General features: G+C 50.8%; 57 protein-coding genes, 6 pseudogenes and 1 other annotated feature (2 of these 64 running past the window's edge). Of the genes and pseudogenes, 29 read left to right on the forward strand and 34 right to left on the reverse strand.

The features are described 5' to 3' along the window. Window positions 1-31 carry the final stretch of a TonB system transport protein TonB gene (tonB, locus tag AC3G3F_RS05015; protein WP_053507943.1) on the forward strand. 692 nt of this gene lie to the left of the window's left edge, so 31 of the gene's 723 nt are visible here — the last part of the coding sequence; the start codon falls outside the window, past its left edge; it ends in the stop codon at window positions 29-31. Between the two features lie 69 nt (window positions 32-100). Here the strand turns inward: tonB and yciA are convergent, their stop codons facing one another. The 4 genes from yciA to AC3G3F_RS05035 all read right to left on the reverse strand — a co-directional run bounded on the left by yciA (window position 101) and on the right by AC3G3F_RS05035 (window position 2,428). Next, complete coding sequence (gene yciA / locus AC3G3F_RS05020) at window positions 101-502, reverse strand: acyl-CoA thioester hydrolase YciA (protein ID WP_053507925.1); 402 nt, start codon at window positions 500-502, stop codon at window positions 101-103. A 156-nt stretch (window positions 503-658) separates the two neighbouring features. Next, window positions 659-1,198: a septation protein A gene (locus AC3G3F_RS05025; protein ID WP_000808683.1), complete on the reverse strand. Its 540-nt coding sequence runs from the start codon at window positions 1,196-1,198 to the stop codon at window positions 659-661. Window positions 1,199-1,254: 56 nt separating this feature from the next. Continuing rightward, window positions 1,255-1,998: a YciC family protein gene (locus tag AC3G3F_RS05030; protein WP_023246930.1), complete on the reverse strand. Its 744-nt coding sequence runs from the start codon at window positions 1,996-1,998 to the stop codon at window positions 1,255-1,257. Window positions 1,999-2,023: 25 nt separating this feature from the next. Further along, window positions 2,024-2,428 carry a YkgJ family cysteine cluster protein gene (locus AC3G3F_RS05035; RefSeq protein WP_023246929.1) on the reverse strand — a complete coding sequence of 135 codons (405 nt, stop codon included), beginning with the start codon at window positions 2,426-2,428 and terminating at the stop codon, window positions 2,024-2,026. Window positions 2,429-2,765: 337 nt separating this feature from the next. Here AC3G3F_RS05035 and ompW point away from each other — a divergent pair, with 337 nt between their 5' ends. Next, on the forward strand, window positions 2,766-3,404 hold the full coding sequence (gene ompW, locus AC3G3F_RS05040; protein ID WP_053529006.1) for an outer membrane protein OmpW: 639 nt from the start codon (window positions 2,766-2,768) through the stop codon (window positions 3,402-3,404). Window positions 3,405-3,484: 80 nt separating this feature from the next. Here ompW and AC3G3F_RS05045 read toward each other — a convergent pair whose 3' ends face one another. The 10 genes from AC3G3F_RS05045 to trpL all read right to left on the reverse strand — a co-directional run bounded on the left by AC3G3F_RS05045 (window position 3,485) and on the right by trpL (window position 12,885). Beyond that, window positions 3,485-4,363: a manganese catalase family protein gene (locus AC3G3F_RS05045; protein WP_000488353.1), complete on the reverse strand. Its 879-nt coding sequence runs from the start codon at window positions 4,361-4,363 to the stop codon at window positions 3,485-3,487. 19 nt (window positions 4,364-4,382) lie between these two features. Further along, window positions 4,383-4,889 (reverse strand): ferritin-like domain-containing protein, encoded by a 507-nt coding sequence (locus AC3G3F_RS05050; RefSeq protein ID WP_053507926.1) that lies wholly within the window; start codon window positions 4,887-4,889, stop codon window positions 4,383-4,385. Window positions 4,890-4,962: 73 nt separating this feature from the next. Beyond that, a complete protein-coding gene (locus AC3G3F_RS05055; RefSeq protein ID WP_001022826.1) occupies window positions 4,963-5,466 on the reverse strand; it encodes a YciE/YciF ferroxidase family protein in 504 nt (167 codons plus the stop codon). A gap of 89 nt (window positions 5,467-5,555) precedes the next feature. Beyond that, window positions 5,556-5,738, reverse strand: a complete 183-nt coding sequence (locus AC3G3F_RS05060; protein WP_000807657.1) for a con-10 family general stress protein — start codon at window positions 5,736-5,738, stop codon at window positions 5,556-5,558. A 478-nt stretch (window positions 5,739-6,216) separates the two neighbouring features. After that, window positions 6,217-7,023, reverse strand: coding sequence for a tryptophan synthase subunit alpha (gene trpA / locus AC3G3F_RS05065; protein ID WP_053529009.1), 807 nt, complete (start codon window positions 7,021-7,023; stop codon window positions 6,217-6,219). Beyond that, window positions 7,023-8,216, reverse strand: a complete 1,194-nt coding sequence (gene trpB, locus AC3G3F_RS05070) for a tryptophan synthase subunit beta (protein ID WP_023246926.1) — start codon at window positions 8,214-8,216, stop codon at window positions 7,023-7,025. Before trpB ends, trpA begins: the two co-directional genes overlap by 1 nt. Window positions 8,217-8,225: 9 nt before the next feature. Next, window positions 8,226-9,584, reverse strand: a complete 1,359-nt coding sequence (trpCF, locus tag AC3G3F_RS05075; protein ID WP_023246925.1) for a bifunctional indole-3-glycerol-phosphate synthase TrpC/phosphoribosylanthranilate isomerase TrpF — start codon at window positions 9,582-9,584, stop codon at window positions 8,226-8,228. 3 nt (window positions 9,585-9,587) lie between these two features. Further along, on the reverse strand, window positions 9,588-11,183 hold the full coding sequence (gene trpD, locus AC3G3F_RS05080) for a bifunctional anthranilate synthase glutamate amidotransferase component TrpG/anthranilate phosphoribosyltransferase TrpD (protein WP_023246924.1): 1,596 nt from the start codon (window positions 11,181-11,183) through the stop codon (window positions 9,588-9,590). Beyond that, a complete protein-coding gene (locus AC3G3F_RS05085; RefSeq protein WP_070803901.1) occupies window positions 11,183-12,745 on the reverse strand; it encodes an anthranilate synthase component 1 in 1,563 nt (520 codons plus the stop codon). The genes trpD and AC3G3F_RS05085 overlap by 1 nt, the downstream gene beginning before the upstream one ends. 23 nt (window positions 12,746-12,768) lie before the next feature. Then, window positions 12,769-12,864 (reverse strand) — a sequence feature (Trp leader region). Beyond that, the gene (gene trpL / locus AC3G3F_RS05090; protein ID WP_010989026.1) at window positions 12,841-12,885 is read right to left on the reverse strand and encodes a trp operon leader peptide; all 45 of its coding nucleotides are present in this window, start codon (window positions 12,883-12,885) and stop codon (window positions 12,841-12,843) included. It overlaps the preceding feature by 24 nt. Before the next feature lie 123 nt (window positions 12,886-13,008). Between trpL and rnm the strand changes: the two genes are divergently transcribed. From rnm to rluB, 3 genes are all read left to right on the forward strand, one after another. Further along, complete coding sequence (gene rnm, locus AC3G3F_RS05095) at window positions 13,009-13,890, forward strand: RNase RNM (RefSeq protein WP_023246922.1); 882 nt, start codon at window positions 13,009-13,011, stop codon at window positions 13,888-13,890. A gap of 7 nt (window positions 13,891-13,897) precedes the next feature. Beyond that, complete coding sequence (locus tag AC3G3F_RS05100; protein ID WP_023246921.1) at window positions 13,898-14,518, forward strand: L-threonylcarbamoyladenylate synthase; 621 nt, start codon at window positions 13,898-13,900, stop codon at window positions 14,516-14,518. 100 nt (window positions 14,519-14,618) lie between these two features. Continuing rightward, window positions 14,619-15,494: a 23S rRNA pseudouridine(2605) synthase RluB gene (gene rluB / locus AC3G3F_RS05105; RefSeq protein ID WP_488394572.1), complete on the forward strand. Its 876-nt coding sequence runs from the start codon at window positions 14,619-14,621 to the stop codon at window positions 15,492-15,494. Window positions 15,495-15,580: 86 nt separating this feature from the next. Here rluB and cobO read toward each other — a convergent pair whose 3' ends face one another. Both cobO and AC3G3F_RS05115 read right to left on the reverse strand, forming a co-directional pair. After that, entirely contained in the window at window positions 15,581-16,171 is a 591-nt protein-coding gene (gene cobO / locus AC3G3F_RS05110) for a cob(I)yrinic acid a,c-diamide adenosyltransferase (protein ID WP_023246920.1), read from the reverse strand. After that, the gene (locus AC3G3F_RS05115; protein WP_053529011.1) at window positions 16,168-16,929 is read right to left on the reverse strand and encodes a YciK family oxidoreductase; all 762 of its coding nucleotides are present in this window, start codon (window positions 16,927-16,929) and stop codon (window positions 16,168-16,170) included. The genes cobO and AC3G3F_RS05115 overlap by 4 nt, the downstream gene beginning before the upstream one ends. 237 nt (window positions 16,930-17,166) lie before the next feature. Here AC3G3F_RS05115 and sohB point away from each other — a divergent pair, with 237 nt between their 5' ends. Beyond that, on the forward strand, window positions 17,167-18,213 hold the full coding sequence (gene sohB / locus AC3G3F_RS05120; protein ID WP_080070205.1) for a protease SohB: 1,047 nt from the start codon (window positions 17,167-17,169) through the stop codon (window positions 18,211-18,213). Between the two features lie 41 nt (window positions 18,214-18,254). Here the strand turns inward: sohB and AC3G3F_RS05125 are convergent, their stop codons facing one another. Then, window positions 18,255-18,506, reverse strand: coding sequence for a YciN family protein (locus AC3G3F_RS05125; RefSeq protein WP_000548615.1), 252 nt, complete (start codon window positions 18,504-18,506; stop codon window positions 18,255-18,257). Window positions 18,507-18,908: 402 nt separating this feature from the next. On the opposite strand from AC3G3F_RS05125, the gene topA reads away from it, so the two are divergent. The 6 genes from topA (at window position 18,909) to acnA (ending at window position 26,344) form a co-directional block, all read left to right on the forward strand. Next, window positions 18,909-21,506, forward strand: a complete 2,598-nt coding sequence (gene topA / locus AC3G3F_RS05130; RefSeq protein WP_079817679.1) for a type I DNA topoisomerase — start codon at window positions 18,909-18,911, stop codon at window positions 21,504-21,506. Between the two features lie 210 nt (window positions 21,507-21,716). After that, window positions 21,717-22,691, forward strand: a complete 975-nt coding sequence (cysB, locus tag AC3G3F_RS05135) for an HTH-type transcriptional regulator CysB (RefSeq protein WP_023246916.1) — start codon at window positions 21,717-21,719, stop codon at window positions 22,689-22,691. Window positions 22,692-22,971: 280 nt separating this feature from the next. Further along, window positions 22,972-23,112 (forward strand): YmiA family putative membrane protein, encoded by a 141-nt coding sequence (locus AC3G3F_RS05140; protein WP_213083627.1) that lies wholly within the window; start codon window positions 22,972-22,974, stop codon window positions 23,110-23,112. Then, on the forward strand, window positions 23,113-23,283 hold the full coding sequence (locus tag AC3G3F_RS05145) for a hypothetical protein (protein WP_072158643.1): 171 nt from the start codon (window positions 23,113-23,115) through the stop codon (window positions 23,281-23,283). A 110-nt stretch (window positions 23,284-23,393) separates the two neighbouring features. Then, the gene (ymiC, locus tag AC3G3F_RS05150; RefSeq protein WP_223232400.1) at window positions 23,394-23,486 is read left to right on the forward strand and encodes a small membrane protein YmiC; all 93 of its coding nucleotides are present in this window, start codon (window positions 23,394-23,396) and stop codon (window positions 23,484-23,486) included. Window positions 23,487-23,668: 182 nt separating this feature from the next. Beyond that, window positions 23,669-26,344, forward strand: a complete 2,676-nt coding sequence (gene acnA / locus AC3G3F_RS05155; protein WP_488394576.1) for an aconitate hydratase AcnA — start codon at window positions 23,669-23,671, stop codon at window positions 26,342-26,344. A gap of 56 nt (window positions 26,345-26,400) precedes the next feature. Here the strand turns inward: acnA and ribA are convergent, their stop codons facing one another. Next, window positions 26,401-26,991 carry a GTP cyclohydrolase II gene (ribA, locus tag AC3G3F_RS05160; protein ID WP_488394578.1) on the reverse strand — a complete coding sequence of 197 codons (591 nt, stop codon included), beginning with the start codon at window positions 26,989-26,991 and terminating at the stop codon, window positions 26,401-26,403. A gap of 195 nt (window positions 26,992-27,186) precedes the next feature. Between ribA and pgpB the strand changes: the two genes are divergently transcribed. From pgpB to yciH, 5 genes are all read left to right on the forward strand, one after another. Beyond that, a complete protein-coding gene (pgpB, locus tag AC3G3F_RS05165; protein ID WP_023246680.1) occupies window positions 27,187-27,951 on the forward strand; it encodes a phosphatidylglycerophosphatase B in 765 nt (254 codons plus the stop codon). A 149-nt stretch (window positions 27,952-28,100) separates the two neighbouring features. Next, window positions 28,101-28,409, forward strand: coding sequence for a lipopolysaccharide assembly protein LapA (lapA, locus tag AC3G3F_RS05170; RefSeq protein WP_000876280.1), 309 nt, complete (start codon window positions 28,101-28,103; stop codon window positions 28,407-28,409). A 6-nt stretch (window positions 28,410-28,415) separates the two neighbouring features. Then, window positions 28,416-29,585: a lipopolysaccharide assembly protein LapB gene (gene lapB / locus AC3G3F_RS05175; RefSeq protein WP_023246679.1), complete on the forward strand. Its 1,170-nt coding sequence runs from the start codon at window positions 28,416-28,418 to the stop codon at window positions 29,583-29,585. 189 nt (window positions 29,586-29,774) lie between these two features. Further along, window positions 29,775-30,512 carry an orotidine-5'-phosphate decarboxylase gene (gene pyrF / locus AC3G3F_RS05180; protein WP_053529015.1) on the forward strand — a complete coding sequence of 246 codons (738 nt, stop codon included), beginning with the start codon at window positions 29,775-29,777 and terminating at the stop codon, window positions 30,510-30,512. After that, entirely contained in the window at window positions 30,512-30,838 is a 327-nt protein-coding gene (gene yciH, locus AC3G3F_RS05185) for a stress response translation initiation inhibitor YciH (RefSeq protein WP_023246677.1), read from the forward strand. Before pyrF ends, yciH begins: the two co-directional genes overlap by 1 nt. A 119-nt stretch (window positions 30,839-30,957) precedes the next feature. On the opposite strand, the gene osmB is transcribed toward yciH, so the two are convergent. From osmB to fabI, 7 genes and pseudogenes are all read right to left on the reverse strand, one after another. Next, window positions 30,958-31,176, reverse strand: coding sequence for an osmotically-inducible lipoprotein OsmB (gene osmB, locus AC3G3F_RS05190; protein WP_000481166.1), 219 nt, complete (start codon window positions 31,174-31,176; stop codon window positions 30,958-30,960). Between the two features lie 257 nt (window positions 31,177-31,433). Then, window positions 31,434-32,186: a DNA-binding transcriptional regulator YciT gene (yciT, locus tag AC3G3F_RS05195; RefSeq protein WP_023246676.1), complete on the reverse strand. Its 753-nt coding sequence runs from the start codon at window positions 32,184-32,186 to the stop codon at window positions 31,434-31,436. An 86-nt stretch (window positions 32,187-32,272) separates the two neighbouring features. Next, entirely contained in the window at window positions 32,273-32,452 is a 180-nt protein-coding gene (locus AC3G3F_RS05200; RefSeq protein WP_023246675.1) for a YciZ family protein, read from the reverse strand. A 121-nt stretch (window positions 32,453-32,573) separates the two neighbouring features. Then, entirely contained in the window at window positions 32,574-34,556 is a 1,983-nt protein-coding gene (gene pdeR / locus AC3G3F_RS05205; protein WP_488394581.1) for a cyclic di-GMP phosphodiesterase, read from the reverse strand. Between the two features lie 262 nt (window positions 34,557-34,818). After that, entirely contained in the window at window positions 34,819-36,753 is a 1,935-nt protein-coding gene (locus AC3G3F_RS05210) for an exoribonuclease II (RefSeq protein WP_023246673.1), read from the reverse strand. A 244-nt stretch (window positions 36,754-36,997) separates the two neighbouring features. Next, window positions 36,998-37,987: pseudogene (locus AC3G3F_RS05215) on the reverse strand (carboxymuconolactone decarboxylase family protein); the annotation flags it as partial. 198 nt (window positions 37,988-38,185) lie between these two features. Further along, window positions 38,186-38,974 carry an enoyl-ACP reductase FabI gene (fabI, locus tag AC3G3F_RS05220; protein ID WP_023246671.1) on the reverse strand — a complete coding sequence of 263 codons (789 nt, stop codon included), beginning with the start codon at window positions 38,972-38,974 and terminating at the stop codon, window positions 38,186-38,188. A 612-nt stretch (window positions 38,975-39,586) separates the two neighbouring features. On the opposite strand from fabI, the pseudogene AC3G3F_RS05225 reads away from it, so the two are divergent. Together AC3G3F_RS05225 and AC3G3F_RS05230 are read left to right on the forward strand one after the other, a co-directional pair. Further along, a pseudogene (locus AC3G3F_RS05225) lies at window positions 39,587-40,955 on the forward strand (Secreted effector kinase SteC). Between the two features lie 453 nt (window positions 40,956-41,408). After that, a complete protein-coding gene (locus AC3G3F_RS05230; protein ID WP_053511130.1) occupies window positions 41,409-42,116 on the forward strand; it encodes an EAL domain-containing protein in 708 nt (235 codons plus the stop codon). Between the two features lie 15 nt (window positions 42,117-42,131). Here the strand turns inward: AC3G3F_RS05230 and sapF are convergent, their stop codons facing one another. Genes sapF through sapC form a run of 3 tightly spaced genes read right to left on the reverse strand, consistent with a single transcriptional unit; the run spans window position 42,132 to window position 44,822 of the window. Further along, complete coding sequence (sapF, locus tag AC3G3F_RS05235) at window positions 42,132-42,938, reverse strand: peptide ABC transporter ATP-binding protein SapF (RefSeq protein WP_023246668.1); 807 nt, start codon at window positions 42,936-42,938, stop codon at window positions 42,132-42,134. A gap of 1 nt (window position 42,939) precedes the next feature. Continuing rightward, the gene (sapD, locus tag AC3G3F_RS05240; RefSeq protein ID WP_023246667.1) at window positions 42,940-43,932 is read right to left on the reverse strand and encodes a peptide ABC transporter ATP-binding protein SapD; all 993 of its coding nucleotides are present in this window, start codon (window positions 43,930-43,932) and stop codon (window positions 42,940-42,942) included. Next, entirely contained in the window at window positions 43,932-44,822 is an 891-nt protein-coding gene (gene sapC, locus AC3G3F_RS05245; RefSeq protein ID WP_053511132.1) for a peptide ABC transporter permease SapC, read from the reverse strand. Before sapC ends, sapD begins: the two co-directional genes overlap by 1 nt. 146 nt (window positions 44,823-44,968) lie before the next feature. Here sapC and AC3G3F_RS05250 point away from each other — a divergent pair. After that, a pseudogene (locus AC3G3F_RS05250) lies at window positions 44,969-46,001 on the forward strand (tyrosine-type recombinase/integrase); the annotation flags it as partial. Between the two features lie 103 nt (window positions 46,002-46,104). On the opposite strand, the gene AC3G3F_RS05255 reads toward AC3G3F_RS05250, so the two are convergent. Further along, window positions 46,105-47,097 carry a M85 family metallopeptidase gene (locus AC3G3F_RS05255; RefSeq protein ID WP_053511134.1) on the reverse strand — a complete coding sequence of 331 codons (993 nt, stop codon included), beginning with the start codon at window positions 47,095-47,097 and terminating at the stop codon, window positions 46,105-46,107. Between the two features lie 269 nt (window positions 47,098-47,366). Here AC3G3F_RS05255 and AC3G3F_RS05260 point away from each other — a divergent pair, with 269 nt between their 5' ends. From AC3G3F_RS05260 to AC3G3F_RS05270, 3 genes and pseudogenes are all read left to right on the forward strand, one after another. Next, window positions 47,367-47,582 (forward strand): DinI-like family protein, encoded by a 216-nt coding sequence (locus tag AC3G3F_RS05260; protein ID WP_079796357.1) that lies wholly within the window; start codon window positions 47,367-47,369, stop codon window positions 47,580-47,582. A gap of 111 nt (window positions 47,583-47,693) precedes the next feature. Beyond that, window positions 47,694-47,792: pseudogene (locus AC3G3F_RS05265) on the forward strand (hypothetical protein); the annotation flags it as partial. A 216-nt stretch (window positions 47,793-48,008) separates the two neighbouring features. Further along, window positions 48,009-48,579, forward strand: a pseudogene (locus AC3G3F_RS05270) (tail fiber assembly protein). A gap of 110 nt (window positions 48,580-48,689) precedes the next feature. Here AC3G3F_RS05270 and AC3G3F_RS05275 read toward each other — a convergent pair. Further along, window positions 48,690-48,947 carry a PagK family vesicle-borne virulence factor gene (locus tag AC3G3F_RS05275; RefSeq protein ID WP_488394584.1) on the reverse strand — a complete coding sequence of 86 codons (258 nt, stop codon included), beginning with the start codon at window positions 48,945-48,947 and terminating at the stop codon, window positions 48,690-48,692. Window positions 48,948-49,337: 390 nt separating this feature from the next. After that, window positions 49,338-49,772: a hypothetical protein gene (locus AC3G3F_RS05280; RefSeq protein WP_164984577.1), complete on the reverse strand. Its 435-nt coding sequence runs from the start codon at window positions 49,770-49,772 to the stop codon at window positions 49,338-49,340. Between the two features lie 110 nt (window positions 49,773-49,882). Between AC3G3F_RS05280 and AC3G3F_RS05285 the strand changes: the two are divergent. Further along, window positions 49,883-50,097 (forward strand): annotated as a pseudogene (locus tag AC3G3F_RS05285) (DUF4113 domain-containing protein); the annotation flags it as partial. 233 nt (window positions 50,098-50,330) lie between these two features. Here the strand turns inward: AC3G3F_RS05285 and sapB are convergent. From sapB to pspF, 3 genes are all read right to left on the reverse strand, one after another. Beyond that, window positions 50,331-51,296 (reverse strand): peptide ABC transporter permease SapB, encoded by a 966-nt coding sequence (gene sapB / locus AC3G3F_RS05290; protein ID WP_023246479.1) that lies wholly within the window; start codon window positions 51,294-51,296, stop codon window positions 50,331-50,333. Then, entirely contained in the window at window positions 51,293-52,942 is a 1,650-nt protein-coding gene (gene sapA / locus AC3G3F_RS05295) for a peptide ABC transporter substrate-binding protein SapA (RefSeq protein WP_023246478.1), read from the reverse strand. The genes sapB and sapA overlap by 4 nt, the downstream gene beginning before the upstream one ends. Window positions 52,943-53,053: 111 nt before the next feature. After that, window positions 53,054-54,034: a phage shock protein operon transcriptional activator gene (pspF, locus tag AC3G3F_RS05300; protein WP_023246477.1), complete on the reverse strand. Its 981-nt coding sequence runs from the start codon at window positions 54,032-54,034 to the stop codon at window positions 53,054-53,056. A gap of 170 nt (window positions 54,035-54,204) precedes the next feature. Between pspF and pspA the strand changes: the two genes are divergently transcribed. The 5 genes from pspA to AC3G3F_RS05325 form a co-directional block, all read left to right on the forward strand. Then, window positions 54,205-54,873 carry a phage shock protein PspA gene (pspA, locus tag AC3G3F_RS05305; RefSeq protein WP_000510999.1) on the forward strand — a complete coding sequence of 223 codons (669 nt, stop codon included), beginning with the start codon at window positions 54,205-54,207 and terminating at the stop codon, window positions 54,871-54,873. Between the two features lie 59 nt (window positions 54,874-54,932). Next, a complete protein-coding gene (gene pspB / locus AC3G3F_RS05310) occupies window positions 54,933-55,157 on the forward strand; it encodes an envelope stress response membrane protein PspB (protein WP_023246476.1) in 225 nt (74 codons plus the stop codon). Then, window positions 55,157-55,516: an envelope stress response membrane protein PspC gene (gene pspC, locus AC3G3F_RS05315; RefSeq protein WP_053511146.1), complete on the forward strand. Its 360-nt coding sequence runs from the start codon at window positions 55,157-55,159 to the stop codon at window positions 55,514-55,516. Before pspB ends, pspC begins: the two co-directional genes overlap by 1 nt. Window positions 55,517-55,538: 22 nt before the next feature. Beyond that, on the forward strand, window positions 55,539-55,769 hold the full coding sequence (gene pspD / locus AC3G3F_RS05320) for a phage shock protein PspD (protein WP_023246474.1): 231 nt from the start codon (window positions 55,539-55,541) through the stop codon (window positions 55,767-55,769). Window positions 55,770-55,959: 190 nt separating this feature from the next. Next, window positions 55,960-56,123, forward strand: partial view of a sugar phosphorylase gene (locus AC3G3F_RS05325; protein WP_023246473.1) — the 5' end (the start) only. Its footprint extends 1,519 nt past the window's final position; 164 of the gene's 1,683 nt are visible here — the first part of the coding sequence; its start codon is at window positions 55,960-55,962; its stop codon lies beyond the right edge, outside the window.

Raw genomic sequence — 56,123 nt, forward strand, 5'->3', positions numbered from 1 at the left:
CCGTCTGAACGGTACGGCGCAGATTGAGTAACTCTGGTGCCGCCAGCGGGAATATAACATCACCTGCTGGCGGTGTAAGTATGTTACCTGACGGGCATACTTAACCCTGAACCGGGAGCGGGCGGGGTTTACCGTCCGGATCGACGGCAACATAAATGAACAGCGCCTCGGTGGCCTTGTAGCGCTGTCCAATCGGTTCTGACGCCACTTTTTTCACCCAGACTTCAATATTGATGCTAATAGACGTCGTACCGCGTTTAACGCAGCGCGCGTAGCAGCATACGACATCGCCAACCGCGACGGGGCGCAGAAATGTCATTCCTTCCACGCGAACGGTGACAACCCGACCGTGCGCGATCTCTTTGGCCAGTATCGCGCCGCCAATATCCATTTGCGACATCAGCCAGCCGCCAAAAATATCGCCGTTCGCATTGGTATCGGCAGGCATGGCCAATGTACGTAAAACCAGCTCGCCCTTAGGGGTATTATCCATTATTGTCATTGTAAACCGACTATCAGAAAAAATTACAGCCGCGATGCTACTATGAATTTTGTGTGGAGAATAGTGGGAATAAAGGTACTGAAGGGAAAGCGCAGGGCGTAAAGGCGGAGAAAATATCGCCAGACGTTCTCAGTCTGGCGATAAGTAACGGGAGGATTATGATTTATCTTCCTGTGGCAGATGCCGGTAGATATAGACGCCGCTCAGCAGGGTAAAAATGAGCGTCAGCGCCGTGAGTCCGAAGACCTTAAAGTTGACCCAGATATTTTGCGGCAACCAGAAGGCGATATAAATGTTAGCCAGACCGCACACAATAAAAAACAGCGCCCATGCCAGGTTCAGCTTTGACCAGACCTGTTGCGGCAGTGCCAGTTCTTTACCTAACATACGTTGGATTAACGGTTTTTTCATCACCCACTGGCTTATTAACAGCGCGCCGGCGAACAGCGCATAAATAACTGTCACCTTCCATTTAATAAACTCATCGTTATGGAAAAAGAGCGTCAGACCGCCGAAGACGGCAACCAGAACAAAGGTAATCAGCGCCATCTTCTCTATTTTCCGATAGCGTACCCAGCTATAAATCAGCACGATTGCCGTCGCGACAATCAGTGCGGAGGTCGCCGCATAGATGTCATAAAGTTTATAAAACGCAAAAAAGACAACCAGCGGTAAAAAATCCAGAAACTGCTTCATTCTTCGATTCCATCATCAACGAGCGTCGAATGCGCCGCGTAACGGCGCATTGCGGATTATTGGCGAATCAACATATACAGGCGGAATAAGTAGATAAGCAATACAGCGGAAATCAGATTGCTCAACGTATTCGCCAGTACAGCGCCTACATTTGGGGTCAGTACAGCGAAGCTGGGCGCGAATAACAATAGCAATGTTTTAGCCAGTAACCAGCCTATCACCGCAGGCGCGACCAGTCTCATGTTAGCCCAGGCCAAACGCATGCTATTGCGCATTGCGGCAAACACGCCCATTTTCTCTTCAACCAACATCACTGGCGCAAGCGCCAGCACAATGGCCATAATAATCCCCGGAACGACAATCAGCATTATACCGATTTGCACTAACAGGGTAGTGAGAAAAATGAGAATAAACAGTTTAGGTAATGCAGGGGCGCTGGCGCCGATAGCGCGCAGCGCGCTAACCCGATGTCCCGCTGAAACTAACTGAATCATCAGGATGATACCGCCAGCCAGAATAGCGTTGCCGATAAGCCCGGAAAACGTCGAGGCGGCAGACGCGCGCAACAGGATTTGCTGCTGCTCCGGCGTCATATTTTGTACCAGCTCAAACAGGCCAGCGCTGCCTGCCAAATGTTCTCCTTCACTGAGTTGCGCGATTTGCGCATCGCTGGGCGAAAAGGCATGACCTAAGATCACCGTGATAAATGCGCACAGCAACGAAACCAGCAAGATAGTAATAAATTGATTTCGGAAAAAATTTCCGGCGTCACGGTAAACGGACTTCGCCGTGATAGACATGCACTCTCCTTGAGTTTTGCAGGTGTTAATTTGCGGGCAATTGTACCCTGGATAACTCTACAGTGGCAGTATCAGCAGTTGTATGGAAAAGCATATCTTTGTAAAGCGGCGGTAATCTGTATCGCGCGCGGGCGCGATTACACGCCTCATTCACTTCGCCTCCTTCGCCCGATCTCGAAAATTCACGACAGGTTGAAGGGCGGTTTTCATAAATAGCGCAACTGACGTTGTCGCCCGGTGTTCCAGGTAGTGCTTTACAGTGCGGCTGTTTATGGTTGATGCCGGCCATACAACGTAAAAAAGGGGTAACAGGTTCGGTTAATGACGCCGGAACGCGTCCGCTGGCATCGTCGCCTTCAGCCCAGTAAAAAGAGACACGAAAACAGGCACAACAGGCACCGCATGTCATGCATGGGTTAAGAATGCTCATGATTCACCTGCAAAAAACTCACGTATCAATAGATTACAACGGAAATTAATCTGTCCCGCAGTGTTCGCGAATCTTAACGCCACGCGCCATTGCGGAACATTGATTACCTTAGCCAGCCTTTATCGCCAGGGCAACAGGAGCAGGCAAATATTTGCATAGCGTGAATATGTCAAAATTGATCTGAATTCCTATAACCAGGATTTTTAATGCAAGTTCTAAATTAATCTGGATCAATAAATGTTAAATTATAAGAACAAATGTGATCTGTGTTAGATCACTTATTACTTCATTGTGGGTATATTCATCACGCTTTTATAACCATAACGATGGAGCGGGTATGAAAAAATTCACAGTGGCGGCACTGGCATTAACAACTCTTCTCTCAGGCAGCGCGTACGCGCACGAAGCCGGAGAATTCTTTATGCGCGCAGGCCCGGCAACCGTCAGACCTACAGAAGGGGCGGGTGGTACGCTGGGGCATTTAAACGGGTTTGATGTGAGTAATAACACGCAACTCGGCCTGACATTCACTTACATGGCGACGGACAATATCGGGGTTGAATTGCTGGCGGCCACGCCGTTCCGCCATAAGGTGGGTACGGGCACGACGGGCGATATCGCCACGGTTCACCTGTTACCGCCAACGTTAATGGCGCAGTGGTACTTCGGCGATTCCAGCAGCAAAGTGCGTCCTTATGTCGGCGTAGGGGTGAACTACACCACCTTCTTCGATAACGACTTCAACGATAATGGTAAAAATACCGGGCTGTCCGATCTGAGCTTTAAGGATTCCTGGGGCGCGGCAGGGCAAGTTGGGGTAGATTACCTGATTAACCGCGACTGGTTAATTGGCGCCTCTGTCTGGTACATGGATATTGATACTACCGCCAATTATAAAATGGGCGGCGTTCAGCATCATGACAGCGTGCGTCTGGACCCATGGGTATTTATGTTCTCGGCAGGCTATCGTTTCTAATCACGTGATGTTGTGACGAAAAAAGACCCCGCCAGGCGGGGTCAAAAAGGACATGACACACGGATTTTACTTGTCGGAACTCACTTGTCTTCTTTCGGTTCGCCGCAGCCTAGTTCTGCGCCAGTGAGAGGATCAACGGTGGGGTCCGATTTCGTTCTTTCTGCCATCGCTTTGAGCAGCGCCAACTGCTCGCGCGGCAATTTCACTGTCGCCAGGCCATCGCCGCCATCAACAGCAGGCATCGGTTCTGCGACATAGTTGAAGTTCTCATCGCTATTCCAGCTACCTCGCGGATCGTCGCCTTGCGACATGTTGTAGTACACGTCGGTATACTGTTCTACCGGCGGTAATTTACCCGGCGGGAAGTTGTTACGAATCGAATACAGCGCCTTTTCAAAAGAGAGCTGGTGCGCGACTTCACGGGTCATTAAGAAGCTGAGCGTGTCTTTTACGCCAGGATCGTCGGTCAGATTAATCAGGCGTTCATAAATAATCTTCGCTCGCGCCTCTGCCGCGATGTTTGAGCGTAGATCGGCTGTGACTTCGCCGATAGTATCAATATAAGCCGCGGTCCACGGTACGCCGCCGGAGTTCGTCAACGCAGGGCCGCCGCCATACAGCAGAGAGGTGATATGGCTGTCATTACCATTCTGCGTCAGCGAGCGATACAGTTCCGCTTCGCTTTCGGTGCCTTCCGCCAGCTCGCCTTTAGCGCCTTTGTTAAGCATCCCTACCAGTGAGCCGATAATTTCCAGATGACTCAGTTCTTCGGTGGCGATGTCCATTAACATCTCTCTACGACCGGCATCATCATCGCTTAAACCTTGAGTGAAATAGCGACATGCAGCCGCCAGTTCGCCCTGCGGGCCGCCAAACTGTTCCAGCAGCAGGTTCGCTAATCCAGGATTAGGCTCGCTCACTCGCACTGTATATTGAAGTTGTTTTACGTGTCGAAACATATTGCCTCCTGCTTATTATTTATTTCTTGGCTTCAACGCCATCTGTTTCAGATCGCAGTAAAAATTGTTCCGTAGTCTGCGGAATATGTTTGATAAGCCAGTCAGCCATTTGCATTTCTTCTTTCAGAATGGCTTCAATCGTCGGAATTGAAGCGGTATCGCCCGCTTTTTTTGCCGCCGCCAGCAGGGAGGTATAACAAGCAATTTCGAACTGCTCGAAAACATAACCGCTAATTGAGCCTTTGACAATTTCGTCGGAAGGGAACATGCCACCGATAGATTGTCCCATTGCTGCCATTTTACTCATGGAGTCTTTCAACACCGAACGGGAAATGCCATTACGGTCCAACACTTCCTCGAGCATGGTAATTTGATGTTTGGTTTCACTAATATGTTGTTCAATTCTGGCTTTTATATCAGGATAATTTTCAATACGGCTGGCCATAGATTCAAGCATCGATTCTGCCTGTTTTTCCATTGCATGGGCGTCACGAAGCCAGTCATGATAATGTTCAGTATAATTCATTTTAAATTCCTCAATGCGTGATAATCTGCTCCGATAATAAAATCGGAATCATGCAAGCTGATAATTAAAAATATTATTTCGATTTGCGTTCAGCACTTTTATTAACATTGCTGACTGCTAAGTCGGTAAGTTTTAAATCAGTTTGTTTTTCCTCGTCGAGGGTTTCTTTGAGCAGTTTTAATGCCTTGCTATAGCCGAGCTGCTCGGCCAGGGTAGCTAACGTGCCGTAACTGGCGATTTCATAATGCTCGACTTTTTGCGCCGCGGCGATAAGCGCTGCATCGCGTACTTCGTTTTTCTCCGTACTTTCGATGACTTCATTGGCTTCTTCAATCAGCCCTTCCATAGCGACGCATTTCATTCTTTTCAGTTTAATGCCAGATTCAGATTCGACGATCTGATCAATACGTTCAATCTGACCCTGGGTTTCTTCAAGATGAGATTGAAAGGCCTGGCTTAATTTTTCATTGGACGTGGCTCTGGCAAGTTTAGAAAGAGCCTTGGTTAATTGTTTTTCTGCACTATAGGTGTCTGAAAGTAGATGGATAAAAAGGTCTTCAACGGTTTTGATATTCATAAATCTAATTCTCCTGGGCAAAATACTGCGAGCCAGAAGACTCGCAGATTTCTTGATAAAATCACGCGATATATTTACGTTACAGTAAATCAGGAATTATCGGATTTACGTCCGCCGTGACTATTCTGGCCACCTTTTTTACCGGCTTCAGAAGCTCGTTGCGGATCGTTTTTGAAATTCCCACCGCTATGTTGACCGCCTTTGCGGCCTGCTTCAGATGCTTTCTCACGATTTTCGGCGAAATTTCCTGAACCACCACGATGTTCGGCCATATTATTTCTCCTGTCTCGTTGATTACTGAAAAATTCGGTTTTTAACCGTGTCGACACCCTATTAAAATTAGTTGGTTAAGCCGATTAGTCAAATTGGCGGAATTAGTTGTGATTTACCACGTAAATAACGTATAAAAACAGGTTTAGTGATAATATATTCTATATTTTCTTTTAGAATAAGCGATTTAAAAGAAAATGCTTTGCATTGCTATTAATAACAAGAGTCACTATCTGCGGCAATAGAAACATTAACGTATCGTTTGCTGACATTTCTTTACATAAAGAAGGGGAAACTGACGTGAAAACGATAAATTTATCGGCGTGATTAGGAGTTTTCTTAGCAAAACTTCGCTTCAGACTTTCTGAAAGCCGGACAGGGAATATCACCAAAAAGATTGATGATGTACTTCTGAAGCATGGCTATGGCTCAGCACAACCAATAATTAAGCCGCCAGCGTTATGCTGACGGCTTTACTCGTTATACGCGACTGGCGGCTTTCATGGCTGAGACAAAGGAGCTGAGTTCCGCCAACATCTGCTCTGAAGACGAGTGGTTTTTCTCGATAATGTTGACAATGGCTGAACCGGAGATTGCGCCAGCCGCCCCGGCACGAACGGCCGCAGACACCTGTTCCGGCGAGGAGATGCCGAAGCCCTGTAACGCAGGCGCGGCATGGTACTCTTTAAGCTTCTCAAGTAGATGATGCAACGGCAATGCGCCACGGTTTTCTGCGCCGGTGACGCCCGAGCGGGAAAGCAGGTAGGTATAACCGCGGCCGTAAGATGCGATCTGGCGCAGAAGATCATCATCCGCATTTGGCGGGCAGATGAAGATCGGCGCGATATTATGCCGTAATGCCGCCTGGCGGAAGGGGGCCGATTCTTCAACCGGGACGTCCGCGACCAGCACGGAATCTACGCCAACCTGTTCACAACGGGCATAAAACGCATCTATGCCGTTATTGAACACCAGGTTGGCGTACATTAGCAGGCCAATCGGAATGGTCGGGTGTTTTTCACGAATCAGCGCCAGCATTTCAAAGCACTGAGCTGGCGTGACGCCAGCGGCAAAGGCGCGTAAGTTCGCATTCTGGATAGTGGGGCCATCGGCCAGCGGATCGGAGAAGGGAACCCCTAACTCCAGAGCATCGGCGCCAGCGTCAATCAGCGTGTCGATAATTTTCAGTGACTGTTCAATGCCAGGGTCGCCCAGGGTCACGAAGGGGACAAAGGCGCCTTCCCGGCGATCGTTGAGCTGTGCAAATAATTTTTCGTAGCGTTCCATCAGATTTCCCCTCGCGCTTTCAGGATATCGTGTACGGTAAAGATGTCTTTATCGCCGCGGCCAGAGAGATTGACCACCAGTAGTTGCTCTTTTTCCGGCTGCTCGCGCATCATTTTCAGAGCGTGCGCCAACGCGTGGGAGGATTCCAGCGCCGGGATAATTCCCTCATGGCGGCACAACGTTTTGAATGCTTCCAGCGCTTCATCATCGGTAATGGAGACATAATCCGCGCGTCCGATGCTGTTCAGGTGCGCATGTTGCGGCCCAACGGACGGGAAATCGAGCCCGGCGGAAATGGAATAGGACTCTTCAATTTGCCCGTCTGCTGTCTGCATCATCGGCGCTTTCATACCGAAATAGATGCCAACGCGACCATGTTTAAGCGGCGCGCCATGCTCGCCGGTTTCAATACCGTGGCCGCCCGGTTCAACGCCTATCAGCCCGACGCTGGTATCATTAATAAAATCCGCAAACATCCCGATAGCGTTTGACCCGCCGCCGACGCAAGCGATAACGGCGTCTGGCAGACGGCCCTCTTTGTCGAGGATTTGCGCTTTCGTCTCTTCGCCAATCATGCGTTGGAACTCGCGAACGATGGTGGGATAGGGATGCGGGCCTGCCGCCGTACCGAGCATATAGTGCGCGGTTTCGTAACTACCGGACCAGTCGCGCAACGCCTCGTTACAGGCATCTTTTAGCGTGGAGGAGCCGCTATGAACCGGGATTACCTCAGCGCCCATCAGACGCATACGGAAGACGTTCGGCGACTGGCGCTCAACGTCTTTAGCGCCCATATAAATACGGCACTTCAGACCCAGCAGGGCGCTGGCGAGCGCGGAGGCGACGCCGTGCTGACCGGCGCCGGTTTCAGCGATAATCTCGGTTTTACCCATCCGCTTAGCCAGCAATGCCTGACCCAGTACCTGATTGGTTTTGTGCGCGCCGCCGTGCAGTAAATCTTCGCGCTTTAGATACAACGTGGTACGCGTACCGGCGGTAATGTTCTGACATTTCGTCAGTGCGGTGGGGCGCCCCGCGTAGTTTTTTAGCAGATCGGCGAATTGCGCCTGAAACTCAGGATCTTTTTGCGCGCTGACGAAGGCCTCTTCAAGCTGGTTCAGCGCAGGCATCAGGATCTGCGGCACGTACATGCCGCCGAATTCACCAAAGTAGGGATTGAGAAGTGTTGTCATGTTTTTTCCTTAATATGCGCGCAGTGTCTGAAAAACCGAGGCCAGAAGACGAGCATCTTTGATGCCCGGCTGTGACTCCACACCAGAATTAAAATCGAGACCGGCACAGCCGACTTGCGCCGCCTGGACGCAGTTATCGGCCGCCAGTCCGCCCGCCAGTAAAACATTATCCAGCGGTTGCCCCTGTAGTAGCGACCAATCGAAGCGTTGTCCGCTGCCGCCTTGTCCATTGTCGAAAATGTATTTATCGACATGGTGATAATCGCGCGCGGGAAGGGTATCGCCGACGCTCAGCGCTTTCCAGATTTGCACATCGCGCGGCAACGCCTCGCGCAATGCGTTGATATACGCCTGGTCTTCGCTGCCATGTAGCTGTACGGCAGAAAGCGACAGGACGGCGGCTTTCTGGCAAACATCGGCGATATCAGCGTTCTGGAAAACGCCGACGTACTGCAATGGCGCAGCGCTTATCACTTCTCGCGCCTGCTCAACGCTAACCGCGCGCGGAGATGAGGGCACAAAAATCAACCCGCCATATATTGCGCCAGCGTCACAGGCAGCTTTAGCGTCCTGGGCGCGGGTCAGGCCGCAGACTTTATTTTCGCCAAGTAGCACGCGACGGACGGCGGCGTTAAGATCGTCATGCGCCATTAACGCGGAACCAATTAAAAAACCGTTGGCGAAATGGCTCAGCTCGCGTACCTGACCGTAGGTGTTAATCCCGGACTCGCTGATGACAGTCACGCCGTGGCCCAGTCTTGGCGCCAGCTGGCGGGTGCGATTCAAATCAATCGACAGATCGCGCAGATCGCGATTGTTGATACCTACCACTTTTGCGCCTAATGCCATCGCGCGCTCCCGTTCTACGTCATTACTGACTTCCGTGAGTACGCCCATTTTCAGACTGTGCGCGACGGCGGAGAGTTGGCGATACTGCTCGTCATCCAGAACTGAGAGCATCAGTAAACAGGCATCGGCCTGATAGTAACGGGCAAGGTAGATCTGATAGGGATCGATAATAAAATCCTTACACAGAATCGGCTGCGGCGCACTTTGGCTAACGACCGGCAGAAAATCGAAGCTCCCCTGGAAATATTTTTCATCGGTGAGAACCGAGATTGCCGAGGCGTAATGTTTATAAGTACTGGCAATACGCGCCGGATCGAAATCATCGCGAATCACACCTTTTGATGGAGATGCTTTCTTACACTCCAGAATAAAGGCGGTACGCGCGCCCTGGAGCGCATCATAAAAATGGCGTGTACTTGGCTGGATCTCATTTTGAAAACTGGCCAGCGGCTGTTGCTGTTTGCGGGCTTCTACCCAAATCGCCTTGTCTGCGACGATTTTCGCTAAAACGGTTTGCATTATTTACCCTCTTGCCGCCAGTGCGGTGACTCTGTCATATGCGGTGCCGTTGCGTAGAACATCAAGCACGGTTTGCGCATTGGCTTTGAGATCTTCCTGACCATGCAGACGCATCAGCATCGCCACGTTGGCGGCGACGGCAGCCTCATGCGCGGCGTCGCCTTTACCTTGTAATAACCGCGTCAGAATGTCACGGTTTTCTTCCGGCGTGCCGCCAGCCAACTGCTCCTGATGGTAAGGCGTCAGGCCAAAATCCTCCGCCGTAAGTTGATAGCTTTTAATTTCGCCGTCATGCAGCTCCGCGACAATCGTCGGCGCATGGAGCGAAACCTCATCCATGCCGCCGCTGTGTACCACTGCCGCGCGCTGATAGCCCAATACCCGTAAGGTTTCCGCAATCGGCAGCACCAGTTCCGGGCTGTAGACGCCAATCAACGCCAGCGGCGGATGCGCCGGGTTGATCAGCGGGCCGAGTACGTTGAACAGGGTTCGCGTTTTTAACTGTTGGCGAACCGGCATCGCGTGACGGAATCCGGTGTGATATTTCGGCGCGAACAGGAAACAGACGCCCAGTTCATCTAACGCCTGACGTGATTTATCGGCGTTCATATCCAGATTAATACCGAACGCCGCCAACAGATCGGATGATCCCGATTTGCTGGACACGCTGCGGTTGCCGTGTTTCGCCACTTTCATTCCGCAGGCCGCCGCGACAAAGGCGCTGGCGGTAGAGATATTGATACTGTTACTGCCGTCTCCGCCGGTACCGACGATATCCGCAAACAGATAATCCGGGCGCGGGAACGGGGCGGCATTTTCCAGCAGCGCAGTGGCGGCGCCGGCAATTTCATTGGGATGTTCGCCGCGAATTTTCATGCTCACCAGCGCGGCGGCGAGCTGTTCAGGTTTAAGTTCGCCGCGGACGACCGCCGAAAACAACTGATGGCTCTCTTGTTGCGTTAGAGTTTGCGCCTGATAGAGTTTCTCCAGAATCGGCTGCAGGGTGTTTGTTGGTTCCAGCTTTTGCTGCGCCCAGGCTAATGTCTGCTCCAGCAGACGCGCGCCCTGTGTTGTCAGGATGGACTCAGGATGGAATTGAAAACCGCAAACGCGATCCGCATCATGACGTACCGCCATCACCATGCCGTTGAAATGGGCGTTAATGGTCAGCCCGGCAGGAACATTACTGCCGACCAGTGAATGATAACGCGCGACCGGCAGCGGATTCGCCAGACCGGCGAACATCGCCTGACCGTCATGTTCAATGCTGGAGGCTTTGCCATGCAGGATTTCTCCCGCCTGACCGACGTAACCGCCGTAAGCTTCGACAATGGCCTGATGCCCCAGGCAAATGCCGATGATCGGTAACTTGCCGCGTAGTCGGGTCAGCAGCTCCGGCATACAGCCTGCCTCGCTGGGGACGCCCGGGCCGGGGGAGAGCATTAGCACCGGATTTTTCATCGTCGCCAGGCGATCGATAAGCGTCTGCGCCGGAATATGATTACGGTAAATCACCACGTTATGACCGTTGGTCCGTAGCTGATCTGCCAGGTTCCAGGTAAACGAGTCGATGTTATCGAGCAGCAGAATATCAGCCATCAGAAGGTCTCCTGTGCATGATGCGCGGTGGCGATAGCACGCAATACGGCGCGCGCTTTATTACGGGTTTCATCGGCTTCAGACTGCCCAACAGAGTCCAGCACAATTCCGGCGCCCGCCTGCACGGTTGCGATACCGTTCTCCACCAACGCGGAGCGGATAACAATACAGGTGTCCAGATCGCCGTGGGCGGTGAAGTACCCGACAGCGCCGCCATAGCTGCCGCGGCGCTGTCCTTCCGCATCGGCAATCAATTGCATGGCGCGTACTTTCGGCGCGCCGCTCAGGGTGCCCATGTTCATGCAGGCGCGATAGGCGTGCAGAGCGTCGAGATCGTGACGCAGTTCGCCCACCACCCGGGAAACCAGATGCATCACGTACGAGTAGCGGTCAACTTTTGTCAGATCGGCAACGTAGCGACTGCCCGGCGTACAGATGCGCGCCAGGTCATTGCGCGCCAGATCGACCAGCATCAGATGTTCGGAAAGCTCTTTATGGTCGGTACGCATGTCCAGCTCAATACGGCTGTCGAGATCTCTGTCCAGCGTACCATCGGCGCGACGACCGCGTGGACGGGTACCCGCGATGGGGTAAATCTCAATCTGACGGCTGGCGGCGTCATATTTCAGCGAACTTTCCGGCGACGCGCCGAAAAGCGTGAAATCATTATCCTGCATAAAGAACATATACGGGCTGGGGTTGCTCTTTTTCAGCACGTAGTAGGCAGCCAACGGCGACGGGCAGGGCAGCGAAAAGCGGCGCGACGGCACCACCTGAAATATCTCGCCCGCGCGGATGGCTTTTTGCAACTGGCGTACAACCGCGCCGAACGCGTCATCGCTCTGATTGCATTCGCAGCGCATGTCCGGCACCGGCGTCACCGGCAACGGCGGCGCAGGCTGGGTTAACTGTTGGCTAAGGTACGCCAGGCGGGCGTTCAGGCGCTGTTTTTCCCGGTCGCTGGCGGTGAACAGACTGGCCTGAATACGGGTGCTTTTTTTCTGATGATCTATCACCATCAGCGTTTCCGCTAAATAAAAGCAGTAGTCCGGGCAGTTATTGCCAGCCTCAAGGTGTGGAAGCGCTTCAAAGCCAGCCACCAGGTCGTAGGCAAACAAACCGCCGAAAAACATAGCTTCCCGCTCTTGTGTCGGTATGTTCACCACCTCCTGTATCAGGCGGAACGTATCAAATACCGACAGGGAGCATAAACGGGCGTCTTCATCTAATAATGGGCTGACGGGCGGAAAGCGCAGGACGCGACCGGCAGGCAGGGCTTCGTTCTCCACGCCAGCGGGCAGGGCGGTATCCAGTAGCGGCAATAACGAGGCGCCATTATCAGACAACGCCTGAATAGTGACGGTGTCACCTAATGCGGTAATGCGCAGCGCGCTATCCACCAGCAGCAGGCTTTTTAAATCGTCTTTACTGTCGATATCCGCGGACTCCAGCAGCAGCGTTGCCGGGCGGTCGCCGCAAACCTGGTGAAAAAGCGCCGTCGGGTTTTCCCGGTAGGCGGCATCACAGGTCAACAGTTCGAGCGTAGGTTTTTGTGTTTGCATGGTTGTTCTCATTAATTTTGTTCAAAAAAAAGCCCGCTTAACAGGCGGGCCGGGTATCTTTTGGCTTATTACATCTGTTCATACACCGCCCGCTATCAGGAAGTGCGCCACCAGCCGTGTAATGCAAATGTCGCTGCCATTTTTAGATACCCTCTTCATGTGAACTTTCGTACTAGTTAACTGGTTCGGTGGAATAATGTCAACACCTATTTCAGTATATTTGCCGGAACCGTTATGATGTACACGACATACCTTTTATCTCTATGGGAGCCGCCTTGAGCGACACGAATTACGCAGTGATTTACGATCTGCACAGTCATACCACGGCGTCCGATGGACTGTTGACGCCAGAAACGTTAGTACACCGTGCGGTAGAGATGCGAGTCGGCACGCTGGCGATTACCGATCATGACACCACAGCCGCGATTCCTGCGGCAAGAGAAGAAATTTCACGTTCAGGGCTGGCTCTGAATCTTATTCCCGGCGTGGAGATTTCAACGGTCTGGGAAAATCATGAGATTCACATTGTGGGTCTGAATATTGATATTGCGCACCCGGCAATGTGCGATTTTTTGGCGCAGCAGACACAGCGGCGTCAGGCGCGCGGTCGGCTCATTGCGGAGCGTCTGGAAAAAGCCCATATTCCCGGCGCGTGGGAAGGGGCATTGAGATTGGCGAATGGCGGCGCGGTGACGCGCGGTCACTTCGCCCGCTTTCTGGTGGAGTACGGCAAAGCCGCGACAATGGCGGATGTTTTTAAAAAATATCTCGCGCGTGGGAAAACCGGTTACGTTCCGCCGCAGTGGTGTACAATAGAACAAGCTATTGATGTCATTCATCATTCTGGCGGTAAGGCGGTGTTGGCCCATCCGGGACGCTACGACCTTAGCGCTAAGTGGCTGAAAAGATTAGTGGCGCATTTTGCCGACCATCACGGCGACGCGATGGAAGTGGCGCAGTGCCAACAATCGCCCAATGAACGCACCCAACTGGCGACGCTTGCGCGTCAGCATCATTTATGGGCATCGCTTGGATCTGATTTCCATCAGCCCTGCCCGTGGATTGAATTGGGGCGTAAACTCTGGCTGCCCGCTGGCGTTGAAGGCGTATGGCAGACATGGGAACAGCCGCAAATATCACAGTGAGGGAAGTATGAGCCAGTTTTTTTATATCCATCCGGATAACCCACAGCAACGGCTGATTAATCAGGCCGTCGACATTGTGCGTAAAGGCGGTGTTATTGTTTATCCAACCGATTCCGGCTATGCCCTCGGTTGTAAAATTGAAGACAAAGGCGCAATGGAGCGCATTTGCCGTATTCGTCAGTTGCCCGATGGTCACAACTTTACATTGATGTGTCGGGATCTGTCCGAACTGTCGACTTATTCATTCGTGGATAACGTGGCGTTTCGCCTGATTAAGAACAATACGCCGGGTAACTACACCTTTATTCTGAAGGGGACAAAAGAGGTGCCGCGTCGTCTGTTACAGGAAAAACGTAAAACCATCGGCCTGCGCGTGCCGTCAAATCCGATTGCGCTGGCGCTGCTGGATACGCTGGGCGAACCGATGCTCTCGACGTCATTGATGCTTCCGGGCAGCGACTTTACCGAGTCGGACCCGGAAGAAATTAAAGATCGGCTGGAGAAGCAAGTGGATCTGATCATCCACGGTGGCTACCTCGGTCAGCAACCCACCACGGTAATCGATTTGACTAATGACTCCCCGATGGTGCTGCGCGAAGGCGTCGGCGACGTTACACCTTTCTTATAAGGGCGTAAGTCTGTATACTACGCGGCCTTAAAATGGCGCGGCAACGCGCCGTTCATTCTCCTGTTCGACGCCTGTGAAGGCGACACCTGAAGGAAGCTCTATGAGCGAAAAGTTACAAAAAGTGCTGGCGCGCGCCGGCCACGGCTCTCGTCGTGAAATCGAATCCATTATTGAAGCGGGACGTGTCAGCGTTGACGGTAAAATCGCCACGCTTGGCGATCGCGTTGAAGTCACTCCCGGTTTGAAAATCCGTATCGACGGTCACCTGATTTCGGTGAAAGAGTCGGCGGAACAAATTTGCCGCGTTCTGGCCTATTACAAACCAGAAGGTGAACTGTGTACCCGCAATGACCCTGAAGGGCGGCCAACCGTTTTTGATCGCTTACCGAAACTGCGCGGCGCGCGGTGGATTGCGGTAGGACGTCTGGATGTCAATACCTGCGGGCTACTGTTGTTTACCACCGACGGTGAACTGGCGAACCGCCTGATGCATCCTAGCCGTGAAGTTGAACGTGAATATGCCGTGCGCGTGTTCGGTCAGGTGGATGAATCGAAACTGCGTGATTTAAGCCGTGGCGTACAGTTGGAAGATGGTCCGGCGGCATTTAAGTCCATCAAATTCAGCGGCGGCGAAGGCATTAACCAGTGGTATAACGTGACGCTGACGGAAGGGCGCAACCGCGAAGTTCGCCGACTGTGGGAAGCGGTAGGCGTTCAGGTCAGCCGTTTGATCCGCGTTCGTTACGGCGATATCCCGCTGCCGAAAGGCCTGCCGCGCGGTGGCTGGACTGAGCTCGACCTCGCGCAAACGAACTATCTGCGTGGTCTGGTAGAGCTCCCGCCGGAAACCTCGTCGAAGGTTGCCGTCGAAAAAGACCGTCGTCGTATGAAAGCGAACCAGATCCGTCGGGCGGTAAAACGCCACAGCCAGATAGCTGGCGGACGCCGCTCCGGTGGGCGTAATAACAACGGGTAATCTCTACCGTGGTTTATAGGCCGAGAATCATCAGACAAGAGGGTTTGTGCCGGATGGCGGCGCAAACGCCTTAATCCGGCCTACGGTTAATAATCAATTCCCATCTGGGCTTTTACGCCCGCGTCAAAAGCATGTTTAACCGGACGCAGTTCGCTGACGGTATCCGCAAGATCAAGAATATCCCGGTGACAGCCGCGACCTGTAATAATCACCGTCTGGTGACCAGGGCGCGCGTTTAGCGCGCTTATGACCTCTTCCAGCGGCAAATAGTCATACGCCACCATATAGGTCAGCTCATCCAGTACCACCATATCAAGCTGCGGATCGGCCAGCATCCGTTTCCCATGCTGCCAAACGGCCATACATGCTGTGGTGTCTGCCTCGCGATTTTGTGTCTCCCAGGTAAATCCCGTCGCCATTACCTGAAATTCGACACCGTGCGGTTCCAGTAGATTACGCTCGCCGTTGGGCCAGGTGCCCTTAATAAATTGCACCACGCCCACCTTTTTACCGTGCCCTACGGCGCGGGCGGCAGTCCCGAAAGCGGCCGTGGTTTTACCCTTACCATTGCCGGTAAACACGATAATAATACCGCGTTCTTCCTGTGCCTGGGCGACACGGGTATCAACTCGATCTTTTACCTTCTGCTGGCGCTGCTGATAGCGTTCATTACTCATTGGGCGATTCCTGGTTTACGGCCCGGCTGGGCGTCAAAGGTCATACCGGTCTTACGGCGACTGTCGTCGCCCATGAGCCACAGGTAAAGCGGCATAATATCGGCAGGCGTTTTTAATTTCTGTGGATCTTCCGTCGGAAAGGCGCTGGCGCGCATACTGGTGCGCGTGCCGCCCGGGTTAATGCAGTTAACGCGCAGAGAACGGTTTTGATATTCGTCCGCCAGCACCTGCATCATTCCTTCAGTGGCAAACTTCGAGGTGGCATAGGCACCCCAGTTGGCGCGCCCCTGACGACCAACGCTTGACGACGTAAAGACCAGCGAGCCGGCATCGGATTTCAGTAATAACGGTAACAGCGCCTGGGTGAGCATAAAGGTGGCGTTAACGTTTACCTGCATGACATCCTGCCAGACCTGCGGATCTTGTTCGCTCATTGGACAGATTTCCCCCAGTAGCCCGGCATTATGCAGGACGCCATCCAGGCGGGGGTAGTGGGCGGCGATGCGGTCGGCTACTTGTCGGCACTCTTCAGCGGTGCAGGTCAGCAGATCGAGCGTAAGCCATTGTGGTTGAACATGTTGCGCGTCGGCAATGTGCTGCGCGACCCGACGCAATTTCTCTTCGTTGCGTCCCAGGAGAATCACCGTTGCGCCGTAACGCGCATACGTGAGCGCGGCTTCCCGCCCAATGCCGTCGCTGGCGCCAGTGATCAAAATAATGCGGTTTTGCAATAGATCTTGTTTCGGTTGGTAATGCATGGCTACTCCTCAACGGCGTGGTGAACCGTCCTGCCAGGTTGTCTTAGCTTCGCGTTAACTTTTCGGGTTTATGCCTGAAAGCGCCTCTTTTTTCAATCAGCCAGGGGCGATAACGCCGTAAAATGAACACCTTGTCATACTTTTTCTTCCTCAACAGGCATACGGATGAAGAGAGACTGACTTCGATGCCTGTTGTACACTGAGCGCAAGTCGCGTTATTTAATCAAGGTGGGAGTCGTGGAATTGTTGTCTGAATATGGCTTATTTTTGGCAAAAATCGTCACCGTTGTGGTGGCTATTGCGGTCATTGTGCTGCTGATCGTGAACGCTACGCAACGCAAACGTCAGCGCGGCGAGCTGCGCGTGACCAATTTGAGCGAGCAGTATCAGGAGATGAAGGATGACCTCGCTGCGGCATTGATGGATAGCCATCAACAAAAACTGTGGCATAAGGCGCAGAAAAAAAAGCATAAGCAGGAGGCGAAAGCCGCCAAAGCAAAAGCGAAGCTGGGGGACATTGCGACATCGGACAAACCGCGCGTATGGGTGATAGATTTCAAAGGCAGTATGGACGCTCACGAAGTTAATGCGTTGCGCGAAGAGGTCACGGCGGTGCTGGCAGTGGCGCAACCAGGCGATCGGGCGGTGGTGCGTCTGGAAAGTCCCGGCGGCGTTGTGCACGGCTATGGCCTGGCGGCATCGCAATTGCAGCGCCTGCGCGATAAAAATATTCCGCTGACCGTGACGGTGGATAAAGTCGCGGCAAGCGGAGGCTACATGATGGCCTGCGTGGCGGAGAAGATTGTCGCGGCGCCGTTCGCTATTGTGGGATCAATTGGTGTTGTCGCGCAAATCCCAAACTTTAACCGCTTTCTCAAAAGTAAAGACATTGATATTGAACTGCATACCGCAGGACAGTACAAACGTACCCTGACATTGTTAGGCGAGAATACGGAAGAAGGGCGGCAGAAGTTTCGTGAAGATCTCAACGAAACGCACCATCTGTTCAAAGATTTTGTGCAGCGGATGCGTCCGACTCTGGACATTGAACAGGTCGCCACGGGCGAACACTGGTACGGTCAGCAGGCGCTGGAGAAGGGGCTGGTTGATGAGATTAACACCAGCGATGAGATTATCCTCGGTCTGATGGAAGGGTGCGAGGTGCTAAATGTGCGCTATATGCAGCGTAAAAAACTGATCGATCGTGTTACCGGCAGCGCGGCGGAAAGCGCGGATCGGCTTCTGCTGCGCTGGTGGCAGCGTGGACAAAAGCCGTTGATGTAAACGGCTATTGCCGGATGGCATTCAGCGCCATCCGGCACGGATTAATCAATCAGGTGATACTTCTCAGACAGCACATGCGCCAGGTGTTTAAACATGTTAAACACCGCAGTGCTTTTAGGGGTTGGTAATCCTTGCTCGTCTAAAAAGTAATCGCCGCTGAAAACCAGCACGCCATTTCTCTGCGTCACGCCGGTGGCGACAATACCTGCCATCGTGTCTTCATGTTCCCGAATAATTTTGTTGGCTTCAAGCAACAGTGTTTCGCGATCGATAGGTTGCGTCTCTTTATGCATTTTTTACTCCTTAAACAAGGAGATTAGTCTACGCTGAGCACTTCTGATGGGCAAATATTCTTGTAGGAAATTGGTGGATTTGCCATGTTGCGTTCACTGGCAAGATTTGTTTTTGCATGCTAATAAAGTTGCGTATCGAATTTTATCAGGTACAGTGTGACGCTTTCGTCAATCTGGCAACAGAATTGCTTGACATTCGACCAAAATTCCGTCGTGCTATAGCGCGTGTGTGCAAAAAAGCCTGTTAACTCAGTCACCTGAGTATTACATTTCGTACACAAAGCCAGTACAAGGGGTTGATATCCGCAGACGTAGAGACCATATATCGTTGTCTCGTCGCCAGTGGAAGGTGAATCAACGTGCGACGCATTCCTGGAAGAATCAACTTAGGTAAAGGTGAATATGGGTAAAGCTCTTGTCATCGTTGAGTCCCCGGCAAAAGCCAAAACGATCAACAAGTATCTGGGTAATGACTACGTGGTGAAATCCAGCGTGGGTCATATCCGTGATTTGCCGACCAGTGGCTCAGCAGCTAAAAAGAGCGCCGACTCTACCTCCACCAAAACGGCTAAAAAGCCCAAAAAGGATGAACGTGGCGCTCTCGTCAACCGTATGGGGGTTGACCCGTGGCACAACTGGGATGCGCACTATGAAGTGCTGCCTGGTAAAGAGAAGGTCGTCTCTGAACTGAAACAGTTGGCGGAAAAAGCCGACCACATCTATCTCGCAACCGACCTTGACCGCGAAGGGGAAGCTATTGCATGGCACCTGCGGGAAGTGATCGGCGGCGATGACGCGCGCTACAGTCGCGTAGTCTTTAACGAAATAACCAAAAATGCCATTCGCCAGGCGTTCGAACAACCAGGCGAGCTGAACATTAACAGGGTTAACGCTCAGCAAGCGCGCCGCTTTATGGACCGCGTGGTAGGCTATATGGTCTCGCCATTGCTGTGGAAAAAGATCGCCCGTGGTTTGTCGGCAGGTCGCGTTCAGTCTGTCGCGGTCCGTCTGGTCGTTGAGCGCGAGCGCGAGATTAAAGCGTTTGTTCCGGAAGAGTTCTGGGAAATTGACGCCAATACATCGACGCCGTCTGGCGAGGCGCTACCGCTACAGGTGACGCATCAGAACGACAAGCCATTCCGTCCGGTAAATCGCGAGCAGACGCTTGCCGCCGTCAGCCTGCTGGAAAAAGCGCGCTATAGCGTACTGGAGCGTGAAGATAAACCGACCAGCAGCAAGCCTGGCGCGCCGTTTATCACCTCAACGCTACAACAGGCGGCCAGTACCCGGCTGGGCTTTGGCGTGAAGAAAACCATGATGATGGCGCAGCGTCTGTATGAGGCGGGCTACATCACCTATATGCGTACTGATTCCACCAACCTGAGTCAGGATGCGGTCAATATGGTGCGCGGCTACATCGGCGATAATTTCGGTAAGAAATACCTGCCGGATAACCCGAACCAGTACGCCAGTAAAGAGAATTCACAGGAAGCGCACGAAGCGATCCGTCCTTCCGACGTTGCTGTCATGGCGGAGTCGCTGAAAGACATGGAGACTGACGCGCAGAAGTTGTATCAACTGATTTGGCGTCAGTTTGTCGCCTGTCAGATGACGCCAGCGCAATATGACTCTACTACGCTTACCGTTGGTGCGGGCGAGTTCCGTCTGAAAGCGCGCGGGCGTATTTTGCGCTTTGACGGCTGGACAAAAGTGATGCCGGCGCTGCGTAAAGGCGATGAAGATCGCACATTGCCTGCCGTGAATAAGGGCGATGCGCTGACGCTACTTGAACTGACGCCTGCTCAGCACTTCACTAAACCGCCAGCCCGTTTTAGCGAGGCTTCGCTGGTTAAAGAGCTTGAAAAGCGTGGTATTGGTCGTCCGTCTACCTATGCGTCGATCATCTCGACTATTCAGGATCGCGGCTATGTTCGCGTTGAGAACCGTCGTTTCTATGCGGAAAAAATGGGTGAAATCGTCACCGATCGGCTGGAAGAAAACTTCCGCGAATTGATGAACTACGATTTTACCGCGCAGATGGAAGATAGCCTGGATCAGGTTGCGAATCACCAGGCCGAATGGAAAGCGGTGCTGGATAACTTCTTCAGCGATTTTACTCAGCAGCTTGATAAAGCCGAGAAAGATCCGGAAGAAGGGGGGATGCGTCCTAACCAGATGGTGCTGACCAGCATCGACTGTCCAACCTGTGGCCGTAAAATGGGAATTCGTACTGCCAGTACGGGGGTCTTCCTCGGTTGTTCAGGTTATGCGCTTTCGCCGAAAGAGCGCTGTAAAACGACCATTAATCTGGTGCCGGAAAATGAAGTTCTGAACGTGCTGGAGGGCGACGACGCCGAAACCAACGCCTTGCGCGCCAAGCGTCGCTGTCAGAAGTGCGGTACGGCGATGGACAGCTATCTGATCGATCCGAAGCGTAAGTTGCATGTGTGTGGTAATAACCCAACCTGTGACGGCTACGAGATTGAAGAAGGCGAGTTCCGCATCAAAGGGTATGACGGTCCGATCGTTGAGTGTGAGAAATGTGGCTCCGAAATGCACCTGAAAATGGGGCGTTTTGGTAAGTACATGGCCTGCACTAACGACGAGTGTAAAAATACCCGTAAGATCTTGCGTAATGGCGAAGTTGCGCCGCCGAAGGAAGATCCAGTCCCATTGCCGGAACTGCCGTGTGAAAAATCGGACGCGTACTTTGTGCTGCGCGACGGCGCGGCAGGGATATTCCTGGCGGCCAATACCTTCCCGAAATCACGCGAAACGCGCGCGCCGTTAGTCGAGGAGCTTTACCGGTTCCGCGATCGCCTGCCGGAAAAACTGCGTTATCTGGCGGATGCGCCGCAGCAGGACCCGGAAGGCAATAAAACCGTTGTTCGCTTTAGCCGCAAAACAAAACAGCAGTACGTTGCGGCGGAAAAAGAGGGGAAAGCGACAGGATGGTCAGCGTTCTTCGTCGACGGCAAGTGGGTTGAAGGCAAGAAATAACCCCTGTCTGTCGCCACAATAGTAAACCGGGCCGCGTAAGCGGCCCTTTTTTATAGCACCCTTATTATTTTATCGCGCCTGCTATACAGTTCAGATATAAATGATATAGTGGTTATAGTTAACATCTTTTTTATTATTAAATCGTATTAGCAGCTCAATGAAGCCTGCGGATAAACGATGGTCTGATGGCGCTAATCTGGATGATGTATTATGAAATTGCAGCAGCTTCGCTACATTGTTGAAGTGGTTAATCATAACCTTAACGTCTCCTCTACCGCTGAGGGGCTGTATACTTCCCAGCCGGGGATCAGCAAGCAGGTTCGGATGCTGGAAGATGAGCTTGGCATTCAGATTTTCGCCCGCAGTGGTAAACATCTGACTCAGGTGACGCCCGCAGGCCAGGAGATTATCCGTATTGCGCGTGAGGTGCTCTCCAAAGTTGATGCCATTAAGTCGGTCGCAGGTGAGCACACCTGGCCGGATAAAGGCTCGCTCTATATTGCGACTACCCATACTCAGGCGCGTTACGCATTGCCAGGTGTGATTAAAGGCTTTATCGAGCGTTACCCGCGCGTTTCGCTGCATATGCATCAGGGGTCGCCAACGCAGATTGCGGAAGCGGTATCGAAAGGGAACGCCGATTTCGCGATTGCCACAGAAGCGCTGCATTTGTATGACGATCTGGTGATGTTGCCATGCTATCACTGGAACCGTTCGATAGTGGTGACGCCGGATCATCCATTGGCGGCAAAGCCTTCCGTAACGATTGAAGAGCTGGCGCAGTATCCGCTGGTGACGTATACCTTTGGCTTTACCGGACGCTCCGAACTGGATACCGCCTTTAATCGCGCCGGGTTAACGCCGCGGATCGTCTTTACCGCGACCGATGCGGATGTGATTAAAACATATGTCAGGTTGGGGCTGGGCGTTGGCGTCATTGCCAGCATGGCGGTAGATCCGCTTGCCGATCCCGATTTAGTGCGGGTTGACGCGCACGATATTTTTAGCCACAGCACCACGAAAATCGGTTTTCGCCGTAGTACTTTTTTACGCAGCTATATGTATGATTTTATTCAGCGTTTTGCGCCACATCTGACGCGTGACGTGGTGGATACGGCGGTGGCGTTGCGTTCTAATGAAGAAATTGAAGCGATGTTTCAGGATATAAAGCTGCCTGAAAAGTAATGGCACCGTCGGTTTGCGTTGTATTTGCATGCCAGCCAAAGACGTCTTTTGAAATATCCCTCGAAGTATTGCGGGTAATTCTCAGCAAAATAGTGCTGAATTACCCGCCCCGCAAATTTCTTTTTCCAAATAGTTATCTTGAGTCAAAAGATTGATTTATTCACTGGAAACGATTCGTAAATTGACTGGATTTTTGACTAAAGTTTATTTAGGATTTGTCTCATCTGATGATTAATTGTACCGATTGTTTGGTGCTAAAATGATAAGTGATACCGATAGCATGAGGTTAGTAATGCCTTCTGAAAACCAGGAACCGCACCGCGACCCTGAGCTCAAACGTAAAGCATGGCTGGCGGTTTTTGTGGGTTCTGCGTTGTTCTGGGTAGTGGTAGCGCTTGTTATCTGGCATTGGTGGGGCTAAGTGAGCAGTACATCGGAACACGAGCACGTCGTCGCGTCCCCGATTCAACCTCGTGACGATGATAAAACACCGAATACGACCGTTTTCCGGTCTGTTCCGCAAAACTGGACGCTCACGCCGCAGCAGCGGGCATTTATTGATGCTTTTGCTGACGATGAACCACAAAAATAATATCCGTCTTTTTATTGGCGTTACTGTTTTTATTAACGCTGTCTTATTACACCGCAGCAACCGTGTGCTGAGCGCCTCTCAGTATTGATTAAACACAGTTGGTGTCGCCTATGTTAACGTCAAATATAAAGTATTGGTCATGGACTGGCGCGTTTATGTTATCGCTACTGTTCTGGGCTGAGTTAATCTGGATTGCCGTCTAATCTCGCCGAAGCCCGATAATGCGTTATTTATCGGGCTTTTTCATGTTCGGTTCACGCCTGTTAGGTTTCTCCTCTTTTAGCAATTTTGGTTGTTATCAAAACGTTACATTTTGTTTGTGTTATCTTTAATACAACCCTGTGGAGAATCAGGGTAACGCAACCCTGTCATTTAAGGAGGAGCTATGTCGTCAACCCTACGAGAAGCCAGTAAGGATACATTGCAGGCCAAAGATAAAACGTATCATTACTACAGTCTGCCGCTGGCTGCCAAATCCCTGGGCGATATCGCCCGTTTGCCCAAATCACTTAAAGTGTTACTGGAAAACTTGTTGCGCTGGCAGGACGGCGAGTCTGTGACTGATGAGGATATTCAGGCGCTGGCTGGTTGGCTTAAAAATGCCCATGCCGATCGTGAAATCGCCTGGCGGCCCGCCCGTGTCCTGATGCAGGACTTTACCGGCGTGCCTGCCGTTGTCGACCTGGCGGCGATGCGTGAAGCCGTTAAACGCCTCGGCGGCGATACGGCGAAAGTGAACCCGTTATCGCCGGTCGATCTGGTTATCGACCATTCTGTGACGGTCGATCATTTCGGCGATGACGATGCGTTTGAAGAAAACGTGCGGCTGGAAATGGAACGTAACCATGAGCGTTATATGTTCCTGAAATGGGGACAGCAGGCGTTCAGCCGTTTCAGCGTTGTGCCGCCCGGAACCGGCATTTGCCATCAGGTTAACCTGGAATACCTGGGCAAAGCTGTCTGGAGCGAATTACAGGACGGGGAGTGGATTGCCTACCCGGACTCGCTGGTGGGGACCGACTCCCATACGACTATGATTAATGGTCTGGGCGTATTGGGGTGGGGCGTGGGCGGTATCGAAGCGGAAGCGGCGATGCTTGGTCAGCCCGTGTCGATGCTTATCCCGGATGTCGTCGGTTTTAAGTTAACCGGTAAACTCCGGGAGGGGATCACCGCCACTGACCTGGTGCTAACCGTCACGCAAATGCTGCGTAAGCATGGCGTAGTGGGTAAATTTGTTGAATTCTATGGCGATGGTCTGGATTCACTGCCGTTGGCGGACCGCGCGACCATCGCTAATATGTCGCCGGAATATGGCGCAACCTGTGGTTTCTTCCCAATTGACGCCATCACCCTGGAATATATGCGATTAAGCGGACGTAGCGACGATCTGGTCGAGCTGGTTGAAACCTACGCGAAGGCGCAGGGAATGTGGCGTAATCCCGGTGATGAACCGGTATTTACCAGTACGCTGGAACTGGATATGGGCGATGTCGAGGCCAGTCTGGCCGGGCCGAAACGCCCGCAGGATCGTGTGGCGTTAGGCGATGTGCCGAAAGCCTTTGCTGCCAGCGCTGAGCTGGAACTGAATACCGCGCAAAAAGATCGCCAGCCGGTTGACTATACGATGAACGGACAGCCATATCAGCTTCCGGATGGCGCTGTCGTCATTGCCGCAATCACCTCCTGTACGAACACCTCGAATCCCAGTGTGCTGATGGCGGCAGGATTACTGGCGAAAAAGGCAGTAACGCTGGGGTTGAAGCGTCAACCGTGGGTCAAGGCTTCTCTGGCGCCGGGTTCAAAAGTGGTGTCTGACTATCTGGCGCAGGCCAAACTTACGCCTTATCTGGATGAACTCGGTTTTAACCTGGTCGGTTACGGCTGTACGACCTGTATCGGTAACTCCGGCCCGTTGCCGGAGCCTATCGAGACCGCGATTAAAAAAGGCGATCTGACAGTAGGAGCCGTGCTTTCCGGTAACCGAAATTTTGAAGGGCGTATCCATCCGCTGGTGAAAACGAACTGGCTGGCGTCGCCGCCGCTGGTTGTAGCGTATGCGCTGGCCGGAAACATGAACATTAACCTCGCGACAGATCCGCTGGGGTACGATCGTAAAGGCGATCCGGTATACCTGAAGGATATCTGGCCTTCGGCGCAGGAAATTGCCCGTGCCGTTGAACTGGTGTCATCGGATATGTTCCGTAAAGAGTATGCGGAAGTGTTTGAGGGCACGGAGGAATGGAAATCGATTCAGGTTGAATCGTCCGATACCTACGGCTGGCAATCGGATTCAACCTATATTCGCCTGTCGCCTTTCTTTGATGAGATGCAGGCCCAGCCTGCGCCCGTCAAAGATATCCATGGCGCGCGTATCCTGGCGATGCTGGGGGATTCGGTGACGACCGATCATATTTCTCCGGCCGGCAGCATCAAGCCGGACAGTCCCGCCGGACGTTATCTGCAAAACCACGGCGTTGAGCGGAAGGATTTTAACTCCTATGGCTCACGGCGCGGCAACCATGAAGTGATGATGCGCGGCACGTTCGCCAATATTCGTATTCGCAACGAAATGCTGCCTGGCGTCGAAGGTGGGATGACGCGGCATTTGCCGGGTACGGAAGCGATGTCGATTTATGACGCTGCGATGCTTTACCAGCAGGAAAAAACGCCGCTGGCGGTGATTGCCGGGAAAGAGTATGGGTCGGGATCGAGCCGTGACTGGGCGGCAAAAGGTCCGCGGCTGTTAGGTATCCGCGTCGTGATCGCCGAATCGTTCGAACGTATCCACCGCTCAAACCTGATTGGGATGGGGATTCTGCCGCTGGAGTTTCCACAGGGCGTAACGCGTAAAACGCTGGGACTGACCGGGGAAGAGGTGATTGATATCGCGGATCTGCAAAACCAGCGCCCTGGCGCGACCATTCCGGTGACGTTAACGAGACCGGACGGTAGTAAAGAAACGGTGCCTTGCCGCTGTCGTATTGATACCGCAACCGAGCTTACTTACTACCAGAATGACGGCATATTGCACTATGTTATAAGAAATATGCTGAACTAAGGCCGTTTATCGGGCCTGCCGTGAACAGGCAGGCCCGCACTTTAATAAACGGAGGTTTACTTACTTAGCAGGTGGCCCATTTTGGCGGCTTTAGTATCCAGATAATGCTCGTTATTAGGATTACGGCCCACAATGAGCGGAACGCGTTCAACGATATTAATTCCCGCTTCGGTCAGTATTTCGACTTTCTTCGGATTATTGGTCAGCAGGCGAACTTCATCCACGCCCAGTAATTGGAACATATCCGCGCACAGGGTGAAATCACGCTCATCGGCGGCAAAACCGAGCTGATGATTGGCCTCCACTGTGTCATAGCCTTGATCCTGTAACGCATACGCACGAATTTTATTAAGCAGGCCGATATTGCGGCCTTCCTGGCGGTGATAAATCAGAATACCGCGTCCTTCTTCCGCAATATGCGTCAGCGCGGCTTCCAGTTGAAAACCACAATCACAACGCAGACTAAAAAGCGCGTCCCCGGTAAGACATTCGGAATGAACGCGAGCCAGTACCGGCGTTTTACCTGAAATATCGCCAAAAACCAGCGCGGCATGGTCGTGTCCGGTTGCCAGTTCTTCAAATCCCACCATCAGAAAGTCACCCAATGGGGTTGGCAGTTTGGCTTCTGCCACACGTTTAAGCTGCATGTATTTCTCCAGATTATGCTGACGCCTGCGGTGTCGTCGCCTGTTGGCCTGTATCCCACTATTTTGCCATAAGGCGGCGGACATCACCTAATCACTACCACGTAATTGCTCAGGAATGGCACAAATTTGTCAATTTTCCAGTCCGGCGAGAATTTTCAGTTATGATTGTGATACTTACTTATAAAAGGAGCATCCATGCTTTCAATTGCGAGGCGCACTGCGGCAGGCGCCGCACTGTTGCTTATCATGCCGCTCGCCGTATGGGGATCAGGCTGGCAGTGGCAGCCAGGACATCAGATCTGGTGGCTAAAAACGCTATTCTGGATAACGGAAACCGTGACCCAACCCTGGGGCGTTATCACGCATGTAATTCTTTGTGGATGGTTCTTATGGTGCCTGCGATTTCGCCTGCGCGCCGCCATTATGCTGTTTGCGATCCTCGGCGGGGCGATTATCGTCGGGCAGGGCGTGAAGTCATGGGTAAAAGAACGCGTACAGGAGCCACGGCCATTTGTGGTCTGGCTTGAAAAAACGCACCATATTCCCGTCGATGAGTTCTACACTTTAAAGCGTACAGAGCGCGGATATTTAGTGAAAGAGCAGTTGGCCGGGCAACAGAACATCCCGGTTTTCCTGCGTCAGCACTGGCAAAAAGAGACGGGCTTTGCGTTTCCCTCCGGACACACCATGTTTGCAGCGAGCTGGGCGCTTTTAGCCGTTGGTCTGTTATGGCCGCGCAGACGTACTTTCACCATCGCGTTTTTGTTAGTCTGGGCGACCGGTGTAATGGGCAGCCGTTTGCTTCTGGGAATGCACTGGCCACGAGATTTAGTGGTCGCCACGCTCATCTCCTGGTTATTAGTTACCCTGGCGACCTGGCTGGCGCAGCGAATTTGCGGGCCGCTTACGCCGCCTCGTGAAGAAGCGCAAGAAATTGCTGAACGGGAGCAGGAACGCTAACAACGGTTGATTTTCTGTCAATTGTCCTTAAATCATCTGATGGCGGGCGCTTTTCCATTTCGCGCGAGGCGTGAAAATGGTAATTTAGAAGGCTGGATGCGGTAAGTTGGATACGATTTATTCGCGCAAACCACATAACGGGAAGTAATGTGAAATATCTACTCATTTTCTTACTGGTATTGGCGATTTTTGTTATTTCAGTGACACTGGGCGCGCAGAATGATCAACAGGTGACGTTTAACTACCTGCTGGCGCAAGGGGAGTATCGTATCTCCACGTTACTTGCTGTGCTATTCGCCGCCGGTTTTGCGATTGGCTGGCTGATTTGCGGCCTGTTCTGGCTACGGGTCCGCGTTTCCCTTGCCCGCGCTGAACGCAAAATTAAACGACTGGAAAACAAGCTCTCGCCAGCAACCGACGTTGCGGTCACTGCCGATTCGTCGGTTGTAAAGGAATAATCATATATGTTGGAGTTGTTATTTCTGCTGTTGCCTGTAGCCGCTGCCTATGGGTGGTATATGGGTCGCAGAAGTGCGCAACAAACAAAACAGGATGAAGCTAACCGCCTGTCGCGCGATTATGTCGCAGGGGTTAACTTCCTGCTGAGTAACCAACAAGATAAAGCGGTGGATCTGTTCCTCGATATGCTTAAAGAGGATACCGGCACCGTTGAGGCTCATCTCACCCTCGGTAATTTGTTTCGCTCTCGCGGCGAAGTCGATCGCGCCATTCGTATTCATCAAACGTTAATGGAAAGCGCTTCATTGACCTATGAACAGCGTTTACTGGCCGTTCAGCAACTGGGGCGCGATTATATGGCCGCCGGTTTATATGACCGCGCGGAAGATATGTTTAACCAACTTACTGACGAAACGGAGTTTCGCGTAGGCGCGTTACAGCAGCTCTTGCAAATCTATCAGCTCACCAGCGACTGGCAAAAGGCGATCGAAGTAGCAGAACGGCTGGTGAAACTGGGCAAAGATAAACAGCGTATCGAAATCGCCCACTTTTACTGTGAGTTAGCTTTACAGCAGATGGGCAACGACGACATGGATCGCGCGATGGCGTTGCTGAAAAAAGGTGCCGCCGCAGATAAAAATAGCGCCCGGGTGTCTATCATGATGGGGCGCGTCTATATGGCGAGAGGGGATTACGCCAAAGCGGTCGAAAGCCTGCAACGTGTTATCGTCCAGGATAAAGAGCTGGTCAGCGAAACGCTGGAAATGTTGCAGACCTGCTATCAACAGCTCGGTAAAAATGCTGAGTGGGCGGAGTTTTTACGTCGCGCCGTTGAGGAGAATACCGGTGCTGGCGCTGAGTTAATGCTTGCCGATATTCTGGAAGCGCGCGAAGGTAGTGACGCAGCCCAAATCTATATCACTCGTCAGCTACAGCGACATCCCACCATGCGGGTATTCCATAAGCTGATGGATTACCATCTCAACGAGGCGGAAGAAGGGCGGGCGAAAGAAAGTTTGATGGTACTACGCGATATGGTTGGCGAGCAGGTGCGCAGTAAACCGCGATATCGTTGCCAGAAATGCGGTTTTACCGCCTATACCTTATACTGGCACTGTCCATCCTGCCGGGCATGGTCGACCATTAAACCTATTCGTGGACTTGATGGGCAGTAGCATATAAAAAAACCTTCACTTTAGTTACAACATACTTAATGAAATATTATAAGAAACGACGCTGACATCGGCGGCCAGGGTTTCGCAGGTTGTCAATCGAACCTGTTAATTTCCCTGCACCGCAGGTAGAATGCACGCCGTTTACCCAATTTGCGCCACTCCGGTGCCCATCATCAAGAAGGTCTGGTCATGACGTTTACTGCTTCATCTTCTTCCTACGCTATTACTGAATCGCCTGTCGTTGTGGCGTTGGATTACCATGAACGCGATAAAGCCCTGGCGTTTGTCGACAAAATCGATCCTTGCGATTGTCGCTTAAAAGTGGGCAAAGAGATGTTCACGCTGTTTGGTCCACAACTCGTTCGGGATCTCCAGCAACGTGGGTTTGATGTCTTTCTTGATCTAAAATTTCATGATATTCCCAACACAACGGCCCGGGCAGTCGCCGCTGCGGCGGATCTGGGCGTCTGGATGGTAAACGTGCATGCGTCTGGCGGGGCGAGAATGATGGCTGCAGCGCGCGACGCGCTGGCACCATTCGGTAAAGATGCACCACTGCTCATTGCAGTGACCGTGTTGACCAGTATGGAAACCAGCGATCTGTGCGATCTGGGCGTGACGTTGTCACCGGCGGAGCATGCGGAGCGGCTGGCGCGCCTGACGCAGCAATGCGGGTTGGATGGCGTGGTCTGTTCTGCTCAGGAAGCTGTCAGATTTAAACAGGTCTTTGGCTCTGCATTTAAGCTGGTGACGCCGGGCATTCGGCCTGCAGGCAGCGAGGCGGGCGACCAGCGACGCATTATGACGCCCGAACAGGCATTATCCGCCGGCGTCGACTATATGGTGATTGGCCGTCCGGTCACGCAATCGGTTAATCCGGCGCAAACGCTGAAGGATATTAACGCGTCACTGAAACGGGAGGTATAATGAGCGATTCCAATAGTCGTCTGGTTTATTCAACGGAGACGGGGCGCATTGAAGAACCTAAAACGGTGCTGGTTCGTCCAAAAGGGGATGGTATCGTTCGCATTCAGCGTCAAACCAGTGGCCGCAAGGGTAAAGGCGTATGTTTGATTACCGGTATTGAGAGGGATGATGCGGAGTTAACCAAACTGGCGGCTGAACTGAAGAAAAAGTGCGGCTGCGGCGGGGCAGTAAAAGAAGGGATTATTGAAATTCAGGGCGATAAACGCGACCTGATAAAATCGTTGCTGGAAGCTAAAGGAATGAAAGTAAAATTAGCTGGCGGTTAATAAAAACGCCACGGTTGTAAATTACCGTGGCGTAAAAGTCAACTTTGTCTATTTTTGTAATCCAGACCTGAAAAGAATAATCGTATTATTTTGAACCGTTCAATATTTAAACGTCTGGATTATTTTCCGACCTGGTGACCAATAACGCCGCCGACCGCCGCGCCGCCCAGGGTGCCTAAGGTACTGCCGTCTGTTAACACTGCGCCGCCCAATGCCCCAGCACCTGCGCCAATAGCCGTGTTGCGATCGCGCTTGGACCAGTTTGAGCAGGCGCTCAGAGACATTGCTACGGTGATTGCCAGCACAGCAGCGGCCATTTTTTTGCTCGTCATAAACATAATACTTTCTCCTGAATTAACGATTCACGGAATTAAGCTCACTTTAACTATAGTTAAAATAAAACCTGTTAAGAGATTTTCCGTAAAACCTGATTGCGCAGGGATATATCACGCAGGTGATAGTCACTTCCTGTTATTTCGCTAGTATTAATTTTACGATGTTGCGCTCGTTACAACAGGTAAATAGTCTTAATTCGGGGGCAGAAAAGTCTTAGAGAGAGGATGATTTGCCATAGGGCAAATCATCGGGAAATATTTTAACTGGATGAGCCAATAACATTGACTAGCAGCCCGGCATGTTCTAACTGCATTTGATCGCTGGCGGAAATTCTGGAATCTGTAATGACACGATGGAAGCGAGAGAGCGGGCCCAGGGTATAGGGATGCACGCAGCCAAATTTGGAGCTATCGGTGAGGACAATCGCTTCTGAGCCTTTTTCCAGAACCGCGTTAACCACATCCGAGCGCATCATGTCGCGTCCAGTAAAGCCGGTATCAGCCTGCCAGCCATCAATACCGATAAACGCCTTGCTGAAATGCACTTGCTGGATAAACTGTCGCGTCAACGGCCCTACCATGCTTTCACTTTTTTTCTGATAGATTCCACCGAGGAGAATGACTTCGCAAGGGGTTTCTTTAAGCAGGTGTGCGATATAACTGCTCACGGTGATGATCGTAACATCTTTTTGTTCTGCCAGCGCTCGGGCCAATAGCGCATTGCTACTGCCATTTTCAATAAAAACGGATTCTCCTGGACTGACCAGCGAGGCGGCGAACTCCGCCAGTCGGCGTTTTAGTGTGTAATTAGTCATCATGCGAGTCTCTACGTCATCGCTCTCAAGCGAAACAGCAAAACCGTGCGCACGGCGTAAATAGCTCTGTTTTTCCAGGGTATTCAGATCCTGACGAATCGTGACTTCAGATACGCCGGTAATTTTCGCCAGTTCAGCAACGCTCATCTGGCCTTTATCAACCACCATTTGCAAAATTGATTGTTGTCGGGAGTTCATAGTATTAATTTTATACGTTAAAAGGAGTTACAGACATTCAGAGAACCGGGAAGGGCTAACGGCCACCCCGGAGCAAATAATCGCTATCAGATTTCCCAGGGCGACCCGGGAGCACGGGGTGGCGAGATACCGTCTTTAACCTGATCTAACAGCTCTGCTCTCAATATTTCAAGGTTATTGATGGCCGAATGGTAATCGCCAGCAACAAGGATATCCAGCACGGTATCAATGCGTTGGGCAATTCGTTGTGCTTCGATATCAGACATGTTTGTCATCCTTAATGTCAGAAAAGGTTTAAATTCATGATGCAGAAATTAATCTGAAAAGAGAAGGGAAAAATAGGGTTAGGCCTGTCTGCATAGGCTGTTCTCTCTATTATCGCCGTCATTAACGCATTTTTTTCGTCTGATAACGTTTGTACCAGCGTTCAAAAGAAACGGCGGGCATAGGTTTGGCGAATAAAAAGCCCTGTCGTTCATTGACGCCGTTTTTTGTCAGGAAGGCATCTTCTTTAGCATTTTCTACGCCTTCGGCAATCACTTGTAAATTTAGTGCCTGAGCCACCGCGACAATCGCCCGAACCAGAGATTGCGACAGCGGTTGCTTATGGATGTCTCTGACGAAAGCCTGATCCAGTTTAACGGCATCAATAGGGAATCGGGCGAGTTGGGAAAGCGAAGAATAACCGGTGCCGAAATCATCCAGATGAATCTGAGCGCCGAGCTGACTAAATTGCTGGATAACCGATAGCGCCAGCGTGTCGTTTTCAATCAGGCAGCTTTCTGTTAGCTCGACATCGATCGGACAATACTCAAAATTCAGATCGTACAAAACCTGCTTAAGCGAGGTAAAAAGCGTCTGGTCGGCCAGTTGTCGCGCCGAAAAGTTAACGGCTACGCGCAAATTAATCCCTTTATCGCGCCATTTCGCAATCTGGCGAACCACATCCAGAATCACCCAGCGGCCCAGCGGAACGATGAGTCCTGACTCTTCGGCGTATGAGATGAACTCCAGCGGCGGAATTAATCCGCGTTCCGGCGATTGCCAGCGTACCAGCGCTTCCAGGCTACGTACTTCGCCGCGCCAGGTAATTTTGGGTTGATAGTGAATAAGTAACTGGTCGTTTTCCAGCGCTTTTCGCAGGTTTGTGTCCAGCCAGTGGTAGTCAAATACGCGCTGATTCATTTCCGGCGAAAAAACGCAAAACTGACCGCGGCCGCCTTCTTTGGCGTTATACATTGCGGTGTCGGCATTACGAATGATACTTTCGCTGTCCTGTCCGTGCTGGGGGGCCAACGAAATGCCAATGGCGCATCCCGTGTAAACTTCAATGAGTCCAATACGAAACGGTTGCCGCAGTCGGGTAAGGATTCGTGAGGCTACGGCTTCCAGCGCGCCCTGAGACGTATGGGCAGCGAGGACAATGAATTCATCCCCTCCCAGTCTGGCCAGCAATTGATCTTCCTCCAGACAACTCAACAGCGCCAGTGAAACGGCCTGTAAGAGCTGATCGCCAAACATATGCCCGTAGGCGTCATTAATTTTCTTGAAGTTATCCAGATCGAGATAAACGATACCCACCTGCGACTCGCCAGCCGCGGCAATAGCATTGTTAATAAATTCATGGATAGCATTGCGATTAGGCAGGCCGGTGACGGTATCTGTATTCGCCAGTATGCGTAAACGCTCCTGAGCCCGCCTTTCTTCGGTAATATCTGTGCCGGCGCAGATCAGGAAAATTTCGTTTTTACCGCTACCGCTATGGACGAATTTATTACGAAATAAGAACAGGCGTTGGCCTTTACGGGTCTTTATCCAGCGTTCGATTTCATAGGCATTGCCATTGCGAAAAAAACCCTCAATGTAGTGCCGGGAGGCGGCAGCCTCCCGGCGACTCATAAATAATTTAAAGACGCTTTGACCAATCACATCTTGCTCTTTTAAGCCCGTGTACTCTTCGCATAACCGATTAAATCGACAGATTTTTCCCTGGCTATCCAGTATCGCAATGACTGAGCTGGCTTCTGATACGATTTGCTCGGCAAAAGAGAGTTCCTGCGCCTGCGTTGGTACGACAGCGGGCGTATCAGGCCAGGTTGAAAGGCTGCCCGCCCATTCACGTTTATTAATCTTACGGCCTACCAGGTGCGCAGAGATAGCCTGTTTTTCTATTAACAACGTTATCAGCATGCTGGAGGTAATTGCCGTCATTTCCCGGATACGCCCGGCTTGCTCCGGCGATAACTCAACCGTTTTTTCTGCGTCCATTTCACCTGCCGGAGATAGATGCAGCACGTTGCGATCATCTACCAGGCGCCAGTAAGTATGAAGGGGACTTAGCGCCGTTTGTTCCTGAATCTGTTTGATCATGCGTACCATCCCATTTAAGCGCCAGATGCCCGAAAAGAAAGGTTAGCCATGTTATACATAAGGTTAATTATGGCTGAACGTATTGTTTTATTTATATATTCATATGTAATCCAGATTCTGGAAAAAGCATAGTCGCCAGCTAAAAATAACAAGAAATGGGGCACCTGGATAAGATTAAACGCCGAGCGTGCCGGAGGGGATAAGAGGGAAAGAAAACGGCCTTTGCTGAAAAGGCAAAGGCCGTTGAGAACGCTATGCGTAGTTACGCTGCCGGTCGGGCAATAATGCTACGTGTTTCCATGCGAACCTCGGCAATGGTGACATCAATAACATCCGTCACTTTATAAACCGTCTCACCTTTAATCTGTACCGTACCGTTTTCCTGGCTGCACACCAGTTCATCGCGGACGGCGTGCAGGAACGGGGCAGGGATAAAGGCGACAGCGCCGTTATCGACCAGTCGCACACGCATACCACCGCGGCTGACGTCAATAATTTCTGCCGCGAAACGGGTATCCGTACCCGCCTTATCGTTAAGGAAGCGCGCATATAACCAGTCGCCGACATCGCGCTCCGCCATACGGTTCAGGCGGCGGCGTTCCGCCATTTGCTGGGTGATGTCTTCCTGTGGGCGCGCAATGGTCTCACCCTTGATGACCGCTTTCAGCAGACGATGGTTAATCATGTCGCCATACTTACGGATAGGAGAGGTCCAGGTGGCGTAAGCCTCAAGACCGAGACCGAAATGCGGCCCCGGTTCGGTGCTGATTTCCGCAAAAGACTGGAAGCGCCGAATGCGGCTGTCGAGGAAACCGGAGGACTGCGCATCCAGTTCGCGACGCAGTTTACAGAAGCCTTCCAGAGTCAGCACCTCTTCGGCATCGATATGTAGACCATGCGTTTTCAGCAGCGCGGCCAGAGCGTCGGCATTAGCGGGATCGAAGCCCGTATGTACGTTGTAAATACCAAAACCAAGCTTATCGCGCAGTACGCGCGCGGCGCAAAGGTTGGCGGCAATCATCGACTCTTCTACGATACGGTTAGCGATACGGCGCGGTTCCGCCACAATATCCAATACTTCGCCTTTTTCGCCAAGCACAAAGCGGTAATCCGGACGATCTTTAAAGACTAACGCATGATGATGACGCCACTCACCGCGGCTCAGACAAATACGGTGCAACAGGCGAATCTGCTGGGCAATGCCTTCGTTATCCGGCTGCCAGGTGCCGCTATTTTCCAGCCAGTCGGAGACATTGTCGTACGCCAGCTTGGCCTTCGACTCGATCGTGGCCGCAAAAAAGGCGATATCATCGTCAATGGCGCCGTCCGCGGCGATGATCATGCGACAGGCGAGCGCCGGGCGCACTTCGTTGGCGCGCAGCGAGCACAGATCGTCAGACAGCTCACGCGGCAGCATAGGAATATTGAAGCCCGGTAGGTAGTTGGTGAAGGCGCGAATTTTCGCTGCGTTATCCAGCTTACTACCTTCGGCAATCCAGGCGGTAGGATCGGCGATAGCCACCGTTAACTGAAGTCTGCCGTCCGCCAATTCCTCGGCATAAAGCGCATCATCCATATCCTCGGTGCTGGCGCTATCGATAGTAACGAAATTCAGCGCGGTCAGATCCTGACGCTCCAACCCTTCGTCAAGCATTTCCGTCGTTACGCCATTTGGCGCTTCTTTTTCCAGGTTGTGGCGGGCAAGCGTAACCCACCAGGGAACAAAGTGATCGTCGGCAAAGGTGATGTACTGCGTTAAATCGGCGTAAAACGAACGGTCACCTTTAAGCGGATGGCGGCGCATTTCGGCAACCGCCCAGTCACCTTCTTTGAACTCATGCTGAACGCCGCGCGCGGCGCGGCAGGGAATCGCGTCTTTCAGCAACGGATGATCCGGCACGATGGATAGACGGTCATTTTTACCCTGAACTTTTCCCACAAAACGCGTCAGGAACGGTTCGATCAGTTCTTCCGGCTCGGCAGACTCACGTTCTTTTTCTGTGTGGATGACCGCGACGATGCGATCGCCATGCATCACTTTTTTCATCTGCGGCGGAGGAATGAAATAGCTTTTTTGCGCGTCAACCTCGAGGAAGCCAAAGCCTTTTTCCGTGGCTTTTACGACCCCTTCAGCGCGCGGCGTCTGGGAATGCAGTTGCTGTTTAAGCTGCGCTAGCAGCGGGTTGTCCTGAAACATATTCGTCTATTTTCGTAGCCAAAAGAGCGGCTGACAGTTTTACGCGATTCTGCCTGGCGCAGCAAGCGCTCTTTCAGTAATGGATGGGTTAATGGGTTTCGCCCAACGCGATTTTTAAACGATTTAACCATCCGCACACGCTGCACCAGCCTAACATATTAATAACCTGTTCCGATGAGCCCCCCCTATTAAGTAGCGGGGAAAAATGCACGGCGCTAAAACGATCGGGCGCTCTGGTGAGCCATTGTATCGCCTGTGTCAGTGCGGGCTCAACTGAATGTTGTCGTTCCCAACGTGCGATATCGTCTTCTTCCAGGCGTAACGTAACTACTGCGCGGCGCCACGCGCCAGGTTGGGTCGCCTGTTCATTAAAGCAGGAGGCGCTGCCGTTGATACGTGATGTGAGGAGCGTAATAAGTGGAAGTAAAGAGGGGGGTGAAGCTGTGCGTATTGTGCTGGTCAGTATGCGTTCGAGTAACGCGAATGAAGACGGATCGCGCAGGAGTACCGGTGCCAGCATTTGGCATTGTGAAGGCGAATATTGTCGGCGAACTTTGGCGTGGGCAGCGGGATATTCTACCAGACTGGCGGCGGGCCGCCATGTCGCCTGGGGGGTTTGAAACGGCACGGCTCCGGCAAAGCGCTGCATCTCCAGGCCGGGCAGCTCGCGTACGGGCAGACGGCAAAACGCCTGGAATACCGCCGATACCCGCGCCTGAAAACCGATAAACCCAATGATCTGATTGATGAGTACGGTATCCCAGGCGGTTAATCCCACCTCTGCAAGCTGTTCACGGGCACGCGTATTGATAATGGAGGGGGAGCCGGCAAGCTGACGGGCATATTGCGTAATTTGCGCCAGCCGTTGATTGCTCTCTCTTGAAGCGTCAGGTCCAGGCAGCGGCGCCAGACGTGCGGCATAATGACGGCATAAACGCTGCACCCCAAAAACCTGAGCGGCGGTCAGCGCGGTACTCATACGTTCATAGGCGCTAAACGTATGAAGCCGATCGTTGATAACTGTGGGAGGAAATAAGATATTCGCCAGTTGGCGAGCTGGATTTAACCATGACTTAAAGGGCACCAACGCTGTTTCAGATATCGCTAAATCGAGTAAAAAACGATCGTTAACATACGCGGCTTCCGGCATCAGCGGAAGCGTGGTTTGTGACGACATACTGGATTGTGTTTCATGATACCAGTGGCTTTTACCCGCTTTTCGGCATTGTTCCATAGGTTTTCCCGAGGATGAAATGGCCATCGATAATGATTCGGCGTCGGATCGTTTATGCTGGCTTATCCTGCCGTATGCGGGAAAGGGGTGAAAGATTGTTAGGTGATAACAAATATCAGAACGCTATATAGCGGGATGAGCGGTGTGTCGAGAAATGGGGCAGCACAGCCATGCCGCCCGCTAATAGACTTAATGCGCTTACTTCAGTTCCAGCTCATTCATTGCCGCAATGCTGAATCCGCCGTCAACATGAACGACTTCGCCAGAAATGCCTGCAGAGAGATCGGAGCACAGGAACGCTGCTGAGTTACCCACATCTTCAATGGTAACGGTGCGACGAATTGGCGTAACGGCTTCACAATGCGCCAGCATTTTACGGAAATCTTTAATGCCGGATGCTGCCAGCGTGCGGATTGGACCCGCAGAGATGGCGTTGACGCGAACGCCTTCTGGTCCCATTGCATTTGCCATGTAACGCACGTTGGCTTCCAGAGAGGCTTTCGCCAGACCCATGACGTTGTAGTTCGGGATGGCGCGTTCCGCCCCCAGATAAGACAAGGTCAACAACGCAGACCCCGGATTCAGCATGGCGCGGCAGGCTTTCGCCATGGCAACAAAGCTGTAAGAGCTAATATCGTGAGCGATTTTAAAGCCTTCGCGGGTAACCGCATTAACATAATCGCCGTCCAGTTGGTCGCCAGGCGCGAAACCGATTGAGTGTACGAAACCGTCAAATTTCGGCCAAACGTGACTCAGCTCCGCAAACATAGCGTCAATGCTGGCGTCTTCAGCGACGTCACACGGTAAAACGATGCTGGAACCCAGTTGGGCAGCAAACTCCTCCACGCGGCCTTTCAGTTTGTCGTTCTGGTAGGTGAACGCCAGTTCAGCTCCTTCGCGGTGCATCGCCTGCGCGATACCGTAGGCGATGGACAGTTTACTGGCCACGCCAGTGACCAGAATGCGCTTACCGGAAAGAAAACCCATAGCTTTAATCCTTATAGTCATTGCTTGTTTTTTTTTGCTTTTAATATCAGTAAGTTAAAAGCAGCATTTCAAAATTATTCGAAATTAGCCTGAAATTATATCCCACTCCCGGCCCTGTGTGTCACGCTATTTTTCCGCCGCTATCACTGAAGCGAGCCCGGCAGGCGGTGTTCTGAAACAGCACGGTAAGTCACCAGAAGGAAAACGGCGTATTAAGAGCCTAATGTGATAGACGCTAAGGTGCAGTATACCAGCTAGTGTAAGGTTCGCCTCATCCAACCAGAGGCACCGGGACGGACAGTAAGTGTTACAGCGACGTGCCTTACACCAGACAAATAACGGTAATGTCGGAAGCCTGAATATTTATCTGTATTATCGTCCCACTTTAATACCCCATCTATGGATGATGTTATAATAGATTTGTAACTTTAATAATCGAGTTCTTAACCAAAATAATTTCTTTTTTTGATATTGAGTGATTGCTTCATTTGTTGGTAACAGTATGAATGCTGTATATGAGAATTTTTGAAAATCAGGTGATTACAGTAGTTACAAATATGGTTTTTATATGTTTGTATGTATATCATAATGATCTCTTAGAGGACGACATGTATGCAGTTTATATTTCATATTGGAAATCATAGCTGTCATATATCGGAAAGCCATCTGAGAGATATTGTTGATAATAAAAGAGAATACATTTTTTCAACATGTGAGCGATTTATAGATTTTTTCAGGAATATATTCACCAATCGCAGTTTAATTTCTGAGTATAAAGAAATATACAATCTTTTGTGCCAAAATAAAGAGCATCCCGATATTAAGGGACCTTTCTCGCCAAGACCATTTTCAACACGAGATGAAGACTGTACACGATGGCGACCCCTTCTCGGATATGTTAAACTTATTGATGCCTCCAGACCTGAAACAATAGATAAATACACTGTAGAAGTATTAGCACATCAAGAAAACATGTCACTGTTAAAATTATATTACGATGGGATATTAATTTCCGAGACAGAGTGTTCTGAGCGTTGTCTCGGTTTTTTAAAAGAAGCGATGTTTAATTACAATACGGGTGAGATTACGCTTGCTGCTTTGGGTAATGATAGCCTGACGCTGAGCGAAGCAGGTGGGAATGGGCGCTATGACGCTTTTGAGCAACGTTTGATAGAGTACTTGTCAACGCTGCCTGGGGCGTCAGGCGATGATCGCGGCGCTATTGATCAGGTGGATTCCCAACAACCAGCGCCGATAGAGGTGTTTATTACCTCGCAAGAGTTTAAGAAAAAGATTTGCATGTCTGATATTGAAAAAAATAAAATAGGTAGCGGAAGCTATGGGACAGTTTATTTATTAAATGGTGAATATGTTATTAAGGTTCCAATTAACGAACAGGGGGTAAAAATCGACTTTACCTCTCCAGAGCATTGTAATTGTCATCCTGAGCGTGTTAGTAAGTATTTGAACATAGCCAATGACGATAAGAATTTTTCTCGGTCCGCTACCATGAATATTAATGGCAAAGATGTCATGGTTTTAGTTTCAAAATACATTCAGGGTCAGGAGTTCGATATTGAAGATGACGAGAACTATAATAGGGCTGAGGCGCTTCTTGAATCCAGAGGTGTTTATATGCATGATATGAACGTTTTTGGTAATATTCTGGTTAAAGAAGGGGGGCTTTTCTTTGTAGATGGTGATCAGATCGTGCCTTCAAAAGAATTCCGGCATCAGCGGAGAGTTTCTCTTGCAACAGCGCAACTGGAAGAACAAATTAAGGCCCGTCACATGGTAAAATTAAAGCAGGCCGAGACCGAAGGAAATGCTGAAGATATTGAATATTATAGTTCACTTATTACGGATATTAATGAATTAATCGGAGAGAAAACGCGCCAGGAAGACGTTTTAAACTAGCCTCGCCTGAGGAGGGACTCTTGTTGCTAACGTATTAAAAGATGAATTAAAGAATAGCATTTAGTTCAGTTCTTTTCTGCGAGTCGCCGAGAGCTCATTCACGACAAATTTACCGATCAACTATTGCGTATTGCTATTCATTGAAGGGCCGTCTGAGGAGCCCGGACAGAGTGAAGCAGACATGCTACACGTTGGTATGGCAACGCAACGCTGCCATACCTGGCGAAATGCCTCGCTATTGCGCAATAACATTGACTCGCCTTAATTTCCCCATCTGCCAGACAAGAAGAATTCGGCCTGCCGAATTTTCTCATGCTTTCACATAAGCGCTGCTTGCGTAGTGTGTGAATCTATTTATAGCAATACAAGAACATTCTCAAAACATAAAATTTACATGTTATCATCAAGTTAACATATATTGTTTTTTTCGATCATTTTTTATATATTGATCGTTTTTATTGATTGATTTGCGTTAAAAGCGCATTATCAGGGAGTTAAGAGCAAGTGGAGTGGTCATATGCGCTATTTTTTCATTGCAGAACCGATAAGGGGAATGGAAGGGGATTTACTGGGCGTTGAAATTATCACTCGTTTTGCATCGTCGCTCTCTCGTCCGCTGCACCCTGAGTTTGTTATTTCGTCATGGGACAATACGCAGAAGCGTTATTTTCTGCTCGATCTACTGCGGACTATCGCTGGCAAACGTCGCTGGTTTCTACGCCACGGCTTGTTTTGTACCATCAATATCGATCGGGATATGGCGAAGCTTGTCCTTCAGGACAAAGACATTCGCGCGTTACTACACGCCATGCTATTTATGGGGCTGCAGGTCGCAGAACATTTTTCATGTCAAGATAACGCCTCAGTCGAACCCTGGATTAACATGCTTCATAAGCAACCTAACCCATTATGGCTGGGCGACCTGGGCGCAGGGAACGCGACCGCGGCACCATTAGTTTGCGGGTGTTTTAGCGGCGTAAAACTTGATCGTAGTTTTTTCGCCTCACAAATCGAAAAAACGACGTTTCCACTGCTTGTCAAACATATCCGGAGCTATTGTGACAAAATTGTTGTGGACGGTCTGGAAGACTCACGCTATTTTCCGACGTTAAAAACGGCAGGCGTTTGGGCAATCCAGGGCACGTTGTTTCCTTCCGTTGCGTTAGAAGAGGTTGAAACACTACTGTTGGGCAGTCGCGTGAACACCCTCAGAGAGTCGATCTGAGGGTATTGGTTTGGGTTAGCGATCCTTTCGCCATGCGTCAGCAGTCAGCGCCTCGCCGAAATGGCCCGAAATTAAACGACGGGTAAGCTCATGTAGCGGAGAGGCGAGCACATCTGCGGTGCTGCCGCGTTCAACCACTTCGCCCTGATGCATCACTAATACCTGATCGCTAATATGTTTCATCATGCCGATATGCTGCGTGACATAGATATAGGAGATGCCCTGTTTTTCCTGCAATTCCAGCATCAGATTGATGAGCTGCGAACGCATGGACATATCAAGAGAAGCCAGCGCTTCGTCCGCAATAATGACCTTAGGACGTAAAATCAGCGCGCGGGCCAGGCCCAGACGTTGTTTTTGCCCCGGCGCCAGCATATGCGGGTAATAGCTAACGTGATCGGGCAATAGCCCTACCATACGCATCGTCTCGACAATCTGTTTGCGCCGCTGTTCCGGCTCCAGATCGGTATTAAGGCGCAGTGGGAAGTCAAGAATCTGTGAGATGCGTTGACGTGGATTCAGTGAGGTTGAGGGGTCCTGAAAAATCATTCGAATACGTTGGCTTCGAAACGAATAGTCGCCGTAATGCAGGGGATGATCGTCAATAAAAAGCTCGCCATTGGTAGGTTCAACCATGCCGGCCAGCATTTTCGCCAGTGTGGATTTGCCGGAACCGTTTTCGCCGATAATGGCCAGTGTCTGGCGCTCGCGAAGCGTAAAACTCAGTGGTTTTACTGCCTCGACGGTCTGGCGACGAAACCATCCTGTCCGGTAGCGAAAGGTTTTACTCAGGTTGCGGACTTCAAGCAGAGTTTCCACCATCTCACTCTCTCTCCATATTCAGCGGAAAATGACAGGCATAGAGATGATTTTTCGCGCCGGTCAAGCGTGGCGTGATAATGCATTCTCGTTGCGCGTAAGGGCAGCGCGGCCCCAGACGACAACCTATCGGTAACTGCTCCAGTAGCGGGATCGCACCCGGCAGCGTATTCAGACGGCTTTTATGCGGCATCGCGCTGCCAAAATCCGGAATCGCGCGGATAAGCGCCTGCGTATAAGGATGGTGTGGCGTCGTCACCAAATCTTTACTTAGCGCCGTTTCTACTGTCTGGCCACAGTATAAGACGTTGATTTTGTCAGCCCACTGACTCAGCATTTGCAGGTCGTGGCTAATCAACAGAATGGTGGTATTACTGTTTTGATTCAGTCGGGTCAGCAGGCGAAAAATTTGCGCCTGTGTCGTCGGTTCCATTGAGTTGGTTGGTTCATCAGCGATCAGTAGTCGCGGCTGATTCGCCAGCGCGATAGCGATCATGACTTTCTGACACTCGCCATCGGTCAGTTCATAGGGAAAACTGCGCATCGCATCTTTATGATCTTTAATCCCCACCCGGTGCAGTAATTCAATTGCGCGCCGTTTACGCCAGCCTAAACGCTGCCACCAGCGGCCTTTATAGGTCCAGGCGGGAATATTTTGCATTAACTGGCGACCGACGCGTTCAGAAGGATCAAGGCACGACTGCGGCTCCTGGAAGATCATCGACACGTTATGCCCGACCAGCTTACGCCGTTCACGAGAGGAGAGGCGCAGCAGATCGATATCATCAAAACGCATACGGTCGGCAGTGACTCGCCAGTTGTCTTTCGCGACGCCGCAAATAGCTTTAGCAATCAAGCTCTTCCCGGAACCCGATTCACCTACCAGGCCGCGAATTTCGCCTTCGCTTAATGTCATACTGACGCGATCGACCGCTTTTACCCAACCTTCGCTGGTTTTAAATTCAATGGTGAGATTGCGGATATCCAGTAACGGCATTATTCCACCCCCGCAATAATCGCACGACGAATCCCATCTCCGAGCAGGTTCACCAGTAAAACACTGAGCGTTATCGCCGCACCGGGTAGCATAACGGTCCACGGCGCGACATAGATTAGCTCCAGCGCATCCCCCAACATGGCGCCCCATTCGGGAGAGGGAAGCTGCGCGCCGAGATCTAAAAATCCCAGCGCGGCGATGTCCAGAATCGCCATCGATAGTGCCCGGGTAATTTCGGTGACCAGACCGGCGGTAATATTCGGTAAAATGGCGAACCACAGAATATTCAGTGTTGTCGCGCCATCCAGACGGGCGGCAATGACGTACTCTTTTTCCAGTTCGTCATGCACCATGCTGTAGACGGAACGTACCATTCGCGGCAACAGGGCCAGCCAGACGGCAAACATCGCGTGTGACAGATGTGGGCCGGCAAATGCCACGACGATAATCGCCAGCAAGAGCGAAGGGATGGAAAGCAGCGTGTCCAGAATATGGTTCAGTACGGCAGAGCGTAAACCGTGCGTCGCGCCTGCTACTACGCCGAGGACTAATCCACATAGCGTAGCCGCCAGCGTTACGATAAACGCGCCGCCGACCGTGGGCGCCGCGCCGCTTAACAGGCGGCTCAGCACATCGCGCCCCAGATCGTCAGTCCCCAGAAAAAAGGAGACTTCGCCATAGCGTGACCAGGAGGGCGGCAGTAGCTGATAGCCCAGAAATTGCTGATCAATGCCATAGGGCGCGATCCAACCGCCAAAAATACACAGCAACGCCAGACCGGCACACCCATACAGGCCCACCATCGCAGGCGCGTCGCTATAAAATGTGCGCCAGGCAGTGCGCAGGGTGCCTGGCGGGCGCTTTTCGCTGTATACGCTATCGTAAGGCATATTTACTCGTTTTATTTTTGTTTACCATGCTTTATGTCTTTTTAAATTTTCAAGCAGTATCAATTTGTTATCGACCGTTGGTGTTTTAATTTTGTGTATGTTGCATTAATTTGAAGGTTATCAATTTACGCAAAATGTGTACGCTGATGTGTATATCCTCTCAGGGAGTGTACACATTGCTTACCGATACAAAATTAAGAAAGGCTCTTGGCAAAAAAAGAGACCAAATCAAGGTCATCTCAGACGCTCATGGTCTAAATGTCAGGCTCTCTACATCCGGCAGTATAACATTCTTTTACCGATACAGATGGAACGGGAAAGCGGCTTAACTGACGATTGGCGATTATCCAACCATATCACTATCTCATGGCAGGGAACGCCGGCAGCAGTTTAGATCATGGTTAACTGAGGGACTCGATCCTCGTCGCCAGGTGGTACTGGAGAAGAAGAAAACAGAAGCGTTAACCGTAAAAGAAGCATATGACGACTGGGAGTAGTATTACGGCATCCCTGAAAGCCTGGTAAAAATCAAGGTTAATCGCCGGGATTTTGACAATCATATCAACCCCGTACTCGGGAATATGATTGTAGATCAGACAACCAAGGCTCACTGGCTTAGTCTTTTTGATGGAATGGGGAGAAGGGGCGTTACCGGGCAAATGCTTGGATCAATGCAGCGTACATTCCGCTTCTGTTCTAATAGAGGAGTAATTAATGTAAACCCTATTGAGAACCTGAGGCACTCAGGCGTGGGGCTTACTGCAGCAGTTAAAGATCGCAAATTGAGCGATGAGGAAAGTAAGGCGGTTTGGAATGCGCTGTCAGAAATGAAAGACCGGCAGCAATTGATAATGAGGTTCCTTATCCTTACTGGTTGCAGGAGTACGGAAATCAGAACGGCGAAGTGGGAGTGGTTTGATTTTCAGGATAAAACATGGACCCATTCCGGCCAGTGATTATAAAACTGAAAAATCAGTCAGAAGGGCCTTACCTGACGCTGTAGTTAAGATGATGGAGTCTATAAAAGGAACAGCAGTGTCAAAGCATGTTGTTACGCTGTCACGCCATAAGGGGCCAGAGGATGATAGACCACCACTTCAACCAAATGTTGCTCTCTTTTCTGCCCAGATTATAGCCAAAGCTGGCATGAAAACATGGTCGCTCCATGACCTTCGAAGATTCGCAATAATAAATTCATCGAGAAAATTGAGGATGAACTTGATGGAGACCACTACACTATCTGTAAAAATGGATGCGTAGTGATTATAGCTGTAAAGGTATGTCAGCGCTGATTATGTTTGTCTACGAAGGTGAAAATATAAGGTTGACCATGATAAAGTTGGATCTGGTCTGGGTCTGCATCCATTGTATTATCATTGATAACTAACCCGGGAAAATCATGTGGTTTGTTCAGCTCTTTCACCATGTCAGACATAACAGGATACTCTGTGAAATCAGCGCTTGCCTCGTATCCATCGCTAATCACATCCAGCCTTTCGAAAAAAGCTACCTCATTATCTTCGTGCCGTGTTGCCGTTTGGCGAAGGGTATTAAGATCGCGCGTCCTAAGATGAGCTACACGATCCGGGGAAGCATACCCTGTGAACTCAGGGATTAACCATCCCAATTCTTGTGCTACACGACGTGCCAGAATTTCAGTGGGTCCTGGCTCAATATTACCATCTTCTAATGGATCGCCGGCTCCAGTAACATGATGAATGATCTCGTGAATCAGTCCTTCCTGCCATGACGGCATCTCGCACGAGTCACTGTCTGGCGCCACACTAAAACTGATATAGGCTTCCTCGTGTTCATCTTTTCTCGCCTCGCAAATAGGCAAAATTGGCTCTTGACCAACCTCGTATTCATACAATTCGCTATGCGTCAGTAAGTGAATAGAATCAACCCCGACGGGGGAATCTTCGTTGATCTCGTATTCGTTTCTGTATGTAATGCAGCCAAGTTGCACTTCCTTATTATGGATGCCATAGATGACGGCATCACGAAAGGTCTGTGATCGGCTTAAGGCATCAAGTACAGTGTTACCGATCATATCGGCCGTGTGCTGATCGATGAGCCTGCTACGACTGCTGTGGACAGCGTAAATGACACTTTGGTAGAGGTTGCTTAAATCTGCGGCGGAAAACGGTATTCGCTTACCTGTCTCCAAAACGTAATCCGCATAGGCATTCTTTGAAGGATGCGGAACAACGGCAGCAGAATATTCTTTCTGTGGAGCAAAGTTTAAACAAGGCGTAGGAGATGAAATTTTCATGCTAAGACTCTATATGGTTTTGTACATTTCAGGTTTGCCATCTTATTCGTAGTGTTGATATGGCGTAAAAAGAGCCATGGTTATTTCTACCATACCTTAGGTGTGAATATCACAACTCAGAAACTCGAGTCCGCTGCGACGGGTTTCCCAGCCTAAAATCTGATATGAAACAACATACTAGCTTTGGCAAAAAGTGCTATCCACTTCTTGAATATTCTTTCTAACAGAGATGCTGTATTTATATACAGTAATTAAATGTAGAGGGAATTATGAGAATTGAGCTTGTTATCAGCCGGACAAAACAGCTTGCGGAAGGTGCTGTTCCTGTACTTGAAAAAGAATTAATGACTTGTCTCCAGAATTTAACCATCCGTCTAGGCAGTCAGGATGGTCTGAGTATCGTCGGTGCTGCTGATGGCGATAAAAAACGTATACAGAGCATTCTGCAGGAAACGTGGGAAAGCGCTGACGACTGGTTTTATTAACATTGCGCTTAATACTGGCATGCATTTTTCAGAATACCGCAATTTGCGTATCCCTTTGATGCTGCTGCCGACAATTTTTTAAGCGCGTCCGTGTGTCGCTCAGGAGGGGGGATCGGTCCACACGGACACGTAGTTACCGTGGACGCAAACGGTAATGCGGAAACCACAGTGAAGAATATCGCGTTTAATTATATTGTGAGGCTGGCATGACTGAAAACATAAAGACATATTTTTCATCACAGACTGACTGTCCGTATTCCAGAACGGAATATATCGGTTGTGGAGAGTACAGGACATATTGCGTAAAATCAGCTAATGCAGACAGCAGTAACAAGTATTGGGATGGCTCACACACTAATACACTGCATGTCGGTTCGCATGATCATACTGTATACCTGAATACAGAATATTTATCCGGAATAAAAAATGACGCTTAAAATGAGTGATACCACACAGATAATTAAAATTTATAATCTGCGTTCAGATACAAACGAATTTATTGGCGCAGGTGATGCATATATCCCGCCGCGCACTGGATTACCGGCAAATTGTCCTTATAGCCCCTCCTGATATTCCCGCCAGTCATATTGCGGTATTTGACGCTGAAATCAAAACGTGGAGTCTACATGAGGACCACCGCGACGAAACGGTGGACACGCAAACCGGCAACCCGATTTATATTTCAGAACCCGGCCCGCCACCTGAAAACGTCACATCAGTTTCACCAGGCGGTGAATACCAGAAATGGGATGGTAAGGCGTGGGTAAAGGATGAAGCTGCGGAAACAGCGGCCAGACTTCGTGAAGTTGAAGGGACCAAAAGCCGTCTTTTGCAAATGGTATCTGAAAAAATCGCGCCATTGCAGGATGCAGTTGATCTTGGAATCGCAACAGATGATGAGAAAGCGCGGCTCGACGAATGGGAAAAATATAGGGTGCTGGTAAACCGGATGGATACATCTGCCCCTGACTGGCCGGAGGTGCCAATCAGCCATTAAGATTGGTGGGATTAGTCTCTACCACAGCGGCAGATAGAAACGTAGACAGAGATTATAATTCCGTGGTGTTTGAGCTGACATAACCAGAAAAGTATGGTTATGTCAGCCAGCTAAAAATTATTTATTCCACTGACAGATTTTCCTAACTCAGGTGGTCTCATTTTATCCGGTGGATAATTTTTACACCAATCCGGTGGAGGAGGGAGAACAACGCTGCCTATGTCTAGTCCGCCCGGTTTGTGATCTGGGGGAGGGTTACTGGCAGCCATCGCAGATGTCGAAAAAGCCGTAGCCGACAATGCAAAGACCAGGATTAAAAATATATTCTTAACGTATTTCATAATATCACCTGTTAAGTAGCGAATCATTATCCTTATTGTTACCGCATCCTTTATTACAGATATTAAACGTTATTCATTACAATCTGGTTAGTAAATAAAAACCATTTAGAAAATATTTACTTTAAATAAAAATGATAAGCAATGCTATATTTTAATTTCTATATAAATTAATTCATATGAGAGTGAGTTCATATGCTCTTCAAATCCTGACTGGCCGCAAAAACCTGGCAATCATCTATGAATTGAATTATTTTGACAGCTCAGGCCGGTGCGATATGTTGGCGGTGGCCTGAATAATTACTTTGATAAGAAAAGGGTATACAGGGAACAGTTCAAAGTGGCAGTGATGTTTCATTACGGCAGGCTGAATGTGGATTTTTCGCCAGTTATTTACAGTCCCCCTCACTGAAAAGGAAACTAAGGATGTAAAGGATAAATGCGTGTAGTACCGTCAGCAAAGAATGCCCCCCTGGTTCCTGTTGTAACAGTATAATCATCTGCAAAACTTACCGACAGAAGTTCATCGCCATTTTTGTCCATGATACAGAAACTCTTCCCTCCATACCGATGACTCTGAATATTATCCGCATAGCCCGGGTGGGCTAATTCCTTAAGACGTTCAAACAGTTTCCTCACATCATCTGGCGTCGTTCCAGCAGATGGATGGCAGATCCGGTAAAGGCAATCCTGTGCTTCAGCCTGATGAGTGGTAAAGAAAAACTCTTTAATCCTATCCCATAAGCTCATCTTAAGGGGAATATCCGAATTGAGTATATCAGTAATTTTTTGCTTGCTTATGCAAGCAGGAAAACAGCTTGAACCTACATAAAAAGGCATTATAACCTCACTCAACAAATGTGCCTGGACGACCACGATAGTCACTATAAACATGTTGTGAATGGGGTAAAAAGCTGAATCTTTAAAAGGTAGTAGAATAAGATGGCCACCATGATAGGGAAAACCTGCTGGGTGACTTCTTCAGCCAGGGCGTAGCGCAACTCAACCTTTTCGATGATAACGCGCCGCGCGCCGGTAGCGAGAAGCTGATGGAAGTGCTGGGCCATCCTGGAAGGGGACGCTGTACTTCGCCGGGCAGGGGATACCGCAACAGTGGGCTATGAAGCGAGAAATGCTTTCGCCTCGCACCCGCTATGAAGACCTACTTCAGGTTAAATGACAGGTTTAATTAAATCTGCTCCCTGATTTTTCACATTTTCTGCAGGCATCACGAAGTGTAACCCAGAGACGCTGATAGAGAAGGTAAATCTCCGGCAATCGTCATCGAAACATGGACTGCCGGAGAAAGTAGAAAACAATGTGTATATATTTGTGTGCTACAAAACAAATTTTCCACAAAAATGAAATCACAACATATTGATTTAATATTGTTTTTTATTATTTCTGTAGCTGCTATCGCAAGGCATACCATTCCTTATGTTTCAGAGGGTTAGCCATAGCACCCAAAATATCGGAAATCACATTGACCACAATAACCAGCGACCCAATGACCATCACGCCGGCGGAAATAGCGGCATAGTCCTGCTGACGAATGGCGTGAATTAACCATCTTCCCAGCCCAGGCCAGCTAAAGACCATTTCGGTAATCATCGCCAGCGTCAACATGGTTGAAAACTGCAGGCCAAGACGGGGAATGACCGGCGGCAGCGCATTATGCAACACGTGACGGCGTAAAATCGTAAAGCGCGACAAGCCGCGCGTGGCCGCCGCTTTAACGTAGTTCTGATCGTAGACCTCAATAGTGCTGATTCGCATCAGGCGGATCACTTCTGTGGTCGGCGCGACGGAAAGCGTGAGCACCGGTAAAATCATATGTCGTATGGCGCTCATCACCATTTCATCGCGCCACGGCGAATCTGAAATCCAGGCATCAATAATGGCGAAACCGGTAACCGGTTTAACTTCATAAAGCAGGTCAAATCGCCCGGATACCGGCAGCCACCCCAGCGTGAGCGAAAAGAACAGTGTGAGCAGAAGCGCCAGCCAGAAAACCGGAATTGAGAAGCCTAATAGCGCCAGCGCGCTGATAAAACGATCCGGCCATTTGCTACGCGTCACGCCAGCCAGCATCCCGACCGGAATGCCAACCATCAGCGCAAAGCCAAAGGCGAGAATGCACAGTTCCATCGTGGCGGGAAACACCTCTTTAAGCTGTTCGGAGATCAGTTGGCCGTTAATGCTGGACACGCCAAAGTCCCAGTGCAGCAGACCGTTGAACCAGAAAACCCAGGCATTCCATAATGATGCGCCCTGTAGCGGCGCGTGCGGCGTAAAATAGCTCAGGCTAAAGCCGATAAAGGTCAGGAAGAATAGCGTCACCAGCAAGAGCAATAACCGACGCAGGGTGAAGATAATCATGGTTTTTTCACCTCTTCGTGTTTTTCGCGGGAGACGCCGGCAAAAGACGCATTACCGAACGGGCTTAACACCAGTCCTTTAATATCGTAGCGGTAAGCCTGTAAGCGTAGTGATGACGCCAGCGGTAGTATCGGCAGCTCTTTCGCCAGGATATTCTGCGCTTCGTCATACGCTTCTATGCGCGAAGCCAACTGCTGCGACGACAGTGCCTTGCGCAGGACGCTGTCAAATTCAGGGTTACACCAGTGGGCGAAATTGGTTTGCGAATTGATGGCCGCACAGCTTAACAACGGTCTGAAAAAGCTATCCGGATCGTTGCTGTCCGTGGCCCAGCCGGATAAGGTCAGATCGTGATTCATATCCATCAGGCGCGCCTCCTGAAAACGACCTTCAACCGGCACGATGACCACTTTTACGCCAACCTGCGCCATATCCGCCTGGATAAGCTCCGCCGTTTTTAGCGGACTTGGGTTCCAGGCCTGAGAGCTGGTCGGCACCCAGAGATGCAGCGTAAGATTCTCAATACCCAGCGCTTTTAGCTGTTCGCGCGATTTTTCCGGATTGTACTCCGTAATTTTGGCATCGTTATCGTAAGCCCATGAGGCTCGCGGTAAAATAGAGGCTGCTGTTTCTGCTGTGCCGTAATAAATCGACTGCATCAGGCGCTGGTTATTGATCGATAATGCCAGCGCATGGCGCACTGCAGGATTATTCAACGGCGGCTTATCGGTGTTAAAGGCCAGATAGGCGATATTCATCCCCGGGCGCAACGTCAGGCGCAAACGCGGATCGTCGCGTAAAATGGTCAGTTGGCTGGCGGCGGGCCAGGCCAGAACATCGCATTCGCCGGTCAGTAATTTCGATAAACGCCCGGTACCGCCGGAGCCTAAATCCACCACCACTTGCGGCATCAGCGGTTTGCCGCGCCAAAACCCGTCGTGGCGCTGTAGACGAATAAACTGCCCGGCACGGTATTCCGAAAGCTGGAAAGGCCCGGTGCCGACCGGTTGGCGATCAAGCAGTTCCTGACGATCTTTACGGCTAAGCTGCGCGGCGTACTCAGCGGACATGACGGAAGCGTAGTGCGTGGCCAGATGCCATAAAAAGGAAGCGTCTGGCTGCGCCAGGCGAAACTCAACGGTGTTATTGTCCAGCTTGCGCACGCTTTTTACATTGTCGGCGAACTGTAGGCTATCAAAGTAGGGGAAGCTACTGCCGTTGATGTTATGCCACGGATGCTGACGATCGAAAATCCGCTGAAAGGTAAAGACGACATCATCAGCATTGAGTTTTCGGGTCGGCGTAAACCAGGCGGTTTTTTGAAAGGAGACGTCGCGGCGCAGGTGAAAACGGTACGTTGCCCCGTTATCCAGCACTTCCCAGCTTTCTGCCAGCTCTGGTACTAAACGATACGTATAGGGATCGACATCCAACAGGCGGTCATATAACTGGGCGGCAAGGGTATCGACGATGAGGCCGCTGCTCGCTTTTTGCGGATTAAAGGTGTTGACCTGCCCGCTGACACAATACACAAAGCCGCTATCGCGAATATCTGCACTCGCAGTTTGTTCGGGCGCAGTCGCAGCCGTAGCCTGACTACTCAGTAGACCCGCGATCACGATCAGAGACGATAAAACCAGGCGCATAATAGTTAAGTTTTTGAAGTTCAATTTGCAAAGTGTATCGCACTTCGGCCCGCCACGTAAAAATGTCGGTGGATAACTGGCGTAAATGTCGTCAATTAGCAGGAAAAATAGCTAAAGCTGATGCTTTTTAAGCAAGGCGCGAAATTGGTGGTAGGTGAGTCCCAGTAAATCGGCGGCTCGTTTCTGGTTAAATTTCGCCTGCTGTAAGCTACGTTGCAGCAGCGCTTTTTCCTGTTGTAGTTGAAACTCACGCAACTTGAGCGGCAGGGCGGGCGTGGCGGATGCCGTTGGCTGGGCGGGCGCGGGCGGTTCGTCGGGATGGCGTTGAAAAGGATCGATAACAATTTCATCCAAAGGATGTTCACTGCTGCCGTGGCGATACACTGAACGTTCAACTACGTTTTTCAGCTCGCGGACATTACCCGGCCAGGCGTAATGCAACAACGTTTCTTTTGCCCGATCGGTAAAACCGGGAAATAAGGGCAGACGTAGCTCACGACACATCTGAATAGCAAAATGCTCGGCCATCAGCATGATATCGCTTTGGCGTTCGCGCAGCGGCGGCAGTTGTACAACATCAAAAGCCAGCCTGTCTAGCAGATCGGCACGAAATGTCCCTTCCTTCACCATGGCGGGTAAATCGGCATTGGTGGCGCATACTAATCGCACATTAACCTGTAACGGCTGGCTGCCGCCGACACGCTCTAGCTCGCCATATTCAATCACCCGCAGCAGCTTTTCCTGTACCAGCATCGGCGCTGTCGCCAGTTCATCCAGAAACAGCGTGCCGCCATCGGCGCGTTCAAAGCGACCAGGATGGCGTTTTTGCGCCCCGGTAAAAGCGCCCGCTTCATGGCCAAACAGTTCGGAGTCCAGCAGGTTTTCGTTAAGCGCCGCGCAATTAAGCGAGATAAGCGGTCCCTGCCAGCGTGAAGAGAGATAATGCAGGCGATTGGCGATAAGTTCCTTACCCGTACCGCGTTCGCCAATAATCAGAACTGGCTTATCCAGCGGCGCAAGCCGGGAAACTTGTTCCAGGACCTCAAGAAAACGGTTTGCCTCGCCGAGCAGGTTATCTTTAAATTCAACCATGATGAAAATCGCCACATGTTAGTGTTTCTCACCACTTTATCCTTTTTTGCTGACGAGGTAAAACAATACAATTTCTTTATTATCAATTACATAAAAAGTTGGCACGCAAATTGTATTAATCACGTAGCAGGGCATCGCCCGTTATCAGAACATTATGTGAGGATTGAATTATGGGTATTTTTTCTCGTTTTGCCGACATCGTGAATGCCAATATCAACGCGTTGCTGGAAAAAGCGGAAGATCCGCAGAAGCTGGTGCGCCTGATGATTCAGGAGATGGAAGATACGCTGGTTGAGGTTCGCTCGAACTCCGCGCGTGCGTTAGCGGAAAAGAAACAGTTATCCCGTCGTATCGAACAGGCTACGGCTCAGCAGACCGAGTGGCAGGAAAAAGCGGAACTGGCTCTGCGCAAAGATAAAGACGATCTGGCGCGTGCCGCATTGATTGAAAAACAGAAGCTGACCGACTTAATTGCTACGCTTGAACAGGAAGTCACGCTGGTGGATGACACGCTGGCGCGCATGAAGAAAGAGATTGGCGAGCTGGAAAACAAACTCAGCGAAACACGCGCTCGCCAGCAGGCGCTGATGCTGCGTCATCAGGCGGCAAGTTCTTCCCGCGATGTCCGTCGTCAGCTTGACAGCGGCAAACTGGATGAAGCGATGGCGCGGTTTGAATCCTTTGAACGCCGTATCGATCAAATGGAAGCGGAAGCGGAAAGTCATCATTTTGGTAAGCAGCAATCGCTGGACCAACAGTTTGCCAACCTGAAAGCCGATGATGAAATCAGCGAGCAGTTGGCGCAGTTAAAAGCCAAAATGAAGCAAGATAATCAATAACGACAATGGCGGCGCCGGTACGCGCCGCCGCTCATCAGCTTTAGGTGTAAGGAGAACGCATGAGCGCGCTATTTCTGGCCATCCCGTTAACCATTTTTGTGTTGTTTGTGTTACCGATTTGGCTGTGGCTGCATTACAGCAACCGCGCCGGTCGGGGAGAACTGCCGCAAAGCGAGCAGCAACGCTTACTGCAACTGACAGACGACGCGCAACGTATGCGCGAGCGCATTCAGGCGCTGGAAGACATTCTTGATGCAGAGCATCCGAACTGGAGAGAGCGCTAATGGGTGGAATCAATCTGAATAAAAAACTATGGCGTATTCCGCAAAAGGGCATGGTGCGGGGCGTTTGCGCCGGGATCGCCGACTATCTTGATGTACCGGTAAAACTGGTGCGTATTCTGGTCGTGTTGTCGATTTTCTTTGGTCTGGCCTTTTTTACCGTAGTGGCCTATATCGTCCTTTCTTTTGTACTGGACCCTATGCCGGATAATCTGGCCGCAGGCGAATCGCCGCCGACCAGCGGCGAACTGCTGGATACCGTAGACAGAGAGCTTGCCGCAGGCGAAAAGCGCTTGCGAGAAATGGAACGCTACGTAACGTCAGATACGTTCACATTGCGTAGTCGTTTCCGTCAACTGTAAGGCATATATCGGGAGGGTGAAGATGAATACTCGCTGGCAACGCGCCGGGCAGAAGGTGAAGCCCGGCTTCAAAATAGCAGGTAAGCTGGTTCTGTTGACCGCGCTACGCTACGGGCCTGCCGGCGTGGCGGGATGGGCGGTAAAATCCGTTGCCCGTCGTCCGCTGAAAATGTTGCTGGCGTTTGCACTGGAGCCGTTATTGAATCGTGCGGCCACTAAAATAGCAAAACGCTACAGGGGAAATCGTACCTGATTACCAGAATAGATATTAGCTGTAACAGTTAGATCACAAATCCCTCCTTAATTTGCGGCAGCTCACAAATATGATTTTTGGGCTGCCAAAAGTCTTTTATAGCGACTTTTCGTCGCATCATCCAGATTGACAGCTTATTTTTCGCGGAGTAGTCTTTTGTTTTGTGGGACCGCTACCATGAGAAATGAAAGTGAACCAAAAAATCGAGAAATACCTGTCAGAAGTCTATGGAAAAACATTTACGCCACGGCATTACGAGGTTCTGAATTCACGTATCGAAAAAGCACGGTTATTAATTTCAAAGCAGCGTAAAGCGCACTGGGATGAAAGGGACGTGGTGCTCATTACTTACGC

The sequence above is a fragment of the Salmonella sp. FC25216 genome, assembly GCF_057751355.1.

Bases quoted from the DNA above. Each gene is read 5' to 3' on its own strand.
- yciA (WP_053507925.1), bottom strand. From the start codon at position 502: ATGACAATAATGGATAATACCCCTAAGGGCGAGCTGGTTTTACGTACA.
- AC3G3F_RS05025 (WP_000808683.1), bottom strand. From the start codon at position 1,198: ATGAAGCAGTTTCTGGATTTTTTACCGCTGGTTGTCTTTTTTGCGTTT.
- AC3G3F_RS05030 (WP_023246930.1), bottom strand. From the start codon at position 1,998: ATGTCTATCACGGCGAAGTCCGTTTACCGTGACGCCGGAAATTTTTTC.
- AC3G3F_RS05035 (WP_023246929.1), bottom strand. From the start codon at position 2,428: ATGAGCATTCTTAACCCATGCATGACATGCGGTGCCTGTTGTGCCTGT.
- ompW (WP_053529006.1), top strand. From the start codon at position 2,766: ATGAAAAAATTCACAGTGGCGGCACTGGCATTAACAACTCTTCTCTCA.
- AC3G3F_RS05045 (WP_000488353.1), bottom strand. From the start codon at position 4,363: ATGTTTCGACACGTAAAACAACTTCAATATACAGTGCGAGTGAGCGAG.
- AC3G3F_RS05050 (WP_053507926.1), bottom strand. From the start codon at position 4,889: ATGAATTATACTGAACATTATCATGACTGGCTTCGTGACGCCCATGCA.
- AC3G3F_RS05055 (WP_001022826.1), bottom strand. From the start codon at position 5,466: ATGAATATCAAAACCGTTGAAGACCTTTTTATCCATCTACTTTCAGAC.
- AC3G3F_RS05060 (WP_000807657.1), bottom strand. From the start codon at position 5,738: ATGGCCGAACATCGTGGTGGTTCAGGAAATTTCGCCGAAAATCGTGAG.
- trpA (WP_053529009.1), bottom strand. From the start codon at position 7,023: ATGGAACGCTACGAAAAATTATTTGCACAGCTCAACGATCGCCGGGAA.
- trpB (WP_023246926.1), bottom strand. From the start codon at position 8,216: ATGACAACACTTCTCAATCCCTACTTTGGTGAATTCGGCGGCATGTAC.
- trpCF (WP_023246925.1), bottom strand. From the start codon at position 9,584: ATGCAAACCGTTTTAGCGAAAATCGTCGCAGACAAGGCGATTTGGGTA.
- trpD (WP_023246924.1), bottom strand. From the start codon at position 11,183: ATGGCTGATATTCTGCTGCTCGATAACATCGACTCGTTTACCTGGAAC.
- AC3G3F_RS05085 (WP_070803901.1), bottom strand. From the start codon at position 12,745: ATGCAAACACAAAAACCTACGCTCGAACTGTTGACCTGTGATGCCGCC.
- rnm (WP_023246922.1), top strand. From the start codon at position 13,009: ATGGGAGCCGCCTTGAGCGACACGAATTACGCAGTGATTTACGATCTG.
- AC3G3F_RS05100 (WP_023246921.1), top strand. From the start codon at position 13,898: ATGAGCCAGTTTTTTTATATCCATCCGGATAACCCACAGCAACGGCTG.
- rluB (WP_488394572.1), top strand. From the start codon at position 14,619: ATGAGCGAAAAGTTACAAAAAGTGCTGGCGCGCGCCGGCCACGGCTCT.
- cobO (WP_023246920.1), bottom strand. From the start codon at position 16,171: ATGAGTAATGAACGCTATCAGCAGCGCCAGCAGAAGGTAAAAGATCGA.
- AC3G3F_RS05115 (WP_053529011.1), bottom strand. From the start codon at position 16,929: ATGCATTACCAACCGAAACAAGATCTATTGCAAAACCGCATTATTTTG.
- AC3G3F_RS05125 (WP_000548615.1), bottom strand. From the start codon at position 18,506: ATGCATAAAGAGACGCAACCTATCGATCGCGAAACACTGTTGCTTGAA.
- topA (WP_079817679.1), top strand. From the start codon at position 18,909: ATGGGTAAAGCTCTTGTCATCGTTGAGTCCCCGGCAAAAGCCAAAACG.
- cysB (WP_023246916.1), top strand. From the start codon at position 21,717: ATGAAATTGCAGCAGCTTCGCTACATTGTTGAAGTGGTTAATCATAAC.
- AC3G3F_RS05140 (WP_213083627.1), top strand. From the start codon at position 22,972: ATGAGGTTAGTAATGCCTTCTGAAAACCAGGAACCGCACCGCGACCCT.
- ymiC (WP_223232400.1), top strand. From the start codon at position 23,394: ATGTTAACGTCAAATATAAAGTATTGGTCATGGACTGGCGCGTTTATG.
- acnA (WP_488394576.1), top strand. From the start codon at position 23,669: ATGTCGTCAACCCTACGAGAAGCCAGTAAGGATACATTGCAGGCCAAA.
- ribA (WP_488394578.1), bottom strand. From the start codon at position 26,991: ATGCAGCTTAAACGTGTGGCAGAAGCCAAACTGCCAACCCCATTGGGT.
- pgpB (WP_023246680.1), top strand. From the start codon at position 27,187: ATGCTTTCAATTGCGAGGCGCACTGCGGCAGGCGCCGCACTGTTGCTT.
- lapB (WP_023246679.1), top strand. From the start codon at position 28,416: ATGTTGGAGTTGTTATTTCTGCTGTTGCCTGTAGCCGCTGCCTATGGG.
- pyrF (WP_053529015.1), top strand. From the start codon at position 29,775: ATGACGTTTACTGCTTCATCTTCTTCCTACGCTATTACTGAATCGCCT.
- yciH (WP_023246677.1), top strand. From the start codon at position 30,512: ATGAGCGATTCCAATAGTCGTCTGGTTTATTCAACGGAGACGGGGCGC.
- osmB (WP_000481166.1), bottom strand. From the start codon at position 31,176: ATGTTTATGACGAGCAAAAAAATGGCCGCTGCTGTGCTGGCAATCACC.
- yciT (WP_023246676.1), bottom strand. From the start codon at position 32,186: ATGAACTCCCGACAACAATCAATTTTGCAAATGGTGGTTGATAAAGGC.
- AC3G3F_RS05200 (WP_023246675.1), bottom strand. From the start codon at position 32,452: ATGTCTGATATCGAAGCACAACGAATTGCCCAACGCATTGATACCGTG.
- pdeR (WP_488394581.1), bottom strand. From the start codon at position 34,556: ATGATCAAACAGATTCAGGAACAAACGGCGCTAAGTCCCCTTCATACT.
- AC3G3F_RS05210 (WP_023246673.1), bottom strand. From the start codon at position 36,753: ATGTTTCAGGACAACCCGCTGCTAGCGCAGCTTAAACAGCAACTGCAT.
- fabI (WP_023246671.1), bottom strand. From the start codon at position 38,974: ATGGGTTTTCTTTCCGGTAAGCGCATTCTGGTCACTGGCGTGGCCAGT.
- AC3G3F_RS05230 (WP_053511130.1), top strand. From the start codon at position 41,409: ATGCGCTATTTTTTCATTGCAGAACCGATAAGGGGAATGGAAGGGGAT.
- sapF (WP_023246668.1), bottom strand. From the start codon at position 42,938: ATGGTGGAAACTCTGCTTGAAGTCCGCAACCTGAGTAAAACCTTTCGC.
- sapD (WP_023246667.1), bottom strand. From the start codon at position 43,932: ATGCCGTTACTGGATATCCGCAATCTCACCATTGAATTTAAAACCAGC.
- sapC (WP_053511132.1), bottom strand. From the start codon at position 44,822: ATGCCTTACGATAGCGTATACAGCGAAAAGCGCCCGCCAGGCACCCTG.
- AC3G3F_RS05255 (WP_053511134.1), bottom strand. From the start codon at position 47,097: ATGAAAATTTCATCTCCTACGCCTTGTTTAAACTTTGCTCCACAGAAA.
- AC3G3F_RS05260 (WP_079796357.1), top strand. From the start codon at position 47,367: ATGAGAATTGAGCTTGTTATCAGCCGGACAAAACAGCTTGCGGAAGGT.
- AC3G3F_RS05275 (WP_488394584.1), bottom strand. From the start codon at position 48,947: ATGATTCGCTACTTAACAGGTGATATTATGAAATACGTTAAGAATATA.
- sapB (WP_023246479.1), bottom strand. From the start codon at position 51,296: ATGATTATCTTCACCCTGCGTCGGTTATTGCTCTTGCTGGTGACGCTA.
- sapA (WP_023246478.1), bottom strand. From the start codon at position 52,942: ATGCGCCTGGTTTTATCGTCTCTGATCGTGATCGCGGGTCTACTGAGT.
- pspF (WP_023246477.1), bottom strand. From the start codon at position 54,034: ATGGTTGAATTTAAAGATAACCTGCTCGGCGAGGCAAACCGTTTTCTT.
- pspA (WP_000510999.1), top strand. From the start codon at position 54,205: ATGGGTATTTTTTCTCGTTTTGCCGACATCGTGAATGCCAATATCAAC.
- pspB (WP_023246476.1), top strand. From the start codon at position 54,933: ATGAGCGCGCTATTTCTGGCCATCCCGTTAACCATTTTTGTGTTGTTT.
- pspC (WP_053511146.1), top strand. From the start codon at position 55,157: ATGGGTGGAATCAATCTGAATAAAAAACTATGGCGTATTCCGCAAAAG.
- pspD (WP_023246474.1), top strand. From the start codon at position 55,539: ATGAATACTCGCTGGCAACGCGCCGGGCAGAAGGTGAAGCCCGGCTTC.